At 36.3% G+C, this 57,671-nt stretch carries 53 protein-coding genes (1 of these 53 running past the window's edge); 19 read left to right on the plus strand and 34 right to left on the minus strand.

What is annotated here, in order from left to right; all coding sequences use genetic code 11:
* Window positions 1-314: 314 nt before the first annotated feature.
* The 4 genes from ACFSRZ_RS05555 to ACFSRZ_RS05570 all read right to left on the minus strand — a co-directional run bounded on the left by ACFSRZ_RS05555 (window position 315) and on the right by ACFSRZ_RS05570 (window position 10,174).
* On the minus strand, window positions 315-1,235 hold the full coding sequence (locus tag ACFSRZ_RS05555; RefSeq protein WP_379665538.1) for a hypothetical protein: 921 nt from the start codon (window positions 1,233-1,235) through the stop codon (window positions 315-317).
* 6 nt (window positions 1,236-1,241) lie between these two features.
* On the minus strand, window positions 1,242-6,017 hold the full coding sequence (locus tag ACFSRZ_RS05560; protein WP_379665539.1) for a DUF6443 domain-containing protein: 4,776 nt from the start codon (window positions 6,015-6,017) through the stop codon (window positions 1,242-1,244).
* A gap of 95 nt (window positions 6,018-6,112) precedes the next feature.
* On the minus strand, window positions 6,113-9,502 hold the full coding sequence (locus ACFSRZ_RS05565) for a hypothetical protein (RefSeq protein ID WP_379665540.1): 3,390 nt from the start codon (window positions 9,500-9,502) through the stop codon (window positions 6,113-6,115).
* 222 nt (window positions 9,503-9,724) lie between these two features.
* Window positions 9,725-10,174: a nucleoside deaminase gene (locus ACFSRZ_RS05570; protein ID WP_379665541.1), complete on the minus strand. Its 450-nt coding sequence runs from the start codon at window positions 10,172-10,174 to the stop codon at window positions 9,725-9,727.
* A gap of 149 nt (window positions 10,175-10,323) precedes the next feature.
* On the opposite strand from ACFSRZ_RS05570, the gene ACFSRZ_RS05575 reads away from it, so the two are divergent.
* Complete coding sequence (locus ACFSRZ_RS05575) at window positions 10,324-12,081, plus strand: 1-deoxy-D-xylulose-5-phosphate synthase (RefSeq protein ID WP_379665542.1); 1,758 nt, start codon at window positions 10,324-10,326, stop codon at window positions 12,079-12,081.
* Between the two features lie 45 nt (window positions 12,082-12,126).
* Here the strand turns inward: ACFSRZ_RS05575 and ACFSRZ_RS05580 are convergent, their stop codons facing one another.
* The 6 genes from ACFSRZ_RS05580 to ACFSRZ_RS05605 all read right to left on the minus strand — a co-directional run bounded on the left by ACFSRZ_RS05580 (window position 12,127) and on the right by ACFSRZ_RS05605 (window position 20,871).
* Window positions 12,127-12,597: a hypothetical protein gene (locus ACFSRZ_RS05580; RefSeq protein WP_379665543.1), complete on the minus strand. Its 471-nt coding sequence runs from the start codon at window positions 12,595-12,597 to the stop codon at window positions 12,127-12,129.
* A 12-nt stretch (window positions 12,598-12,609) separates the two neighbouring features.
* The gene (locus ACFSRZ_RS05585) at window positions 12,610-15,312 is read right to left on the minus strand and encodes a T9SS type A sorting domain-containing protein (RefSeq protein WP_379665544.1); all 2,703 of its coding nucleotides are present in this window, start codon (window positions 15,310-15,312) and stop codon (window positions 12,610-12,612) included.
* Window positions 15,313-15,496: 184 nt separating this feature from the next.
* A complete protein-coding gene (locus ACFSRZ_RS05590) occupies window positions 15,497-16,837 on the minus strand; it encodes a deoxyguanosinetriphosphate triphosphohydrolase (RefSeq protein WP_379665545.1) in 1,341 nt (446 codons plus the stop codon).
* Between the two features lie 3 nt (window positions 16,838-16,840).
* Entirely contained in the window at window positions 16,841-17,311 is a 471-nt protein-coding gene (locus tag ACFSRZ_RS05595) for a TlpA family protein disulfide reductase (RefSeq protein WP_379665546.1), read from the minus strand.
* A gap of 74 nt (window positions 17,312-17,385) precedes the next feature.
* Window positions 17,386-19,785, minus strand: a complete 2,400-nt coding sequence (locus ACFSRZ_RS05600; protein WP_379665547.1) for a ribonucleoside-diphosphate reductase subunit alpha — start codon at window positions 19,783-19,785, stop codon at window positions 17,386-17,388.
* Between the two features lie 114 nt (window positions 19,786-19,899).
* Window positions 19,900-20,871: a ribonucleotide-diphosphate reductase subunit beta gene (locus ACFSRZ_RS05605; protein WP_379665548.1), complete on the minus strand. Its 972-nt coding sequence runs from the start codon at window positions 20,869-20,871 to the stop codon at window positions 19,900-19,902.
* A gap of 402 nt (window positions 20,872-21,273) precedes the next feature.
* Here ACFSRZ_RS05605 and ACFSRZ_RS05610 point away from each other — a divergent pair, with 402 nt between their 5' ends.
* On the plus strand, window positions 21,274-21,465 hold the full coding sequence (locus tag ACFSRZ_RS05610; protein ID WP_379665549.1) for a cold-shock protein: 192 nt from the start codon (window positions 21,274-21,276) through the stop codon (window positions 21,463-21,465).
* Window positions 21,466-21,545: 80 nt separating this feature from the next.
* Here the strand turns inward: ACFSRZ_RS05610 and ACFSRZ_RS05615 are convergent, their stop codons facing one another.
* Both ACFSRZ_RS05615 and ACFSRZ_RS05620 read right to left on the minus strand, forming a co-directional pair.
* Entirely contained in the window at window positions 21,546-22,052 is a 507-nt protein-coding gene (locus ACFSRZ_RS05615; protein ID WP_379665550.1) for a hypothetical protein, read from the minus strand.
* A 57-nt stretch (window positions 22,053-22,109) separates the two neighbouring features.
* Window positions 22,110-22,676: a DUF3109 family protein gene (locus ACFSRZ_RS05620; RefSeq protein WP_379665551.1), complete on the minus strand. Its 567-nt coding sequence runs from the start codon at window positions 22,674-22,676 to the stop codon at window positions 22,110-22,112.
* 84 nt (window positions 22,677-22,760) lie between these two features.
* Between ACFSRZ_RS05620 and ACFSRZ_RS05625 the strand changes: the two genes are divergently transcribed.
* Window positions 22,761-23,339, plus strand: coding sequence for a MarC family protein (locus ACFSRZ_RS05625; protein WP_379665552.1), 579 nt, complete (start codon window positions 22,761-22,763; stop codon window positions 23,337-23,339).
* Between the two features lie 2 nt (window positions 23,340-23,341).
* Complete coding sequence (locus tag ACFSRZ_RS05630) at window positions 23,342-23,944, plus strand: NAD(P)/FAD-dependent oxidoreductase (protein ID WP_379665553.1); 603 nt, start codon at window positions 23,342-23,344, stop codon at window positions 23,942-23,944.
* Window positions 23,945-23,978: 34 nt separating this feature from the next.
* On the opposite strand, the gene glmS is transcribed toward ACFSRZ_RS05630, so the two are convergent.
* Genes glmS through ACFSRZ_RS05645 form a run of 3 tightly spaced genes read right to left on the minus strand, consistent with a single transcriptional unit; the run spans window position 23,979 to window position 28,274 of the window.
* A complete protein-coding gene (glmS, locus tag ACFSRZ_RS05635) occupies window positions 23,979-25,835 on the minus strand; it encodes a glutamine--fructose-6-phosphate transaminase (isomerizing) (protein WP_379665554.1) in 1,857 nt (618 codons plus the stop codon).
* 33 nt (window positions 25,836-25,868) lie between these two features.
* The gene (locus tag ACFSRZ_RS05640) at window positions 25,869-27,455 is read right to left on the minus strand and encodes a DUF4270 family protein (RefSeq protein WP_379665555.1); all 1,587 of its coding nucleotides are present in this window, start codon (window positions 27,453-27,455) and stop codon (window positions 25,869-25,871) included.
* 9 nt (window positions 27,456-27,464) lie between these two features.
* Window positions 27,465-28,274 (minus strand): glycogen/starch synthase, encoded by an 810-nt coding sequence (locus ACFSRZ_RS05645; protein ID WP_379665556.1) that lies wholly within the window; start codon window positions 28,272-28,274, stop codon window positions 27,465-27,467.
* A 94-nt stretch (window positions 28,275-28,368) separates the two neighbouring features.
* Between ACFSRZ_RS05645 and panC the strand changes: the two genes are divergently transcribed.
* Genes panC through radA form a run of 4 tightly spaced genes read left to right on the plus strand, consistent with a single transcriptional unit; the run spans window position 28,369 to window position 31,969 of the window.
* A complete protein-coding gene (gene panC, locus ACFSRZ_RS05650) occupies window positions 28,369-29,217 on the plus strand; it encodes a pantoate--beta-alanine ligase (protein ID WP_379665557.1) in 849 nt (282 codons plus the stop codon).
* Between the two features lie 57 nt (window positions 29,218-29,274).
* Complete coding sequence (panD, locus tag ACFSRZ_RS05655; RefSeq protein ID WP_379665558.1) at window positions 29,275-29,625, plus strand: aspartate 1-decarboxylase; 351 nt, start codon at window positions 29,275-29,277, stop codon at window positions 29,623-29,625.
* Between the two features lie 2 nt (window positions 29,626-29,627).
* Window positions 29,628-30,578 (plus strand): lysylphosphatidylglycerol synthase transmembrane domain-containing protein, encoded by a 951-nt coding sequence (locus ACFSRZ_RS05660; RefSeq protein WP_379665559.1) that lies wholly within the window; start codon window positions 29,628-29,630, stop codon window positions 30,576-30,578.
* Between the two features lie 32 nt (window positions 30,579-30,610).
* Entirely contained in the window at window positions 30,611-31,969 is a 1,359-nt protein-coding gene (gene radA, locus ACFSRZ_RS05665; protein WP_379665560.1) for a DNA repair protein RadA, read from the plus strand.
* A gap of 49 nt (window positions 31,970-32,018) precedes the next feature.
* Here radA and ACFSRZ_RS05670 read toward each other — a convergent pair whose 3' ends face one another.
* Together ACFSRZ_RS05670 and ACFSRZ_RS05675 are read right to left on the minus strand one after the other, a co-directional pair.
* Window positions 32,019-32,765, minus strand: a complete 747-nt coding sequence (locus ACFSRZ_RS05670; RefSeq protein WP_379665561.1) for a uroporphyrinogen-III synthase — start codon at window positions 32,763-32,765, stop codon at window positions 32,019-32,021.
* Between the two features lie 18 nt (window positions 32,766-32,783).
* Window positions 32,784-33,425: a DUF4271 domain-containing protein gene (locus tag ACFSRZ_RS05675; protein WP_379665562.1), complete on the minus strand. Its 642-nt coding sequence runs from the start codon at window positions 33,423-33,425 to the stop codon at window positions 32,784-32,786.
* Between the two features lie 79 nt (window positions 33,426-33,504).
* On the opposite strand from ACFSRZ_RS05675, the gene ACFSRZ_RS05680 reads away from it, so the two are divergent.
* From ACFSRZ_RS05680 to ACFSRZ_RS05690, 3 genes are read left to right on the plus strand one after another with little or no spacing between them, the layout of a single operon-like run.
* On the plus strand, window positions 33,505-34,221 hold the full coding sequence (locus ACFSRZ_RS05680; protein ID WP_379665563.1) for a polyprenol monophosphomannose synthase: 717 nt from the start codon (window positions 33,505-33,507) through the stop codon (window positions 34,219-34,221).
* A complete protein-coding gene (locus ACFSRZ_RS05685; protein WP_379665564.1) occupies window positions 34,218-35,552 on the plus strand; it encodes a dihydroorotase in 1,335 nt (444 codons plus the stop codon). Before ACFSRZ_RS05680 ends, ACFSRZ_RS05685 begins: the two co-directional genes overlap by 4 nt.
* A gap of 2 nt (window positions 35,553-35,554) precedes the next feature.
* Window positions 35,555-35,986 carry a DUF4296 domain-containing protein gene (locus ACFSRZ_RS05690; RefSeq protein WP_379665565.1) on the plus strand — a complete coding sequence of 144 codons (432 nt, stop codon included), beginning with the start codon at window positions 35,555-35,557 and terminating at the stop codon, window positions 35,984-35,986.
* Here the strand turns inward: ACFSRZ_RS05690 and ACFSRZ_RS05695 are convergent.
* Window positions 35,983-36,984 (minus strand): NAD-dependent epimerase/dehydratase family protein, encoded by a 1,002-nt coding sequence (locus ACFSRZ_RS05695; RefSeq protein ID WP_379665566.1) that lies wholly within the window; start codon window positions 36,982-36,984, stop codon window positions 35,983-35,985. The two genes, ACFSRZ_RS05690 and ACFSRZ_RS05695, sit on opposite strands and share 4 nt — an antisense overlap.
* A 60-nt stretch (window positions 36,985-37,044) precedes the next feature.
* Here ACFSRZ_RS05695 and tyrS point away from each other — a divergent pair, with 60 nt between their 5' ends.
* Window positions 37,045-38,337, plus strand: coding sequence for a tyrosine--tRNA ligase (gene tyrS, locus ACFSRZ_RS05700; protein WP_379665567.1), 1,293 nt, complete (start codon window positions 37,045-37,047; stop codon window positions 38,335-38,337).
* 48 nt (window positions 38,338-38,385) lie between these two features.
* On the opposite strand, the gene ACFSRZ_RS05705 is transcribed toward tyrS, so the two are convergent.
* The 15 genes from ACFSRZ_RS05705 to ACFSRZ_RS05775 form a co-directional block, all read right to left on the minus strand.
* A complete protein-coding gene (locus ACFSRZ_RS05705) occupies window positions 38,386-39,303 on the minus strand; it encodes a peptidoglycan DD-metalloendopeptidase family protein (RefSeq protein WP_379665568.1) in 918 nt (305 codons plus the stop codon).
* 2 nt (window positions 39,304-39,305) lie between these two features.
* The gene (locus ACFSRZ_RS05710; RefSeq protein ID WP_379665569.1) at window positions 39,306-40,634 is read right to left on the minus strand and encodes a peptidoglycan DD-metalloendopeptidase family protein; all 1,329 of its coding nucleotides are present in this window, start codon (window positions 40,632-40,634) and stop codon (window positions 39,306-39,308) included.
* On the minus strand, window positions 40,627-41,010 hold the full coding sequence (locus ACFSRZ_RS05715; protein WP_379665570.1) for a BlaI/MecI/CopY family transcriptional regulator: 384 nt from the start codon (window positions 41,008-41,010) through the stop codon (window positions 40,627-40,629). The genes ACFSRZ_RS05710 and ACFSRZ_RS05715 overlap by 8 nt, the downstream gene beginning before the upstream one ends.
* A gap of 138 nt (window positions 41,011-41,148) precedes the next feature.
* Complete coding sequence (locus ACFSRZ_RS05720) at window positions 41,149-41,430, minus strand: hypothetical protein (RefSeq protein ID WP_379665571.1); 282 nt, start codon at window positions 41,428-41,430, stop codon at window positions 41,149-41,151.
* Window positions 41,431-41,527: 97 nt separating this feature from the next.
* Window positions 41,528-42,802: an APC family permease gene (locus tag ACFSRZ_RS05725; protein ID WP_379665572.1), complete on the minus strand. Its 1,275-nt coding sequence runs from the start codon at window positions 42,800-42,802 to the stop codon at window positions 41,528-41,530.
* Between the two features lie 20 nt (window positions 42,803-42,822).
* Window positions 42,823-43,617: a hypothetical protein gene (locus ACFSRZ_RS05730; RefSeq protein WP_379665573.1), complete on the minus strand. Its 795-nt coding sequence runs from the start codon at window positions 43,615-43,617 to the stop codon at window positions 42,823-42,825.
* A 10-nt stretch (window positions 43,618-43,627) separates the two neighbouring features.
* A complete protein-coding gene (locus tag ACFSRZ_RS05735; protein WP_379665574.1) occupies window positions 43,628-44,656 on the minus strand; it encodes a Rieske 2Fe-2S domain-containing protein in 1,029 nt (342 codons plus the stop codon).
* Window positions 44,656-45,045 (minus strand): hypothetical protein, encoded by a 390-nt coding sequence (locus ACFSRZ_RS05740; protein WP_379665575.1) that lies wholly within the window; start codon window positions 45,043-45,045, stop codon window positions 44,656-44,658. Before ACFSRZ_RS05740 ends, ACFSRZ_RS05735 begins: the two co-directional genes overlap by 1 nt.
* The gene (locus ACFSRZ_RS05745) at window positions 45,042-45,260 is read right to left on the minus strand and encodes a hypothetical protein (protein ID WP_379665576.1); all 219 of its coding nucleotides are present in this window, start codon (window positions 45,258-45,260) and stop codon (window positions 45,042-45,044) included. The genes ACFSRZ_RS05740 and ACFSRZ_RS05745 overlap by 4 nt, the downstream gene beginning before the upstream one ends.
* 1 nt (window position 45,261) lies before the next feature.
* The gene (locus ACFSRZ_RS05750) at window positions 45,262-47,214 is read right to left on the minus strand and encodes a thiamine pyrophosphate-binding protein (protein ID WP_379665577.1); all 1,953 of its coding nucleotides are present in this window, start codon (window positions 47,212-47,214) and stop codon (window positions 45,262-45,264) included.
* A gap of 3 nt (window positions 47,215-47,217) precedes the next feature.
* A complete protein-coding gene (locus ACFSRZ_RS05755) occupies window positions 47,218-47,604 on the minus strand; it encodes a hypothetical protein (RefSeq protein ID WP_379665578.1) in 387 nt (128 codons plus the stop codon).
* Between the two features lie 159 nt (window positions 47,605-47,763).
* Window positions 47,764-48,507, minus strand: a complete 744-nt coding sequence (locus ACFSRZ_RS05760) for a hypothetical protein (protein ID WP_379665579.1) — start codon at window positions 48,505-48,507, stop codon at window positions 47,764-47,766.
* Between the two features lies 1 nt (window position 48,508).
* Complete coding sequence (locus tag ACFSRZ_RS05765; protein ID WP_379665580.1) at window positions 48,509-50,125, minus strand: glutamate synthase-related protein; 1,617 nt, start codon at window positions 50,123-50,125, stop codon at window positions 48,509-48,511.
* Between the two features lie 173 nt (window positions 50,126-50,298).
* The gene (locus ACFSRZ_RS05770) at window positions 50,299-50,742 is read right to left on the minus strand and encodes a YHS domain-containing (seleno)protein (RefSeq protein ID WP_379665581.1); all 444 of its coding nucleotides are present in this window, start codon (window positions 50,740-50,742) and stop codon (window positions 50,299-50,301) included.
* 69 nt (window positions 50,743-50,811) lie between these two features.
* Window positions 50,812-51,786: a LuxE/PaaK family acyltransferase gene (locus ACFSRZ_RS05775; RefSeq protein ID WP_379665582.1), complete on the minus strand. Its 975-nt coding sequence runs from the start codon at window positions 51,784-51,786 to the stop codon at window positions 50,812-50,814.
* 89 nt (window positions 51,787-51,875) lie between these two features.
* Between ACFSRZ_RS05775 and ACFSRZ_RS05780 the strand changes: the two genes are divergently transcribed.
* The 6 genes from ACFSRZ_RS05780 (at window position 51,876) to ACFSRZ_RS05805 (ending at window position 55,795) form a co-directional block, all read left to right on the plus strand.
* A complete protein-coding gene (locus ACFSRZ_RS05780) occupies window positions 51,876-52,310 on the plus strand; it encodes a hypothetical protein (RefSeq protein ID WP_379665583.1) in 435 nt (144 codons plus the stop codon).
* 10 nt (window positions 52,311-52,320) lie between these two features.
* Window positions 52,321-53,010 (plus strand): hypothetical protein, encoded by a 690-nt coding sequence (locus ACFSRZ_RS05785; RefSeq protein ID WP_379665584.1) that lies wholly within the window; start codon window positions 52,321-52,323, stop codon window positions 53,008-53,010.
* Window positions 53,011-53,038: 28 nt separating this feature from the next.
* A complete protein-coding gene (locus ACFSRZ_RS05790; protein ID WP_379666074.1) occupies window positions 53,039-53,575 on the plus strand; it encodes an RNA polymerase sigma factor in 537 nt (178 codons plus the stop codon).
* A 1-nt stretch (window position 53,576) separates the two neighbouring features.
* Window positions 53,577-54,941, plus strand: a complete 1,365-nt coding sequence (locus ACFSRZ_RS05795) for a hypothetical protein (RefSeq protein WP_379665585.1) — start codon at window positions 53,577-53,579, stop codon at window positions 54,939-54,941.
* An 11-nt stretch (window positions 54,942-54,952) separates the two neighbouring features.
* Window positions 54,953-55,351, plus strand: coding sequence for a hypothetical protein (locus ACFSRZ_RS05800; RefSeq protein ID WP_379665586.1), 399 nt, complete (start codon window positions 54,953-54,955; stop codon window positions 55,349-55,351).
* Window positions 55,352-55,465: 114 nt separating this feature from the next.
* On the plus strand, window positions 55,466-55,795 hold the full coding sequence (locus ACFSRZ_RS05805; RefSeq protein WP_379665587.1) for a hypothetical protein: 330 nt from the start codon (window positions 55,466-55,468) through the stop codon (window positions 55,793-55,795).
* A 3-nt stretch (window positions 55,796-55,798) separates the two neighbouring features.
* Here the strand turns inward: ACFSRZ_RS05805 and ACFSRZ_RS05810 are convergent, their stop codons facing one another.
* A complete protein-coding gene (locus tag ACFSRZ_RS05810; protein ID WP_379665588.1) occupies window positions 55,799-56,842 on the minus strand; it encodes an isoaspartyl peptidase/L-asparaginase family protein in 1,044 nt (347 codons plus the stop codon).
* Window positions 56,843-56,929: 87 nt separating this feature from the next.
* Here ACFSRZ_RS05810 and ACFSRZ_RS05815 point away from each other — a divergent pair, with 87 nt between their 5' ends.
* Window positions 56,930-57,671, plus strand: partial view of a hypothetical protein gene (locus ACFSRZ_RS05815; protein ID WP_379665589.1) — the 5' portion only. The gene runs 209 nt beyond the window's last position; only the first 742 of its 951 coding nucleotides appear in the window; the start codon lies at window positions 56,930-56,932; its stop codon lies beyond the right edge, outside the window.

Consider the following 57,671-nt stretch of genomic DNA (forward strand, 5'->3'; position numbering starts at 1 on the left):
TTAACGTAGTTTTATTTACTCTATATACATATCTCTACTTACCACACGAAAGATTCGTGCGGGAGCGGGGGCTTGGAAAGTTAATTCTAAAGGAAAAATTACAGGAGATTTTATTCCCAATCCTAATTATATCGAATTAAAAAAGATATGATTAAATACTTACCAGTTATTGTACCAACCTTATTCTTTGTGATATTACTCTATGTCAAGTATAAACGACAAGAAAGGGTGGGTGGCTCATCAGATTTTGATGATTTCGATTTTGATTAAGTATAGAAAAAGAAAAAACCACCCAAATGAATGGGTGGTAATCTCTATAATATTGAGTACATCTTTTCTAAAAAATTATGATACACTAGCCACAAACTTGAAAGAGGGTAAGTAGATAATATAAACCCAGATTCAGTTTCATTAAAAATGACATCATGATTATCCTTTAATACATTATTTAAAATCCTTTTAATTTTATTTTCATCTAATGTATTTAAAGAATTTATTAATCCACTATCCAGTTTTTTTATCAGTTGATTTAAGCTACCATAATTTTCATCCTTAAACTCACTGTAAAATGCTTCATCAACGATTGTATCATCTAGAGAATGCAAATAACTATTCTCTTGGTTCAAATAGTCTGGAAAATAATTCTCAGAATGAGAATCAATTAGAATTCTGCTGTAATCAAAAATAAAATCTTTGTAGCTAGTATAATACCCCATAGTACTTGTAATTCTGGAGCGTAGCTTACCTTCTGTGTATAAAGAGGCGTGTTGTAGCAAGTCTTCACACAACTCTACCCATTCATTAAATAGTTCACAAAATCCTAATAATACAGCTACTTTATGTTCTTCTATTTTCTCATACTCTTCTCTTTCCAAATAATTTCTTACGAACCAGCCCCAAATACTTCTCTCACTTATTGAAAAGAAAATACTTCCGTTTTCTTTTGCATTATACCCTAATCCCCTTTTGTCACCTATCAACTCTAGAGTTCCATATACTTCATAAGGAGTTAATTTCATATAATTAAAGCTTATAGAATTTTTTCGGTCAGAATTTAAAGTTTTTATAGCATCAATATTTTCGATAGGATATTGAGTAAAATTGGCAGAATCTAAGAACTCAACCATTTCAATATCAATTCCTTTTTTCTTGACCCAACCATAAAGGCGACCGAATAACTCAGGAAATTGCTTTTTGTCTTTAGGTATAAATGATGTATACAGGTACGTACTCATTAATTATTATTTATCTACAAAGTTAACATTAACTACTTGTCCATTAACTCTGACAACTTGCTGCCCATCAGCTGTATTTCTAACTAATTGATTTCCAGAAACGCTATAAACTCCGCCAAACTTAGTGCCAGTAGGCACTGCTAAATTTATTGTTCCTATTTTAGCTCCGTTAACTTTATTCATAAGAGCATTAGCTGTATTACTAAGTTGTCCTATAGCTCCTTCTATTTGATTTGCACTGATTGTTCCTGAAACTCCTTTTACTTCAGTTAAGTTAAACTTTCCAGAACCAGAAACAGATAAAACATCAGCAGCTTTTTCTCCCCCTATTCCAAGGGATTGTGCAGATAAGGTTTTACCTGCTCCAGAAAAAGAATCTCCAGCCGCTATAATCTGGTCTCCATTTTTTTCTAACCCATTAACAACTGTACTTTCAAAACTTGTCATGGCTCCTTTTCCTGATACTTTTAGACCTCTAAATGTATCTCCAATTTTACCAATGCTTCTTAATTCCGATAAAAACACCAAACCTAGTGCTCTACTTCCCCATCCTAGCTTTTGTCCAGTCATTAAATCACTACCAGTAAAAGCTTCAATAAAACCTTTAACATCTCCTACTACTGGAGTAAGGTCAGCTTGCATGGCAGAAACAGCTACATCTCCTTCATTATCAACAGTCCATAACTTTTGCCAAGTAGTAGGCTTTACACCTGCTTTTCTTGCAGCTGGTGTATGAGCCATCCAATAAGCAGGACCAGTTTCTAAGCCTTCTAATTCATTATACATGATAACTTTGTTCTCAGAAAAAGCATAGGTGGAGTTGTAAGGATATTTAGCTGCGAGGGGGTCAATATTATGAAATCTTGCCAAGCTAGCATCATAGTTTCTATATTTGAAAGCATGCCAATTTAATCCTAGGTCATCATCGTATCTTTGGTCTTGGAAAGTCTTTTCTTTTTGACCTAAACTATTACCGTTAGAACTAGTCACAATATTATATCCCTTGTGTTTAAGACCAAAGGGGTAGTAATTGGATTCCTCAATAATCTCTGTACTAGCATTAATAGTACCATTGTTGTCAGAATCTGCATAGGTCAATCTTACATTTCCTAAATGGTCTTTGTATTGGTATACATAAGACATCTCGACTCCGCTCGATGTGACATTCGCTTTTACATACCCTTCAGCATGGTTAAAGAACTGTAATGCTATACCACTGCTTCCTCCTCCAACATAACTGGTTTCTTCATACACATAATTTCCTGCATATTCTGTGGCAACCTGACTTGAACCATCTACCACTCTCTTTTTTAACTTTACTCCTGTAGCATCATAATGATAATAGATTTGGTTTCCATTAATGGTTACTTGAGTTGGTAAGTTTAAGTGATTGTAGGTTATATTGGTAATACCCTTATTATCATCACGGGTCATGTTTCCATTGGCATCATAGGCATAATCATCACTACTATCTGGGGTTGTATCAACTGCATCATCCTTAAACCCAAACTGATCTATTAGAGCTGCATCTGCAACTCTAAGTAGTTTGTTTCCATCATAAGAATATGTTAGATCGTCCATAACTCCAAACGAGGTAGCAGCACTGTTGGTATGCCCCTGTCTTTGCAAGGTAAGAATGTTTCCGTTTTTATCATAGCTAATACCTGTTAAATTATAATTACCCGTATTGTCTACAGCCGATGTAATCCTGTTGAGTGCATCGTAGCTATAGGTATACAAGTTACTTACAGGGTTTCCTGTAGTATTGGTGCTTGCTGTTGTCCAACTGGTTTGAGAGATGTTTCCGTTAAAGAGTTTTGTAGCGCTCCCTGTTGGGTTGTTGTAACGAAGTGTAAAATCAAACAGATCATTATCACTCTGCGTATCGTTATTGATATTAGTCAACCAACCTCTTACATTGTAGTTGTAATCTACATTTTGTAATCCTTTGCTGTTGTCAACTATGTGTAGATTTTTAATTTGAACACCATTACTAGCTATACTTATATCTCCTAATAAATTCCCAGAAGAATTGCTCGCTGAGATATAAAAAACTTCTCCATTCTTTTTATAGTAAATTTTGCCTCCTATTCGTTCCACTTTAAATATATCTCCAGTATTATAAGAACCGAAAAGACCTTTATCTATACCACTTTCATAGATCTTTAACTGTCCAGCTTTTGCATAAATGGCAAAATTTAATGTTGAATAATGAGCATCTACATTAGAAGAAGATAACCCTACCATATAATAATCATTGGCTGTTATTACTTCATATTCTAAATAACCATCTGCTTGGAAGCTTCCTAAAGTAGCTAGGCCATTATTCCAACTACTCCCACTGCCACTAGTTTTAGTAATCACATTATCAGTAATGGAAATTCCAGAAGTCACATCTGTAAATCCTGATTGAGTTCCATTTCCTGTAAGTTTGCTTGTTAGTTGCCCAAGATCGTCATAGTTATTTCTAATAATACGCTCCGGAAACTGGTTGTTAATCTTCTGTGTTTGAGAGATCAATCTATCTTGATGATCATATTCAAATACATCTATAGTTACAATGTCTGACTTTCCTGTCTTTTTGTGTGTAGTTCTTGTTTCCAACACTTTTCCTGTAAAGTCCAACTTAGATTCTACAATATCGGTAGTCTCTAAAAACTCATTATAACTGTATACATACACAGGTCTTGCCAAATCATCATAGTAAGTAATGGTTGTGATCCACTTTTGTGGGCTTTGCCCTAAGACTCTTACTTTACTTACCGTTGCCAATCCTTTTGTATTGGTGGTAATACTTTGTCCATAGACACTTGTAGGTGCAGTTAACCCTGATGGAAGGTCTACGTACTCATCATAATAGTTTACTGTAAATACCTCTGTATTGGTTGGAAAATAATAATCTGAATAGTAGATTCCCAAAGGTCCTGCACTGCTTTGCTGTACCTCATACTGCTCATTCGGCATATTGTTGGTCGCATTTACATGGTTTTGCATGGTGCTAATAGTTCTGGTATTCACAACCTCTCCTGTAAAGGCTACTCTTCCTAATTTGTCATACTTTGTATATAACCACTTGTTGGAAAGTCTTTGTACTGCATCTTGTGTTAATAGAGGTCTGTCTAATTTATCATAGATGATATATTCCCATCCTTTACCAGGGATCTTCTTTTCTATCAAACGATTTCTATTATCGTACTTGTACTGATAGCACAACCCATCTAATATCGTAGATGAAATAGTTTGATTCGAAACCTCTGGAGGTAATACATAGGTCAAGTTTCCATAGTCATCATATACATAATAAGTATCGTGTTCTACTGCTGATTCTCCAGAACCACTAATAGTCCCATCTCCATTTACATCAAAATCTGCATAGGTTCTTTTTAATACAACCTGTCCTTGCTTGTTTGTAAACTCTACTGTGGTATGATTATTTCCATCACCGGTTTCCCAGTTCTCATCTTTGGTAATAGTTTTAGTAAGCTCTCCTGCACTATAGAATCCGTTTTGAGAGATGCTTGGTGTGTAGGTATTGTTGGAAAAACTCAAACTCACATCAAAAAACTTTACTTCACTTGTAGTGTTGGTCTCATATTCAAAACGAATCGTATGTCCGTCTGAATAGTTTTTCCCTGATATCGTGCTTCCTTTTTTCCAATCTTTCCCGGGTGCTGTTTGCTCAAAAATTCTTCCCAGTGGAGAACTTTCTAACACCTTATCTGAATAGGAGTTGATATCTGCTGTATTCGTTACTCCTGAAAAATCGTCTGCATAGTTATTCTGATAATAGCTCTGTGTTGCCAATCCTGCTCCTGTATTGATCCTTCCATCAGAAAACGCACTTGCATACGGTAAGAACTCTTTGGTTTGTCTTCCTAGGTTATCATACTCAAAATGTGTTACAATATCCTTTGCATTTATCTCTTCATTATTAAATACTGTAGGCGTTATTAACAAATCACTTATAGGTGTTTCTGTTCCGTCGATCTTTTGTACTACAGGACTCCATAAATATTGTCTTGTACTACTATCTGCATTGAACAAATAGTTTCTAAACTTAGAATACGTTCCTCCTGAGGTCCATTTAAACTCTGTTCCATCCAATACTTTATTCCCTTGCATGTCATATACTCCCGATACTCCTGTATCTCCTCCCGTGTAACCTGAAGGGTGAACAATACCTACCAATAAATACCAAACATCATTCTGAGGAAGTGTATTGGCAAAAAAGTATGGGTTACTGTTTGTAGTTCCGTTTAGATTGCTAATGTTGGTATGAACTCCATGATAAGTTCTTCCGTTCAATGGGTTATTTCCTGTCTTTTTTACCCAAGTGGTATATCGATAGGTTTTCGTATGATCTATAGACACATGATCACTTACCCAACCTGAGCCTCCACTTATATTCTTACATTCCCATAACAGGTCTGTATCTCCAAAAGGTGTGGTTCCATTTACGATCTCATTCTCTGTACTTGAGCCCTCTAAATTGTAAAAACCTGCATTGGTTGGGGTTCCTAAAGACCAATCATAAGGCAGATGGTTGTTTCCATAGCTACCACTTCCTCCTTTAACCAATACACTCTGTTTGGCTCTTCCCAAACCGTCCATGTATTGGATTGCTGTGGCAACCTTGGTTGGGTCTTGTGTGTTTAAAATCGTTGTCGTTTTTTCTTTATAGGTTTTGGTTACTACATGATTCTCTGTAGTACTCTGGGCACCTAGTGCCATCGACAGCATCGATGCCCCAGCAAAAAATATCTGTTTTATATTCCTTTTCATTTTGTCATGTTTTTAAACCTTCTGTAAGCAGCTCTTCTCCTTACTTTACTACATCAAATCTTACAGTTAGGTTTATAATTAATGACCCTGAGGGTCTAGTTTTTATAATGGTACTGGTTCTCACTTACAATATGTCCGTCTTTGTCTTTTACCACCTTTAATCGATTAAAGTCATCGTACTCATAATACATCACATTGCCTCTAGGATCGGTCATACTGGTTGCTCCTACTAATGGATCATACGTGATCGTTGTGATCATTGCATTAGGTAGTGCTGTTCGTAAACTGTTCAATGCAGAACGTAGTGCTCCTTCATCTCCTGTTGTTCCTTGGGTACGATCATCATCTGCATCGGATAGTGTTTGAATGTTGCTTACATAAGAAGATACGTCTGCATAGGTTGCATTTTCGATCTTGGCAACCGGTAATGTTTGACCATATCCCCAGATGTACACTACGTGAGTTCCGTCCTTTTTGCTTACTTCTTTGATATTTCCATTGGCGTAGTATCCATGATAGGTCAAACGATCTTCAAAAGCTCCGCTTCCTTTAGCTGTGGCTATTTTAGATACTTCGTACATATTGGTATAAAAACTATTGTAAATACTCTTTACTTTGTTTGTTACAGTTCCGTCTACCGATGTTTTTACAAGTAATGGCACATTGATCTTGTTGATTCCTACCATTCCTGTGATTGCAGTTTGTTCTGCTGTGGTAAAATCAATCAAGCTATTTCCTACAGGAAAGATCGTCTCTGTCTTGTAATGTTTGTCGGCTCCTTTTTCTTTTACAAAACGATTGACTTCTTTTTGTAAGAAGTTCACCGTATTATAAGCATAAGTTGTACTGTCTATTACAGCTGTTCCACTATAATAGTCTTTGTTTACTGTCTTAACCAATTGAGCCCAACTTGTCTTTAAGTCATCATTGATCACCGCCAAGTCCGGTGGAATAGTACCACAGTTTTGCCCGCTTGAATTATCAAAACAAGGCCCTCCTCCTGCACTAGCATCCTCTGGAGGAACTCCTCCTCCTTGTGGAGTCAAATTCTTATATTGAAGGTAGCTTTCGTATAACTGACTGTATCCGCATGTTTGGTAATCAATCACTCGAAATGAAGGAGCAATAATTTCTTCCGCAGCAAAATTATATGCATTGGTTGTTTCTTTAAGTAAAGTCCCCGCTTGATCGTATACCTTTTGTGCTGTTAACAGCCCTCTTTTGTAATCAATATTGGGTACCGGAGTAAATGGGTATTGAAACGCTGCCGCTGGTGTTGGATAATCAAAAGCAGTTGTGTATTCAAAACGTGTAGATCCATTGTTCTGCTCATACACCTGAACATGTTTGTATCCCACATAGTTCCCTTTGGTTAATTGTGCATTCGGCCCTTTCTCTATGGTTTGATACTGAATCGTTGACGGAGCTGTAGGACAAGGCCCATTGTATTCTATCGGATCTCCATTAGGAGCAAACCCATTAGAGGGAGATAAGAAGATCAATTTGCTAACATTGTAGCTATATCTCTTTTGTGATCCTCCTCCTATAGCATCAATGGCCCCGGACGATTTTGTAGTTCCCGGCTCGTTGTAGTTATACATCATCTTCTTTGCCGGATTTGAAGATATACTCGCATCATCTAAGAACAATACTTCTTTGATACGAACTCCTCCTCCCAAAGCAGCCTCAGTATAAGAAGAAGCTTGCCCTTGGTAATTAATGGTAGCGACACCGGATGCACTATAAGTGTTTAGTGTTAAACTTTGTACTTCTAACCTGTAGTTATAAGACCCTTTGGTTAAATGAACCGAATTGGTTCCCTGAGGTTGAATCACCTCTTTGTATGTAAATCCATTTTTCCCCGTAATCATTAAATACAAAACAACAGATCCACTAACATTACTAGGAATTTGAATATTGTTACTTACAGAAATTGTTTGATCAAAAGCTAAGGAAACTCCTGTATACCCTGTTTGATATTGGTTTCCGTTGCTACTGCTAATAGAATAATTCAAAGTAGCACTCGCACTGGTAGTGTTACTCGGATTCAACTCATAAAAATCATCTGTTGTTAACGACTGATCTCTTTCATAAGCAAAAGTGTTGTGCTCAAACACAAACTCTTTGGCTCCTCCAGTAGGGTAAACTATCTTCTTTAATAATCCTTTTTGAATTGCAGTTGCATCAAAACCGGAACTACTACTACCATCATTGTAACCATAAATATCTGATACTGATCCGTATCCGGGTAAATTGCTTTTATCTTGGTATTCTAAAATATAATCTTGCACCTCACTTCCACTTGTTTCGGATACTTTGGTAAGCCACAAACGATTGGTGGTCTGATAAGTGAAATTGAATGTTTTATTGACTTGGTCCCATTTGTCTTTGGTAGTAACACTACTCAAAATAGCGCCTGCAGTTTCAGGGTGAGCCGTAGCACTTGTAGCAAAATGAACACTGGTACTATCCCTGAAAGTGATCTTTAAAGGTTTCTTGGTATACGCTGTTGTGGCATAGTGACTTGCTGTAAGACGAGGCTTGAAAATAGAATTGTTGAAACTATTCTGCAATACAGTTGTCGTGAATGAATTCAATATCTTATTCTCTGTTCTTGTTTTAGAGGCCTCATAGGTATGCGTATGATTTGCATAAGTAAAAGAGGCTAACTCTACTCCATTACTGGTCTCAATTTTACTAATATGCCAAGCGGTAACATTAGTCATTGACGCTGAAGCTCCGGGAGCTGAAATATTTGGCATCGCAGGATTTCCTTGGGTAGATGTAGCAGTAACCGGTTCTGAATAAGAACTCTCCTCTACGTCCAAAAAATACTTGTTTCCTAAAGCATCGGTAATGATAAAATTACTCATCTTTCCATTGGCATCTGCCGTAAAATCGATCTTAACATTATCATCTTTCGATAAAAGCTTTGCCTCAAAATTAGACCCGTTCTTTACAATCACAAAACGTCCGCTTTTCCCTAGCAAACTATACTGATACAAATCTAACTGATTGTCATACTGATAACTGGAACCCGAATCTCCTCTTGCTACTTTCCATTGATAAGTAACTTGTGCATCAGTAGTTAGGTTGTCATAATTTAAAAAATCTGAGTTGTTATAAACCCCTTTTCTATGATCATTAAACTCATCTGGTAACCCTCGTACTGTTCTCGAGATCACTCCTCCGGTTTCTAAGGCCCATCCGGTGCCTACCCAACCCGAACGATCGTCAATCTTAACTCCTGAGGTTGAATAACGTAAAGCCACCGATAGTGCAATATCTTTACTGATAGCTTTGGAATAAATGGGAATAGCAATATTGGGTTGTCCTGAGTAATAATCAATCGGAACCTCCTCAAATTTCATTAAACTCGCTACGGTGGGTGAAGGTGGAATCACCTCCGGTAGCTTCAAATCGTCTTGGGCATAAATAGTACTTACCGCTAATAGCAGTGCGCCCAACAATGTTGTTCTTTTCATACTGTAATTTTTAAGTATAGTTAATAAATTTCCTGTGAAAAAGAAATTTGAAGGAGAGGTCTTTCAACTAAGCAAATAGCAATCCATAGGGTCCTAAAACCCATAGACATACCATTTATAAATCAGCTGAGAAGCTTCATAGCATTTTTTTCTTTTTCAGCAGTGTAAAGATATCAAAAAAACTAAACCAACCCCCTTTTTTATTTTTAAAAAATGGTTAGCTTAATTTAAATTTCTTTTCTCTATAAAGAATTTCTTTAGGAGTTTGCTGCACTCATCTCCCAATACACCACTTACTACTTTTGTCTTAGGGTGTAGTTTTGTGTTTAGGTTTACAAAGCCTCTTTGGGGTTCGGGTGCCCCGTATACAATTTTTCCTATTTGTGTCCAGTAGCTGGCCCCTGCACACATCTGGCAAGGCTCTAGAGTAACATACAAGGTGCATTCTTTTAGATACTTTCCTCCTAAGAAATCGGCAGCGGCGGTAAAAGCTTGCATTTCTGCATGGGCAGTAACATCATTCAATGTTTCTGTGAGGTTGTGTGCTCTGGCAATGATCTGATCTTTTAATACCACTACAGCCCCTACAGGAACTTCTCCCTTATCAAAAGCCATCTGTGCCTCTTGCAAGGCTTTTTTCATAAAATAGGTATCATCAAAAGGTTGAATCATAAGTTTTGCATACGATTTAAAACAACAGGAATGGTTTTACAAAAATCTACTTTCTGATTTTCAGAAGGTTACATAAAATCAAATCTTTGTTCTAAGGTTCAATATTACAAAAAGCATTTTGACTTGTAAAATCGTACTTTTGTGTATTCATGAATCGCTTGTTAGATCATATCGAATATCCTTCGGATCTCAAAAAGTTATCCGAAGAACAATTGCCTCAGTTAGCACAGGAATTGCGTGAGTTTATCATCAATATTGTGGCTACAAAACAGGGGCATTTGGGAGCTAGTTTGGGTGTGGTAGAATTGACCATTGCCTTGCATTATTTGTTTGATACTCCTCATGATCAATTGGTATGGGATGTTGGGCATCAAGCTTACGGGCATAAAATCTTAACAGGCAGAAGAGAGATTTTTCATACCAATCGCCAATTAAACGGACTTTCGGGATTCCCAAAAAGAAGTGAAAGTTCTTATGATGCTTTTGGTGTTGGACATTCTTCTACCTCTATTTCTGCGGCTTTAGGAATGGCCATTGCATCTTCTTTACAAGGTGATTTAAAGAAACATCATATTGCTGTGATTGGTGATGCTTCTATTGCCAGCGGAATGGCTTTTGAAGCGTTAAATCACGCAGGTGTTAGTGATGCTAACTTGCTCATCATCTTAAATGATAATGCTATTGGAATTGATCCTTCTGTAGGAGCTTTAAAGGAATATTTGACCAAGGTGAAGAAAGACAGATCCTTGGCTAAAAATAACATCATACGAGCATTGAACTTTGATTATTCGGGTCCTATTGATGGTCATAACTTCAACAGCTTGCTCAAAGAATTAAAACGCCTTAAAAATAAAAAGGGGCCTAAGTTCTTACACATAGTTACCACCAAAGGAAAGGGGTTGACACAAGCGGAAAAGGATCAGGTAAAATACCATGCTCCGGGAAAGTTTGATGCAAAAACGGGGGAATTGATTCCTAAGAAAAATATTGTTCAACCTCCCAAATATCAGGATGTATTTGGAAAGACAATTGTAGAGCTGGCTGAAAAAAACTCAAAGATCGTTGGAATCACTCCAGCTATGTTAACAGGTAGTTCTCTCAAGTTTATGATGGACGTTTTTCCTAAACGTACTTTTGATGTAGGAATAGCCGAGCAGCATGCTGTAACACTGGCAGCAGGCTTTGCCACCCAAGGAATGATTCCTTTTTGCAATGTATACTCCACTTTTTTACAACGATCTTACGATCAGGTAATTCACGATGTTGCTATACAAGATCTTCCGGTTGTCTTCTGTTTGGACAGGGCCGGTTTGGTAGGTGAAGATGGTGCAACGCACCACGGTATTTTTGATTTAGCTTATCTAAGAGCAATTCCAAATATGATCGTTTTTGCTCCTAGAAACGAAGTTGAGTTACGCAATATTATGTATACTGCTCAGTTAGGAATTGAGCATCCTATTGCTATTCGTTATCCGAGAGGAAGAGGAGTTACAGTAGATTGGCAGCAAGAATTTCAAACAATCGAAATAGGTACCGGAGAGTGTTTACAAGAAGGTGATTCTACTGCGATTCTTTCGGTTGGAACCATTGCTAAAAATGTTACGGAAGCCATCCAAGGTTCTCACATTGCTCATTATGATCTTCGTTTTGTAAAGCCTTTGGATGAAAAACTTTTACATATCATCTTTTCCAAGTATCAAAACTTGATTACTATAGAAGATGGTGTAAAAACAGGAGGTTTTGGCTCTGCAGTATTGGAATTTGCAGCGACACATCATTATCAAAATTCCATCACAATTTTGGGAATACAGGATGAGTTTACTGAGCATGGTAGTATTCATGAATTACAAAAGATTAACGGAATTGACCCTGATTCTATTCGAGAAGTCGTACAATCATATCAATAAAAAAAGCCGCTAAAAGCGGCTTTTTATTTGAGTTATTTATTTGTCTTACATTGGTAAGTGTTGCATTTCTTTCTTTACCATTGTAATCTTAAAATACTTCTTTTTTCCTTCTTTGAGAAAAGAAACAACTGCTTCGTTGTCTTTTAACTCAAACGGAATCTTTCCTTCTTTTTGCTTTGCTTCTGTATTTACATTCTTTCCATCTTCTCCTAACACTAACTTTGTGTCATTTCCCTTGGTTTTTATATGTCCTTGGTATTTGTTTGGTTGATAGAATTTTAGCGTTGTATAGCTATTTTTAAAATAGATTCCTTCGATCTGAACTTCTTTATTTTCTGTTTTCCCTTCAGAGATCAAGAAAATATTTAGACCGGATCCTCCTCCTTTAACTCCTGAAGTCCACTGTTCAAAATAGGCTTCTTTCAGTTGTATAGGTTGCTCTTTTTCTATTTTAAAGTTGTTGCTACTACAACTAGCAAATAAAATGACAATACATAAGCGAAAAAGATACTTCATCTCTATTCAATATTAATTTTTAATGAATTTGATCGTTTGTTGCTTACCATTAGCTTTTAAGCTTGCCAAGTAAATTCCTGGTCTCATGGTATTCACTTCTATCTTTCTGTCAATAACCGTTCCTTTTTTAACAACTTTACCGGTAAGGTCTGAAATTACATACTCAATATCATCAGCAGTATCAAAAATTTCTCCGATGAAATTCAATTCAACTTGAGCTGGATTTGGGTACATGGTAACTCCTAATTCTCCTTTTGTAAAATCATTGGCAGATAATGTATTCTCTACCGTAGTTTCATACATTCCGTTTCCGTGAGTTCCAACCAATAGTCTGTTGTCAGAAGGTCTATATACTAATTCACTCACCAATGCAAATCCTATATCATTTGGTCCTTCTAAATCCCAATCTTCAGTTGTTGGGTCTGTAGAACTATACAATCCTCTACCTGTTCCTACAAAGTAAATAGTTTCTCCTGCTACTTCTGTTACCGCTGCCGAACGAATTGAGTGAGCAGATAAGTTTCTCTCCACTACAGTCCATGACGGGCTGTTAGAAGTTGCATTTGTTGATAAGAAAATATTGGTAATTCCATAGTTAGAATACGTTGCCAAAACAATATCTGGATTTGTTGGATGAATTGCCAAACTACTTACATAAGTATTAGAACCGGAAACTACAATTTCTATAGGAGTAATATTTACTGCAGAACTTAGATCAGAAACATTTTGAGGGTCGTTTACTCTGTAAATTCCACCATCTTGTCCTCCAATTAACAAGTAACTTGACGCTGGGTTATAGGCTCCTCTGGTTGTTGCTAATTCTACAATATTTTCTCCTGCAGCAAGTGCTCCTAAGTTATCCCAAGTATTCGATTGAACATTTTCAGCATCATTGGTTTTATACAATGTTGTTAACCCTGCATAATACAAAGCATTTGAATTATCCGGATCTAAATAGAAATATGTTACGAATTGACTTGAAGATCCATCAGGTTGAATTCCTCTAAAACTAGGATAGTTAGTTCTGATGTTTCCATTCTGAGATCCATAGTACAACTGTACATCATTACCTCCATTTCTTCTGGCAATCCCTACAGCAACACCATCACCACCAAAAAAGGTATTCATCTGTGTACTATTTGGTAATCCGGCATCAGTACCTCCAATGGTTGTTCCATTGTCTTGTGCCCCTCCAAAAACTATATCAGCTCCTGATTGAGGATCCAAAGCTACATGGTAGTATTGGTAGGTTTGGTAGTTGTTGTTCAAGTTTGTCCACTCGATGACTCCATCCAAAATATTTGTTCTGTGAACTCCTCCGTCTGTACCACTGATCAACATATTTGCATTATGTGGATCAAATACTAAGGCGTGAATATCCGGATGGTGTGACACTCCTCCTTGAGCGTATAAGGCATAGTTTTGATTGGTTGCATAACCTCCAATTCTTTCAAAAGTACTTCCTGTGGTAATATCTGTAATTCTGTATGCATTGGTTCCTCCAATAAGTACAAAATTTTCATCATCCGGTTTTACTGAAACTACTAAATCATATCCTCCTTGAATTGAGAAAGGATCATTTCCTGATAAGTTTCCTCCCGGCTCATCCGGTAACTTAGATGTATAGTCTGTCCATGTATCCGTTGCCAAATTATAGTGCCAAAGATCTGCTTCTACCTGACCATTTGTATTTACTTGTCCATTTCTGAATAAAGCATATAAAATGTCATCATTTGAAGGTGCAGTTGCCAATACAATTCTACCTACAGAAGACCAACCTGTTGGGCTTCCGTTTTGAGCAATTCTCGTCCAAGATCCATTTCCTGTTGGAGAGGTCCATACACCATTTTGTCCTTGACTTCCATGGAATCCAGCAAATACTCTTCCTGAACTATTGATCACAACATCAGTTAAAAGCGATGTATTTGCTCCTGATTGATCGAGTTCTGTTGTTAAAGTGGTTCCGTCAAATCTGTAAATTCTGTTAAGAGAAGCAATGAATAGGTCTCCGTTGGTAGGGCTTACTTCAATTGCACTGATAAAATCAAGTCTAGAATCAAAAGATTCTAATGTAGAATCTGTCTGTGCAATTTTAGTCCAAGTTAAACCATTGTCTGTAGATCTCCATACTCCTTGTCCGAAAACGTTAAATGCTCCTAAGTTTGCACTGTTTCCTAATCCTTCTCCGGTAGCATAATACCAAATGTTTTGAAATCCTGGTCTAGGGTCTTGTGCAATAGCTGTCACATTGTGAATCTCATCATTTGGTGATACTTTGGTCCAAGAGCTTCCTCCATCAGTTGTTCTGAACAGTCCACTACTTACACCACCCGCTAGCATAGTGTTACTTGTGTTGTCAGAAAGGTCTACTCGAACATCTCTGGTTCTACCTCCTAAATTAGAAGGTCCTCTTGGAACATACGTACTTGAAGTTCTTGCTGCAAGCGCTTTTTGTTTCGCAATTACTGCATTCTCAAACTCTTCTTGTTTTTCTTCAAGTGGAATCTCTCCTGTAAGTGGGTTTCTTTGTAAACTTAATTCATATTCTATTCTTTCGTTTACAAAAAGTCGTCTCTCTTCCTCCGTTTTTTTCTTTTTCTTTACGGTCTTATCTGACAGGGCTATAAGGTCTTTACTTTCGCTATCTGAAAAGTAAAAAACAGCGGCGCCCAGCACCAGAGCTGATAAAATTAAATAGGGTATTCTTCTTTTCATTGTGTAGTTTGTTTATAATTGTGGCTAACAAATTTATTGATTCTCTAGCAGTTATTCACTGTCTATCAGTTGTTTTATCTCTTTTTCTATTAAAATTTAACAAGAATGCTAAAAATTTTTAATACAAAAATCTCTGCCGAGAAAAGGGTTATTTGCTTATAATTTGGTTTTATTGATGTGTCTTTTATATGATATTTCCTTGAATTTTTTTATGAATTCTTATCGCATGACTGTCTGACATTCTGGAAACATAGGTACAAACAGCCATGATTCTTTCGTAAATCGAGTTGGACTGGACCTTAAATTCTTGAGGAAGTAGGTTGAGTAGTAGTTTGTCATAGTTTGTGGTTTTTCCTGTTTGATGATTGTTCAGTGCAGTTACAAAAACATCTAACAGATCTGCTATGATCTTATATCCCGCCACCTCTTTTTCTACAACTTCTTTGCTCTTGTAGATTTTTGACACACTGATACTAATAATGTCGTTAATCTGTGCCTCATACTTACATTTATCTAACAAAGATTTCTCAAATTCTCCTTTTAAAATTTGTTCTTCATTGCTCAAAAAGATATCCACAGCTTCATTGATCAACGTATTAATTGCCAAAGCTCTTAAATAACTCACTCTGTCTTTTTTAAAGGTTAATGAGTGATACTTGGCTGTATCAATAGAATTCTTAACAAGTTTGATCAAGTATTCCAATGCAAATTCTTCATCGATCAATCCAAGGTTGATTCCATCTTCAAAATCAATAATAGTATAACAAATATCATCCGCAGCCTCTACCAAATATGCCAGTGGATGCCTGTAATATCCTATATCTTCTGAAGTAGATTTTCTAAGTAAGCCTAAATCTTCAACAAGGTCTGAGAATGCCTCTTTCTCTGATTGGAAAAAACCGTATTTCTTATCGGCAATATGAGCTGTTGGTTTTTTAGGAAGTGACTCTTTCGGGTACTTCATAAAAGCTCCTAAAGTAGCATACGAGAGTCTTAACCCTCCACTAATTCCTTCTCTACTTTCTGTTAAGATCTTAAATCCGTTTGCATTTCCTTCAAAATCAGTAAGGTCTTGATATTCTTTTTCGGTCAGTTGCTCTTTGTATTGCAAGCCTCTTCCCGACTTAAAATACTCTCCTATTGCTTTTTCTCCTGAATGACCAAAAGGAGGGTTTCCAATATCATGCATCACAGATGCCGCAGCAACAATAGCTCCGAAATCATTAAATGTATATCCCAATGCTTTTAAAGACGGATGTTTCTCTAAGATTGCTTTTCCCACTCTTCGTCCTAAAGTTCTTCCTACTACAGAAACTTCCAAACTATGTGTTAATCGTGTGTGCACAAAATCGGTTTCTGATAATGGAATCACTTGTGTTTTGTCTTGCAAGCTTCGGAAAGCTTCGGAAAAGATGATTCGATCAAAATCGACTTCAAAGCCTAATCGTGTTTCATCTTGCTCTGCTCTTAGTCTTTTTTTGGTGTCTCCAAAACGTTTTAATGATAGTAATTGTTCCCAGTTCATATGTTATTTCCCTGTATTGACGTAGGTCAATAGTTTTGTAAATGAATTCGTTGTTTTTTTAATATTCCCTTTGTCATCAATTAAAAAATAACGTGGAAACATTTTAATTTTTAAGTCCTCCTTCAAATTCGGAGTTCCTTTATATTGGTTATAGTTCTTCCAACTATAGTTGTGTTTTTTCAGGTAAGATATCCATTTTTCTTTATTCTTGTCTATAGACATCCCTATGACCTCTATCTTTTTCTTTTTAAGGGATTTTATGTTTTTCTCTATCAATTTATGATCTTTCACACAAGGCAAACATTCTAAGTACCAAAAATCTAAAATGTATTGTTTGCTTTTGGTTAAAACTACCTTTTCTTTTGTTTTCTCTACGGTATTGAATGTGTATGCATCCAACGGAATTTTTTGTTGACTATGACCATAGGAGTATATGGAAAAGAGGATACTAAGTAGCGTTAATCTTTTTATCATGATGATCTCTAAATAAAAAAAGAATCCCAAATATATTGAGATTCTTTTTCAAACTTAAATTAATTAAACAGATTCTAAGATCCGCACATCAAGCAATCGTCATCTGGAGCTGCATTTCTGGAGGCATCAACCATTGCTTTGAATTCTTCTGCCGACATTGGTGCATCTTCTTCAGTCTTTTTATCCTTTTTCTCTTGAGTTAAGGTAAACTGAATTGCATTTACTGCCGATTTTGTTCTTAAATAATACATTCCTGTTTTCAATCCTGATTTCCACGCATAGAAATGCATAGAAGTTAACTTCGCAAAGTCTGGATCTTGCATAAACAGGTTTAACGACTGAGATTGATCAATGAAGTATCCTCTATGGCGAGCCATATCAATGATATCTTTCATACTCATTTCCCATACTGTTTTATAAAGGTCTTTTAAATCTTGTGGAATCTTTTCGATATGTTGGATCGATCCGTTTGCACGCATGATCTCTTCTTTCATATTGTTGTCCCATAAGTCTAATTCAACAAGATCTTCTAATAAGTGCTTATTTACTACAATAAACTCTCCTGATAATACACGTCTTGTATAAATGTTAGAAGTGTATGGCTCAAATGCTTCATTGTTTCCTAAGATCTGAGATGTAGATGCTGTTGGCATTGGAGCTACTAATAAAGAGTTTCTTACTCCGTGCTTTTGTACATTCTTACGTAGTTTTTTCCAATCCCAGTTACCACTTAATTCATCTTCTTTAATTCCCCACATATTGAATTGGAATTCTCCTTCTGACATTGGAGACCCTTTATATGTAGAATATGGCTCTTTTGCTTTTGCAATTTCCATCGAAGATTGAACTGAAGCAAAGTATAAAGTTTCAAAAATGTCTTGGTTTAATTTCTTAGCTGCATCAGACGTAAATGGTAAACGCAACATAATAAAGGCGTCTGCCAATCCTTGTACTCCTAATCCAACTGGTCTGTGGCGGAAGTTAGAGTTTTCAGCTTCTTTAACAGGATAGTAGTTTCTGTCGATTACCGTGTCTAAGTTTCTGATTACTTTCTTCGTAACATCATACAGTCTCTTATGGTTGAAGAACTTTTCTCCTTTTTCGTTCTCACTAATAAACATTGGTAATGCAATAGATGCTAAGTTACATACTGCCACCTCATCTTTTGCAGTAAACTCCATGATCTCTGTACACAAGTTAGATGAACGGATCGTTCCTAAATTCTTGTGATTCGACTTACGGTTTACATGGTCTTTATACAACATGTAAGGAGTTCCTGTTTCAATTTGAGATTCTAATATCTTCTCCCAAAGCTCTCTTGCTTTGATGGTTTTTCTTCCTTTTCCTACTTTCTCATACCCTTCGTATAATTTCTCAAACTCATCACCATAGGTATCAAATAAGTGCGGACATTCATTTGGACACATTAAAGTCCAGTTTCCATCTTCTTGTACTCGTTTCATAAACAAGTCTGGAACCCACATTGCATAGAATAAATCACGAGCTCTCATCTCCTCTTTTCCATGGTTCTTTTTCAAATCTAAGAAGTCAAAGATATCAGCATGCCATGGCTCAATATATACAGCAAATGATCCTTTACGCTTTCCTCCTCCTTGATCTACATAACGCGCAGTATCATTGTACACTCTTAACATTGGCACAATTCCGTTAGAGGTACCGTTGGTTCCTCTAATATAAGATCCTGTAGCACGCACATTGTGAATAGATAGTCCAATTCCTCCGGCAGATTGCGAGATCTTGGCTGTTTGCTTTAATGTATCGTAGATTCCATCAATACTATCGTCTTGCATTTGTAATAAGAAACAAGATGACATTTGAGGTTTTGGTGTTCCGGCGTTGAATAAGGTAGGGGTAGCATGTGTGAAGTATTTTTTACTCATCAACTCGTATGTAGCGATGGCTTCATCGATATCGTTCAAATGAATCCCAATAGACACACGCATTAACATGTGTTGTGGTCTTTCTACGATTTGTCCGTTCAACTTTAATAAGTAAGAACGTTCTAAGGTTTTAAACCCAAAGAAATCGTAATTAAAATCTCTACTGTAGATAATAGTAGAGTCTAATTTCTCTGCATTTTCTTGAATGATATTGTATACCTCGTCAGATAAAAGCGGTGCTTTTTTTCCTGTTCTTGGGTTTACATATTCGTACAAATCAGTCATTGTTTCAGAGAATGACTTCTTTGTGTTCTTGTGTAGGTTAGATACGGCTATTCTTGCTGCTAATTTTGCATAATCTGGGTGAGCAGTTGTCATTGTTGCTGCGATTTCCGCTGCCAAATTATCTAATTCTGAAGTAGTTACCCCGTCGTACAATCCTTCGATTACACGCATTGCTACTTTTACGGGATCAACGATCTTGTTGAGTCCGTAACACATTTTTCTTACTCTGGCCGTGATCTTATCAAACATCACCGGCTCTTTCTTGCCGTCTCTTTTTACTACATACATGCTATTGTTTGTTTTATAAGTTAGTTTTGATCGCAGAAACTGCGATCTTGTTTAGTTGATTTTATTTGCTTGTAGCCTGATGATATTCAGGCAGTCCTCTTTTTAGAAAGATCTCTAAAAATCTGCATCAAAACTGATGCTCCCCGTTCCTCCGGATTTTACTCCGGCTTTTTGATATTCTGATACTCTTTTTTCGAAGAAGTTGGTTTTTCCTTCTAGAGAAATCATTTCCATAAAGTCAAATGGATTGGTTGCGTTGTATACTTTCTCACAACCGAACTCGACCAATAAACGGTCGGTTACAAACTCTAAATACTGAGTCATTAATTTTGCATTCATTCCAATCAAACTAACAGGTAATGATTCGGTAATGAATTCACGCTCAATATCCAATGCACTTACAATAATTTCAGAAATTCGCTCTTTTGGAACTTTATTCTGTAAGTGTTTGTTGTGTAAGTGTACAGCAAAATCACAGTGCATTCCTTCATCTCTAGAGATTAACTCGTTAGAGAAGGTAAGCCCTGGTAACAGACCTCTTTTCTTTAACCAGAAAATAGAACAAAATGCTCCTGAGAAGAAAATTCCTTCTACTGCGGCAAATGCAATTAATCTTTCTGCAAAAGAATCAGATTCGATCCATTTTAAAGCCCAATCTGCTTTTTTCTTAATCGCCGGGAAAATTTCGATAGCTCTAAAAAGCCTATCCTTTTCTACTTCATCTTTTACATAGGTGTCAATTAAAAGGGAGTAGGTTTCTGAATGTATATTTTCCATCATGATCTGGAATCCGTAGAAGAACTTTGCTTCAGAATACTGTACTTCATTTACGAAGTTTTCTGCCAAGTTTTCATTAACGATTCCATCAGATGCAGCAAAAAATGCTAAAATGTGCTTGATAAAATAGCGTTCGTCATCTGTTAAACGCGTTTCCCAATCTGTTAAATCTTGGTGTAAATCAATCTCTTCCGCTGTCCAAAAACAAGCCTGTTGCTTTTTATACCATTCCCACAGGTCATCATGTTGGATTGGAAATATTACAAATCTGTTATCATTCGGCTGTAAAATTGGTTCTATTGCAGACATTTTTGTATTAGTTTAATTGATTTGGGACTTTTTATACTGAAAAACGATGCTAACAAAGATTGAAAAAAAAGGGACAAATAAAAAGCTCTACTTATTCACAAATACCGCTAAGTTTTTAACAAAATTGGATTATGTTAAGAAATTTGCTCTTAAAAATTAATTTTGTAAAAAACTGATTATCAATTAATTACTTTGTTAATTTTTTGTTAAGCCCTATGTTTACTGAGATTCTTAAAACGACTTTTCACAAAAAAAAACTACTTAGTTTATTAACAAAATTTACTTGGTGTTTTTATTGATTTTTCTCCGTTTTTATCCGGGTATGAAAAAATTAAGAAAAAACCTTTTACTACCATTAATAAAAAGTACCTTTATCCTTTATTAATTATATACACATTTACAGTGAAACAAGGAACAGTTAAATTCTTTAACGAGTCCAAAGGATTCGGATTTATCGTTGAGGATGGTTCAAAACAGGAGCACTTTGTACACGTCTCTGGACTAATTGACGAAGTAAGAGAAGGTGATGCAGTAGAGTTTGAATTAAAAGAAGGTAGAAAAGGGTTAAACGCAGTAAGCGTTAGAGTAATCTAATAATTATAAGTTACTTTTTTACAAAAAACCAGTGGAGCTTCCACTGGTTTTTTTGTTATATGATATGTATTATTATTTTGCTATAACGTTGCAGTAAGGCTAATAGAAACTTCAACATTAAAGTCAATAGGTCCGTCTACTGCAGATCCGGAAAATTGGATTGTAACCGATGAATTGTTCAAGAAAATTGTTTCTAATTGATCTAAAACATTCGTGTCTGTTATTTCAAAAACAGTTCCGGCTTGTGCCGCTTGTGAGATATTTACATTTGAAATGGTAGATACCGTTACTCCGTTTACCGATAAGGTTGCAGATGTAATGGTTGCTGCAGAGTTTCCGCTTGCCGTTAAGTATCTGTAACTTAAGTTATCTATATTAATAGATGATACTTGGCTTAAATTGGAAATAACATTATTTAAATCTTGATTGATCGTTTCATCATAATCTACACTAGCGTTTGATTGTGGAATACTGATTGAAACGGATTCTGTGATAGAAGTGCTTGCTGTAATCTCTACAGGATCAGAATTTACATCACAGGACATCACAAATACCGCAATGAATATAAGGGTGAAAACTTTTTTCATTTTTATATGTTTTACCGATAAAGGTAGCATTTTTAAGCTTAAATGGGGTGTTAATTTTTATTTATGTTCTGCGGCAATCTTTTCCAATTCGCAAAACCAATCGTCTCCAAACTTTCTAAGAAGAGCCTCTTTTGTAAACTGATATACAGGCACTTTTAATTCTTTTCCTAAAGTGCAAGCATCGTCACAAATATCCCATTTATGGTAATTTACAGCAGCAAACTCACTATAATCTTTTACCCTAATTGGATATAAATGACAAGAAATGGGTTTTTTCCAATCTACAACTCCTTCATTATAAGCTTCTTCAATTCCACATTTTGCCATATTGTTCTCATCAAAAACTACATAAACGCATTCAGAATCATTTATTAATGGTGTTTCCAATTCACCAAAATCACTTACAATAGACGTTCCTTGATCTTCAATGGCTTGAATTCCTTCTTTTCTTAAAAAGGGTTTTACTTTTGGATAAATCTCTTTTAAAATCTCTACTTCTTGCTTGTCTAGTGGGGCTCCGGCTTCTCCAGCTACACAGCAAACTCCTTTACATTTAGACAAATTGCACACAAAATCCTTCTCGAGGATATCTTCTGAAACTATTGTTTTTCCTATCTGAAACATGCAGCAAAAATACAGTTATTTTTTTCTATTTATTTAGATCTTACCTCAACTATCTTAGTTAATTTTGCAAAAGAAAAACTTACAATGGGACTAAATTTTAAAGAAATTTTCACCGCATTCATGGTTTTGTTTGCCGTGATTGATATTATAGGTAATATTCCTATTATCATCGATTTACGAAAGAAAGTAGGACATATTCAATCCGAGAAAGCTTCGATTATTGCCGGAGGAATTATGATCATCTTTTTATTTGTGGGACAAAGTCTACTTTCATTGATTGGAATAGATGTAAACTCCTTTGCTATTGCTGGAGCTTTTATTTTATTTTTTATTGCTTTGGAAATGATCTTAGGAATTACCCTATACAAAGAAGATGATGACGGCGGGATTACTGCAACTGTCTTTCCATTGGCATTTCCGTTAATTGCCGGACCCGGAAGTTTAACAACCTTGCTATCGTTGAGAGCTGAATTTGAAATTCAGAACATTATCATTGCTGTTGTTCTCAACGTAATCCTTATTTACATCGTTCTTAAAACCTCATCAAGAATAGAGCGTATTATAGGGCCTAATGGAATTAAGATCATCCGTAAAATATTTGGTGTTATTCTATTAGCTATTGCTGTAAAACTATTTGCTCATAATATAAAAGCCTTGTTATAATCATGTTTGATGCGTTAATTATAGGTGGCGGTGTGTCAGGTATGCAATGTGCCTTGGTTTTAGGTTCTGGGCTTTCAAAACCATATGCTCAGGGAAAAAAAGTAGGGGTCATTACACATCAAAGATCTTCTCACTTACAAAATGCTTTATTTAATAATGTTTTAGGCTTAGAAACCGGTACTTTAGGAAGTTCAATTCTCGAAAGTGGAAAGCAACACTTGTCTGAGAACTACTCAGATGTTCTGCAGATTGAGAATGAAAAAGTAGATGTTGTGGGTCAGAAAGATGGTTATTACCTGATTACTACCAATAAAAATCAATACAAATCTAAGGTCGTTGTCATCGCACTTAATTACGCGAAGCCTTTTTCTATAAAAGGTTTGGATGAGTTCTTAGAGCCTCACAAAAGAGCAAATCCTGCGAAGGACAGAATTCAATTAAAAAACAAAGATCACCTTATCAAAGAAGGTTTATATGTTTGTGGTACGTTGGCTGGATGGAGAAGTCAGTTTGCCATTGCAGCAGGTAGCGGAGCTAGTGTTGCTACCGATATATTGACACTTTGGAATGAGGGAACCCCCACCAAGGTTCATGATAAAATATAAATAAAAAAGCCCTGCTGTTTAGCAGGGTTTTTTTTTATTCTACAGTTACTGATTTTGCTAAGTTTCTTGGTTGATCCACATTTTTGTCTAACATCACTGCAATGTGATACGAAAGTAATTGTAATGGGATCGTTGTTAAAAGAGGTGTTAAGGCCTCTTCTGTATCCGGGATCTCGATTACATGATCTGCAATCTCTTTTACTGTAACATCTCCTTCTGTTACAATTGCAATAATCTTCCCATTTCTTGATTTAATCTCTTGGATATTGCTTACTACCTTTTCGTAATGTCCTTTGTTTGTTGCAATCACAAACACAGGCATATTCTCATCAATTAAAGCAATTGGTCCGTGTTTCATTTCTGCCGCAGGATACCCTTCAGCATGAATATATGAGATCTCTTTTAGTTTTAACGCTCCTTCTAAGGCTACAGGGAAATTAAATCCTCTACCTAGATACAAGCAGTTTTTTGCATCTTTATATACTGAGGCGATCTCTTTTACATGATCATCAATTTGTAAAAGCTTTTTAACCTTGTCCGGAATCAATTGCATTTTTTGCAAGTACATATGAAACGCAGAATTAGAAAGCGTTCCTTTTGCTTTAGCCAATTTCAATGCAATCAAAGATAATACTGTGATTTGAGTAGTAAATGCTTTTGTAGATGCTACTCCAATCTCCGGTCCAGCATGTGTATATGCTCCGGCATGTGTTTCTCTGGCGATTGATGATCCTACAACATTACAAACTCCAAAAACAAATGCTCCTTTGGATTTTGCCAATTTGATTGCTGCTAATGTATCTGCTGTTTCTCCGGATTGTGAAATAGATATCACTACATCTTTTGGAGTAATGATCGGGTTTCTATATCTAAATTCAGAAGCATACTCTACTTCTACAGGGATTCTAGCCATATCTTCGAAAAGATATTCTCCTACTAATCCTGCATGCCATGAAGTACCACATGCTACGATGATGATTCTATCTGCGTTTAAGAATTTTTCAAGATTGTCATCAACTCCAGCCATTTTAATGATTCCTTCATCAGCTAACATTCTTCCTCTATAGGTATCTATGATGGCTTTAGGTTGTTCGTGAATCTCTTTTAACATGAAGTGATCATATCCTCCTTTTTCAATCTGCTCTAAGCTCAATTGAAGTTCTTGGATATTTGCATCAACCAAGGAATCATCCATGATCTTTCTCACCTTTACTTCTTTTCCAAGCTTGATAATTGCCATCTCTTCATCTTCTAAATAAATGGCATCTTTTGTATACTCAATGAAAGGTGAAGCATCAGAAGCAACGAAAAATTCTCCAAGGTCTTTTCCAACTCCTATAGCAATAGGGCTTCCTAGTCTGGCTACAATAATTTCATTGGGTTTTGTTTTATCAAAAACAGCAATTGCATAGGCTCCTATAACTTGTGTTAAAGCTAATTGAACTGCTTTTCCTAGTTTGCAACCTTCTTGCTTTTTTACTTCTTCAATAAGGTTTACAAGTACTTCTGTGTCTGTATCACTTTGAAAAGTATATCCTCTTGAAATTAGCTCTTTTTTAATTGTGTCATAATTTTCAATAATTCCATTATGCACAATTACCAAGTCGCCTGACTCTGAGAAGTGAGGGTGTGAGTTTACATCATTAGGAACTCCGTGAGTTGCCCAACGTGTATGTCCAATTCCTATGCTTCCTTGTTTTCTACTAGTTTCTTTGTTTGTAATCTCTTCTAGATCTGAAACTTTCCCTTTGGTTTTAGACAGGTGCATCTTTTCCCCATCAAACATCATTACTCCTGCACTATCATATCCTCTGTATTCTAGCCTTTTTAGGCCATTTATAACAATAGGATATGCTTCTCTGTGACCGATATATCCTGTTATCCCACACATAGCTTATTATTAGAATTTTGGTTAGTTACCTAGTTAGTCCTGTTCTGTTTTTTTAGAATATGATATCTTCAGTGTTGCTTTTCTTGCTCCATTCAACGTTCGGTGGTCGTGAAGCATTACCGCCTTTGGGTTCCAATTATAAGTATCTACAATCGTATCTAGCGGATTTACTGGCAGATCTGAGGGGTTTATCACTTTCAATCCTAACAAAGGTAAGTAATCTATTTCACCAGAGACCAATTCAGAGATATAATCTGTGATTTTGAAGGTATATTTATCAGGTCTTTTGTCACCATCTAAGCTTAGGTTTCCTCCTACAGCATCTTCTCCTTCTGTTACATAATCTAAAATCTGACTTCTGTTAGGTTCATTGTTTTTTACACCATCTTTAAAGAGAAATAATCTAAATGGCGTTGCAATAGTATCAAACCTAACAATATTTTGGTTTACATGTAAAGTAAGGGTTGCATCATTGACCAACCAATTCTTAGTTCTAAGTTCTTCTAACTGATCTGCAATTCCGTTATTGTCATTATCATCTCCTAGTACTTTTATCTGCGCCATCGACCCTGCTGTTCCTTGAATTGCAAAATCTCCTATTTGCGGAGTGTTTCCTGGGGTCATTGTGTAGGTATTGTTTCTAACACCTCCTAATAAGAAAGAGTCTGTTTTGGTAATTGTATCAATAACCTCTGTCCCAGATTTTAACACTGTATTGGTGTAAAATATTTGAATAGATGGTCTTAGGTTTGTATTACCAAAATTGAAAGAAATCATTGACCCGTCTGCTCCTTCTGCCTGAATCTTTATTCCTCTGAAATAATCATTGAACGCATCTTGAGAAGAAAAGTCTTCTGTTTGATATCTATCAAAGAAGAATTGCTTCATCAAAGCCTTCTTTAAAGGAATTCCTACAAAAGGAACTGAGTTATTCAATTTAAAATCTTCTGTTTCATAAGCAATCCCATTACTTAACCTACGAACAACTTGTTTTGTTGTATCGGCAGGATTAGGAACAAAAAGACCATCAGCAAAAACATTAAGATTTGTCGCATCTAATTCATATGCCTCATCAGACTGATAATTCTTTTGTTGTGTTGGATCCTGTGGGTCTAATGTGTTTAAGAATGAAGTAAGTCTAAATACATTTAACTTAAAAGGTACTACAGTGTTTCCAATTACAGAGTCTAACCTGTATTCTGTAACTCCGCCTGTAACACCTATAGCAGAAGCTTGGTACGGAAGTACTAAAAACGCAGTATCAATTGTTGTAATTACAGTTGTATCTGCCCCATATTCTTTGTCTACCAAAGTAAGATCTGATGGGATTTCCAATTGAGAAATAATAGATGCTTCTATTTTCTCGTAATTGTCATTCTTATATACACCTAATAGATACTGTCCTAATACTCCTCCAATTGCCAGTCCGTCTGCACGAACACTTTCAATATTTTTAGGTGTTATCTCAATTTCTATGAGGGTATCGTGGGTTGTAAACTGATTGTTGGTTACAATAGAGGTTCCAATATCTGTAAAATCATCTTCACATGAAATAACAACGTTGAAGAAAAAAGCCAATACCACTAGGGTAATGAAGGGTCTTAAATATTTTTTTAACATAACTACTTTTTATTCTTGAGAAATAACTTCTCCGTAAAAATTTAAATAAGGATCAAAAGAGTCTTCGCTCTGATATGAAAGGACCGGAAGTCCGTTTTCATTAATCGTGTCTGACAGTTCTTTAGGAATAATTTCGCTTCCTAGAACTACAGCATCGGAATTTGTCACAGCGCTCTTAATGATGTTGGTGTAGTTGGGTGTTTCTAGTATGTTGATTTTTGAATCTGAAATTTTGTCGAACTTTACTTTCTCAACAAGCTCTTCATTTAACGTTCCTTCAAAATCTTTATTATAAACTGAAGTTACAATTTTACTTTCTGCAAAAAGTGGCTCTTCACTGTAATATTCTTTCAAGTAAAGCGGCAATAACGATGCCATCCATCCATGAACATGAATAATATCTGGTGCCCAGTTGAGTTTTTTAACAGTTTCTACAACTCCTTTTGCAAAAAAGATAGCTCTTTCGTCATTATCCGGGAATAACTGATCGTCTTCATCGGTAAAAATAGCTTTCCTTTTAAAGTATTCGTCGTTGTCAATAAAGTATACCTGCATTCTTTCTTTTGGAATGGATGCTACTTTAATAATCAACGGCATATCCATATCATTGATTATCAGATTCATTCCCGACAAACGAATTACTTCATGCAATTGATGCCTTCTCTCGTTAATAACTCCAAAGCGTGGCATAAAGATTCTGGTTTGAACTCCTTTTCCGTGTGCTTTCTTTGCTACATTAAATGCGGTAGATGCTATTTCCGTTTCTGGTAAGTATGGTACTACTTCCGATGAAACATACAATATTCTCTTATCTTTCATTAAATCTAAGCCTTTATAAGTTTGCAAAACTACAAATTATTATGCAAATTCAATGTTAAAATGCTAAGTTTGCAGACATTTACAGCAATAAACAATGAGGGTTTTTAAAACCAAGAAAGAGTTGAAAAGACATATCTCTGCTCTTCTTTCTCAAAAAAACAAAATAGGATTTGTCCCAACCATGGGAGCTTTGCACAAAGGTCATCTTTCTTTGGTTGACATGTCTAAAAAGGAAAATGACTTTACTATAGTGAGCATTTTTGTGAATCCTACCCAGTTCGACAAAAAAGAAGATCTGGAAAAGTATCCAAGAACCATCACCCAAGACCTAAGCCTACTTGAACAGATTAATTGCGATGCTGTTTTCCTTCCTTCTGTAGAAGAGATCTACGATCAAGATGTTTCTTCACAAGCATTTGATTTTGATGGATTGGAAAATGAAATGGAAGGAAAGTTTAGAGATGGTCATTTTGATGGTGTAGGGACAATTGTAAAAGCTTTTTTTGAAATAGTCACTCCTACAAATGCCTATTTTGGAGAAAAGGATTTTCAACAATTACAGATCATCAAAAAAATGGTTGAAAAAGCCCAATTAGATGTACAGGTTGTTGGCTGCCCTATCTTTAGAGAAGCAAATGGTTTGGCTATGAGCTCTAGAAATGAGCGTTTAACAGTTGCACAAAGAAACGAGGGTTCAATGATCTACGAAACGCTAAAATCTGTCAACAAAAAGATTGCAAGTCACTCTCTTTCAGACATTCAAAACTGGGTTACTTCTGAGTTTGAGAAACATCCATTGTTTGAATTGGAATACTTTGTTGTAGCTGATGAAGCTACGTTAAAAGAAGTGAAGAATATTTCTCCCGGAAAAAGCCATCGTGCCTTCATTGCTGTATACGCAGATTCTATTCGATTGATAGACAATCTCTCGCTAAACAATTAACATCTTTTTGAACTCAATATTCCCTTTTAAAAATTAAAAAAGTAGTACTTTTGCAGCATGTTAGTACAAGTAGTGAAATCTAAAATCCACCGTGTTAAAGTAACAGGTGCTGATTTAAATTATATCGGAAGCATTACCATAGATGAAGATTTAATGGATGCTGCCAATATTATTGAAGGAGAACGTGTACAAATAGTCAACAACGACAATGGAGAAAGACTGGAAACTTATGTGATTCCTGGTCCGAGAGGAAGCGGTGAAATTACCTTAAATGGAGCTGCTGCAAGACGTGTTGCTGTGGGTGATGTGCTGATACTAATTACCTATGCCTTAATGGACATAGAAAAAGCAAAAACCTTTAAACCGTCGCTCGTTTTTCCTAACGAAGCTACCAATACCCTTACATAATCTTGAGCCCTAAATTCAAAAAACTTTTAAAGATCATTCTTCCCCTTGCGTTGGGAATTGCTTTGGTTTGGTATTCCTTATCAAAAATCTCAATTGATGAGTTGTTGAGTTATTTTAAAAATGCCAACTATGCCTGGATTACTTTAGGTTTGTTTTTTGGAGCTTTAAGTCATTTATCAAGGGCCTATCGCTGGAAATTCATGCTAGAACCTTTGGGTTATAAGCCTAAGTTTGCCAATAGTACTATGGCCGTATTGGTTGCTTATCTAGTAAACTACACAATTCCAAGAGCCGGAGAAGCTTCAAGAGCTGCAGTAATGACAAATTATGAAGACATTCCTTTTGAAAAAGGATTCGGAACTATTGTTGCAGAAAGGGTTGCAGACCTAGTGATGATGTTATTAATTGTTGCTGTAACTTTATTCCTTCAGTTCGATTTTATTTGGGAACTGCTCACCAAAAACTTCGACCCGGTAAAGATTGGAATCTTGTTAGCTGCTCTTATTGTAGGGTTTGTCTTTTTTACACTTTACATCAAAAAATCTAAATCAGGGTTTGGACTCAAAATAAAGACTTTTGTAACTGGTCTTATTGAAGGTGTGATGAGCATCTTTAAAATGAAAAAGAAATGGCCTTTTATTTTTCATACGGTTTTTATTTGGGTAATGTACATTCTTATGTTTTGGGCTACCATTCCGGCTGTTGAAGGCTTAGATGTTCCTTACGGAGCTATTTTAGTAGGTTTCATAGCAGGAGGTTTTAGTATTGCCGCTACCAACGGAGGTATTGGATTGTATCCTGTTGCTGTAGCCGGAGCCTTTGTACTTTTTGGTGTTCCGGAAAAGCCAAGTGAAGCTTTTGGATGGATTATGTGGACTGCCCAAACAGCCATGATCATTGTGTTTGGAGGGCTTTCTTTTTTACTTCTGCCTATCTACAATAAAGAGAAGTAAATTTCTTTTCTTTGTGTAATAAACCTTTTTTAATGGCAAAGACCAAAACAACTTTCTTTTGTCAGAATTGTGGTGCCCAACATGCAAAGTGGATGGGACAATGCAATACCTGTAATGAGTGGAATACTATTGTTGAAGAAGTGATTCAAAAAGAAGTTGTTAGAGAATGGAAGCAGTCTACAACAGCTAAATCTGTTTCAAAACCTTTAAAGGTTGATCAGATCGAACTGAATCCCGAAGAACGGATTCCAACAAAGAACAATGAATTGGATACGGTTTTAGGTGGCGGACTCGTAAAAGGTTCTGTAACCCTATTAGGTGGAGAACCGGGAATCGGAAAATCTACCCTACTCTTACAAATCGCTTTATCCATCCCTCAAAAGGTTTTGTATGTTTCTGGAGAAGAAAGTCAATCTCAAATTAAAATGAGGGCTGAGCGTTTGCAAAAAAACTCTTCTGACTGCCTCATTTTAACGGAAACAAACACACAACAGATCTTTAGAAATATTGAAGAGGTCGACCCCGACATTTTGGTGATCGACTCTATTCAAACCTTATACACCAACTCTATTGATGCTTCTCCCGGAAGTATTTCTCAGATCAGAGAAACAGCAGCGGAACTCATCAAGTTTGCAAAAGAAACTTCTACTCCGGTACTATTAATTGGTCATATTAATAAAGAAGGGCAGATTGCCGGCCCAAAAATTCTTGAGCATATGGTAGATGTTGTTTTGCAGTTTGAAGGAGACAGGAATCATACCTATCGTATTTTGCGTTCTCAGAAAAATCGTTTTGGCTCTACTGCTGAATTAGGTATATACGAAATGCTTTCACAAGGGTTGAGAGAAGTTTCTAACCCATCTGAAATATTGATCTCAAAGAAAGATGCCGATCTAAGCGGAACAGCTATTGCGTGTACTTTAGAAGGCATTCGTCCTTTGATGATAGAAATTCAAGCCTTGGTAAGTACTGCGGTTTATGGAACACCTCAAAGAACAACTACCGGATACAATTTAAAACGTCTACACATGGTATTGGCAGTTCTTGAAAAAAGAGCCGGGTTTAAACTAGGGGCTAAAGACGTCTTTTTGAATGTTACCGGAGGAATCTCTGTAGATGACCCAGCAATAGACCTTGCTGTGGTTGCTTCAATTCTCTCATCCAATAAAGACATCGCTATTTCTCCTAATGTTTGCTTTGCTGCTGAAATTGGTTTGGCCGGAGAGATACGTCCTGTTTCTAAAATAGACCAACGAATTACTGAAGCCAGAAAACTGGGGTACAAAACCTTTGTTGCTTCTAAGTACAACAAGATTTCTGTTGAAGAAAAAGATATTAAACTCATTCTTGTAGGGAAGATCGAAGAGGTCTTTGCTACATTATTTGCATAAAAAAAGGTCGAGCGTTGCTCGACCTTTTTTAAATTATATAGAAATTTCTTTATTTCTTGTTTGCTTCTTTGATGTACTTCTCTAAAGCCATTGTCATAGAAGGTGTTTCCGGTGTTGGTGCAGTTATGTTACACTTTAAACCAGCTTCTGTAGCAGCTCTAACCGTTGAGTTTCCAAACACTGCAATGCGTGTATTGTTTTGTTTGAAATCCGGGAAGTTTTTGAATAATGAATCAATTCCTGACGGGCTGAAGAATACCAAAATATCATAGAACACATTCTCTAGATCAGATAAATCACTTACAACTGTTTTGTAAAGGATTGCTCTGGTCCAGTTTACTCCTAAAGCTTCAAGTTCTGAAGGAATTAATGGTTTTAGTTTATCTGAAGACGGTAATAAGAATTTCTCGTCTTTGTGCTTCTTGATAAGCTTTGCCAATTCCGGGAAAGTTCTGTTACCAACATAAATCTTACGCTTTCTGTACACAACATATTTTTGCAAATAGTATGCGACAGCTTCAGACTGACAGAAATACTTCATAGTATCCGGTACTTTAAAACGCATTTCTTCTGCGATTCTAAAGAAATGGTCTACAGCATTTCTACTTGTTAAAACAATTGCGCTAAATTGAGATAAGTCAATTTTTTGGGCTCTAACCTCTTTTGAGCTTACGCCTTCTACGTGAATAAATGATCGAAAATCGATCTTAACTTTTTGTTTCTCAGACAGCTCAAAGTACGGAGAAGTTTCCGTTTTGGGAGCAGGTTGAGAAACCAATATTGTTTTCACTTTCATAATCTTCTTCTACTTTATCTAAAATATCAATTTAAACAAAATCAATAATGGTGCTATTTCGAAGCTGCAAAGGTACAAAATAAAATAAAACAACTCTTTAATTATCAGGTTTTTGTTATTAATTAGGATTAACACAAGTCTGATTGCGAACAATAAAATTATTCCCGTTAAAAGCAGTGTTATTTTCTGAAAACCATAAAAGTAAAGTAGATTTAAAAAGAATAATCCAATAGAAATGGAGTATAAATAACTTCGTTTTGACAAAAAGAATTGACCTAAAATTTCTTTGATTCCAAAGAGTCTCATCAACAAGAATTCTAAAAATGCTCTCCCTAACATATAGATAAGCACATAGGAAGAGATCTTAGTAAACTCTACAAATCCAAACTCTATTTCCTTTTGATAATGGTTTAGCAGAAAATAAATAGTAAGAGACATGCTAATAAAAGAGAAGCCAATAAAAGTGGTGTCAAAAGCAGAGAATCCTGCCTTTTTTTCTTGAGACTCAATTTCCACAAACCCTTTGTTAAAAATAGAAAAGGCGTAGCCTTTCATTTTTTCGGCATTGAACAGCTTTAGCAAGAACATCAACAAAAGGCAAAACACAAATAGGATGGTTATCCAATTGTCTGATGATAGAACTCTTTCTGTTGCCTGCATGGGTTGCTTTTACCTTGTAAGATTAACACAAAATTAGTAATAAAATAGTGTATATTTGCTGCTACACTTACACCTTTTTATGTCTGACGCTTTAGTTATTATTCCTACCTATAACGAGAAAGAAAACATCGAGCCAATTATCAATGCTGTTTTCCAACAAGACAAGGACTTTCATATTTTGGTGGTTGATGATAATTCGCCTGATGGTACTGCTGAGATCGTAAAGTCTCTCATGCAGCAATATCCTGAAAGTCTTCATATTGAAGAGAGAACAGGTAAAAACGGATTAGGAACAGCATACATTCACGGATTCAAATGGGCTTTAGCTAAAGGCTATGAATACATCATAGAAATGGATGCCGATTTTTCTCACAACCCAAAAGATTTGATTCGTCTATACAATGCTTGTGAAATAGATGGAGCTGATGTTTCTGTAGGATCAAGATATTCTCAAGGTGTAAATGTAGTCAACTGGCCCATGAAAAGGGTTTTACTTTCTTATTTCGCCTCTAAGTATGTTCGTTTTATTACAGGAATCCCTGTACATGATACAACTGCCGGATTTGTTTGCTACAAACGCAATGTTTTGGAAACAATTAAATTGGATAAAATCCGATTTGTAGGATACGCTTTTCAAATCGAAATGAAATTCAAAACTTGGAAACACAAATTTAAAATTCAGGAAGTGTCAGTTGTCTTTACAGACAGAACGAAAGGTGAATCAAAAATGAGCGGTGGTATTGTATACGAAGCGCTTTTTGGTGTCATTAAAATGCGACTAAAAGGATTACGATGAATTCTTACTTGATAAAAAATGCTACAATTGTCAATGAAGGAACCACTACAAAAGGTGATGTGCTTATTGAGAATGGTTTGATAAAAAAAATTAGCTCTTCTATAGAAAATGATCTTGTAAAAAATATCGATGCCCAAGGAAAATATTTGATCCCGGGGATGATTGACGATCAGGTTCATTTTAGAGAACCCGGACTTACACATAAAGCCAATATTGCAACAGAAAGTAGAGCTGCTGTAGCCGGAGGAATCACAACCTTCATAGAACAACCTAACACCGTTCCTCAAGCAACAACACAAACATTGTTGCAAGACAAGTTTGACATTGCCGAGAAAAGTTCTTATACCAATTATTCTTTTATGTTTGGTGGAACAAATGACAATTTAGAGGAGCTTTTAAAGACAAACCCAAAGAATGTTGCTGGGATTAAGTTATTCTTAGGTTCATCTACCGGAAATATGTTGGTAGACAATCCTGAGGTTTTAGAAAATATATTTTCATCTACAAAGCTTATCATCTCTGTGCATTGTGAAGATGAAGGAACCATCAGAAGAAATACTGCACATTACAAAGAGATATACGGAGACGATATTCCTATTGAACTTCATCCTGTTATCAGAAGTGAAGAAGCTTGTTATATCTCTTCGTCCAAAGCTATTGAACTGGCTAAAAAAACAGGAGCTAGATTGCACATTTTCCATGTATCAACTGCCAAAGAAACATCATTATTCCGCAATGATATTCCTTTAGAAGAAAAGCAGATCACAGCCGAAGTTTGTGTGCATCACTTATGGTTTACTGATAGCGATTACAAAGAAAAAGGAACTCATATCAAGTGGAATCCGGCGGTAAAAACGGCTCAGGATCGAGATGGATTATGGAAAGCTCTTTTGGATGATAGAATAGATATCATTGCTACAGACCATGCTCCTCATACTTTAGAGGAAAAATCCAATCCTTATACCAAAGCTCCAAGTGGTGGTCCTTTAGTACAGCACGCTTTGTTAGCCTTGTTAGAAAAAGTAAAAGAAGGTGTGTTACCTCTTGAAAAACTGGTAGAAAAAGCATGTCATAACCCTGCTAAGATCTTTCAAATAGAAAAAAGAGGGTTTATCAGAGAAGGTTATTATGCTGATTTGGTTTTGGTAGACAATGACCAATCTCAAACTGTTAGCAGAGACAATGTTCTGTACAAATGCGGATGGTCTCCGTTTGAAGGAACTACATTTTCTTCTACCATTACGCATACATTTGTAAATGGTGTTTTGATGTATGACAATGGTGTTTTTGACGATACTACAAAAGGAAAGCGACTCACTTTTGATCGATAGTCATGAAAAGGATCGTACTGATCATATTACCTTTGGTTACTTTCTTGTCTTGTACAAGTAATACCATTTATGAGAAGCCCAAAGACCTTATTCCAAGGGACTCTATGGTGATACTTTTGCGCGATCTTTACGTTGCCAGTTCTGCAAAGAGCATTAAGAATAAAAATTTACAAAGAAGAATCAGCTATGTTCCTTTAGTATACCAGAAATACGGTATAGACAGCACTCGTTTTAAACATAGTAACCTTTACTATACATCTAAGATCGACCTGTATGAACCGATGCTAAAAGAGATCGTAGAGTCTTTAGAAAAAGAAAGAGATATCTATTCTAAAATTAAAAAGGAGCAAGATTCTATACGACAAGATTCGCTTAAGAAAAATCGAAAAAAGTTGTTGAAAGAAAAATCGTTGAAAAGACTAAAAGAAGATTAGTCCGGAAAATGATCACAAACTTTTTTGATCGTTGTTTCAACCTCTTCAAACTGAAATGAAATTGCCTTCTGTACTTTCTCTGAGCTATAGTTTGTTTTTGAATGTAGTGATTTTGCTGAATGTTTGCTCATTCTTGGCTTCTTTGCACTCAATTTAGATACCAACCACTCCCATCTCCAAAACAATCCAGATTGCCACTTTTTAACCTTTTTGCTAGGTCTTGGTCTTTTAAAAGCATTTGCAATAGCAAACAAAACTTCTTTGAAACTCTTATTCTCCGAGACTAAAATGAATCGCTCATTTTTTACATCGCTCTTCATTAGGATTAGCATTGCTTTTACAACATCCTCTACTCCAACAAACCCTGTAACTCCTTCTGCATAGAACGAAAGTCCTTCATATACTTGCGTAAATAACTTTCCGGATCCCGAATTCCAAAAGCCACTTCCTAAAATTACTCCCGGATTTACAACCACAACATCTACCCCTTCTTGACTTGCTCTCCAAACTTCCATTTCTCCTCCATACTTGGTAATGGCATATCCATGGTTGTTCTCATCACCGTTCCATTCATTCTCTTCGGTAGCAATGGCTTTCTTTTCATCATCTCCAATCGCAGCAATAGAACTTACATAGCATAGTTTTTTCACTCCGGCATCAATAGCCAAATTGACCATAATAGCTGTTCCGTGGATATTTACTTTTCTCATTTCCCTATAATCCTTAGGGTCAAAAGAGATAAATGCTGCACAGTGATATACTTCATGAATTCCTTCAAAAACCGGAATCATAGAAGGCACATCAGTAATGTCTGCCTTTACCCAATCGATTTTGGAAAAGGAAGCATCAACATCTTTGGTATAGTAAGAGAATACATTTTTTACAAGGTCTATGCTTTTTTCGGTTCTGAAAACAGCTCTTACAGCATCATTTTCTTGTGTTAAATGATACAATAAATGTGAACCTACTAAGCCCGTTCCTCCGGTAACTAAAATCATACTACGAAGTTAGTTTTTTTACACTAGAAATGTATCTTTGCCATATTATTAAATAAGACGATGACAAATTTTGTTGAAGAACTGAAGTGGCGTGGATTGTTACATCAGATCATGCCCGAAACGGAAGAGTATTTATTAGAAAATAAAGCTGCTGGATATATTGGTTTTGATCCAACGGCAGATTCTTTACATATTGGTAGTCTGGTACAAATTCTCATCTTAAAACATTTTCAAAGAGCAGGACACAAGCCTATTGCTTTGGTAGGTGGAGCTACCGGAATGGTGGGAGATCCTTCTGGAAAATCGAAAGAGAGAAATTTATTGGATGAAACTACTTTGCAAAAGAATGTTGATGGTGTAAAATCACAATTGGCTCGTTTTCTAGATTTCGATCCTTCTTCTGACAACCCTGCTGTTTTGGTAAACAACTTTGATTGGATGAAAGATATTTCATTGATCGAATTTGTACGTGATACAGGAAAACATATCACGGTAAACTACATGATGGCAAAAGATTCTGTGAAGAAGCGTTTGGGATCTGAATCGAAAGAAGGAATGAGCTTTACAGAGTTTACTTATCAATTGTTTCAAGGATACGATTTCTATCATTTGTACAAAGAGATGGATTGTAAGGTACAAATGGGAGGTTCTGATCAGTGGGGGAATATCACCACAGGTACAGAATTGATCCGTAGAAAACTTCAAGGAAAGGCTTATGCTATTACAGTGCCTTTGGTAACCAAAGCAGACGGAACAAAATTTGGAAAGACTGAAGGAGGAAATGTATGGCTGGATGCCAACAGAACATCTCCTTATAAATTCTACCAGTACTGGTTGAATTCTTCTGATGAAGATTCTGAAAAGTATATCAAGATCTTTACCTTTTTAGATAAAGAAACCATCGATAATTTAATTGCAGAGCATAAAGAAGCTCCGCACATGCGTTTGCTACAAAAGAAGATTGGAGAAGAAGTAACAGTAATGACTCACGGTCAAGAAGCCTATGAAAATGCAATTAAAGCGTCTAACATCTTATTCGGAAGATCTACTGCTGATGATTTGAAATCATTAGACGAGCAAACTTTCTTGGATGTTTTTGACGGAGTACCACAAGCATCGGTTTCTAAAGAAGATATTGAAAACGGATTGGATATGATTGGTGCATTATCTGCAAAAACCAATTTCTTAAAATCTAACGGAGATGCTAGAAGAGCCTTAAAGGAAAATTCTATCTCTGTAAACAAAGAAAAGGTAAAAGAAGACTATCTAATTACTAGTGATCATTTGATTGCAGGAAAATATGTATTACTTCAGCGAGGAAAGAAAAACTATTTCTTGTTAAAAGTTGAGTAGTTAACAACATTATAAACTAAAAAAAGCCAGCATTAATGCTGGCTTTTTTTATTGGGTTAAGATCAGTTTTTGACCAATCTTTAAAACGCTATTTCTTTTGATGGAGTTTGTTCTACACAAACTGGCAATAGATACATTGTATTTTGTAGAGATCTCTGAGAGCGTATCGCCTCTTTTTACTACATATACCTTACGTTGTGTTTGTTTACTTTTTAGTGCTTCTTCATAAGTAGTACAAAGTTGAATTTTACTTTGTCTTCTTGAATTGTGAAGATAGGGTGTTGTCCATTTTCTGGTTACCCAAAGTTCTCTTCCTCGAATTTTATTTCCTTCGCCAAAATCAAATAAATACTCTGGGTTCAAGTATTCTCCTTTGTAAGTGACTACCAAATGCAAATGACTTCCTCGAGTGTTTCCTGTGGTTCCTCCTTTTCCAATCGCTTGCCCTTTTTTAACAACATCTCCTCTCTTTACTAAATATCTTGATAAATGAGAATACATGGTTTCCAATCCGTTTTCATGACGAACAACTACAATTCTACCATGTCCTGTGACATATCCTACATAGCGAACCTTTCCGGCTAGCATAGCATATACTCTATCTCCGGTAATCAAATCTATATCAATTGCTCTGTGAGGTCTTCCTCTTCTCCATCCGTAACGTGAAGTAACTACTCTCCTTCTTCTTTTAATAGGAGAAGCGTATACACTGTCTTTAAATGTGATTTTAAATGGATATTCCACGACTACATCCTTATAAGGATTGAAAACTCTCGTATTCCAATATTCTGTCATAGGGTTTTCTTTTATGCAGTCTGCAACTATTGAATCTGTTTGCTTTTGAACGATTTCGTTAACTTTAGAAATGAACAACGAATCATTTTTTAATTCAATAAGTTCTTTGGATTGTGCGCTCGCTGCAACACAACTTAATATCAAACAAATACTAACAACTAATTGTTTCATAATTAATCTTCAATATAATTTAGGGGATTTAGTTTTTTTCCTTGATCTCTGAGTTCAAAGTGTAAGTGAGGCCCTGTTGTGTTTCCTGTGCTTCCCACATAACCTATTACCTCACCTTTTTTCACTCGTTTTTTCTCTTGGGTATTCAAGCTATACATATGAGCATACCAGGTTTCATATCCTTCTGCATGCTTCACAACAACTAGATTTCCCCATTGTGCTTCCTTTCTGGCAAGAACAACGATTCCTTCTTCGGAAGCCACAACTGGTGTTCCTTGATCTGCTCGAATATCAATTCCTTCATGCGCTTTGTTGATCTTAAGAACCGGATGCTTTCTATTCTTAGTAAAAAACGATGAAATATCTTTCTTTGTTGCCCCTTTTACCGGAAAAATGAATGAAAGTGCTTTTTTAACCACTGGTGTTTCTATTGTATTTACCACCTCAACTTTCCTTTCTTGAGGTTTTGCAAAAGCAAAGAAGAGGAATGCACATAACGGGAATAACAGAAGGTATTTGGCCTTAGAAAAATTGTTTGATCTTTCTTTGGTCATCATATCTATCCTTTTTTTCATCATTGGGTGATGGAAATAACTGTAGAGTGTATTCGGTTTTTTGATCTTCAAACTTTGTAAAAGCAACTCCATATACTCACTTAGTTTCACGTCTTTACTAAGTACCATATGATCTACCTGAAATTCATGTAGAGATTTTACGGATCTTCTATACATATATACAAATGGGTTTATCCAGAAAAAAGTGATAAACAATTCGATGAACAAAATATCCAACGAATGTTTCATACGAGCATGGGCTCTTTCGTGCTCTAAAATCCAAGGGTCACAGTCTGTTGCTGTTTCCTTAGGTATGAAAACCCAATTGAAAAAGGAGAAGATTTCCGAGCTTTCACTTTCAATAAGCTTATACCCTTCTCTATTGTGAACTATTGATTGTCTTTTTAAAACCCATAAGCTTCTTGTTGTATTAATCAACCTATAAAGACCAAGCAAGACCCCTAAAGAATAAATAATCAATACGATGTTCCAGTAATCTATAGCAGCATTTTCTGTTGCAGCAGACATCGTTTCTATTTCATGAAATGCCCCTAGCCTGATGTGTTCCATAAACACCAAATCTGCTGTTTCCTGAAACAGGGTTTCCGGCATGATCTGTTTGCTAAAAGGAATGAGTAGTGAAATAGGCACAAGACCTAATAATAAAAATCGATTTACAGCATGAAATGTTAGCTTACTCAAGAAGAACTTGTAAGCCAAAAAAACAATTGAGAAAACAACTGAAGCTTGCAGTAAATAGATAAAGAAACTACTCATTTTTACTTTTTAAATGGGTTATTTTCTCCTCTATCATTAATTTCATTTGTTCCAGTTCGGTTACATTCAAATCTTCACTGTTAGTAAAGAATGAAGCAAATTTGCTGGGAGAACCGTTAAAAAAACTCCCTATGAGTTGTTTCATGTGTCGTTGAAAATAACTCTCTTTGGAAATAGCAGGAGCATATTGATGAACTTTTCCGTAGGTTTTGTAAGTAAGGTATTTTTTTCTTACCAAAACCCTTACCACCGTTGAAATTGTAGTATATGCCGGCTTAGGTTCAGGAAACTCTTCAACAATATCTTTTAGGAAAGCTTTTTCTAACTTCCATACATATTGCATCACCTGTTCTTCTGCTTTTGTTAATTCATTCATGCAGCAAATATAGATTATTTTTTAATATAACTATAAATATAGTCATAAAACTATATCAATAGTTATGCAACTGCTTGTTTTGACAAGTAAAGGGTTTGTTTTTTAGCATAAAAAAGGTTGAAACTAGATACGCTTTAGTTAAAGATTGTACAAGCTGTCAGTATCTATTGCCGGGTGAGCTTCTTCTAAGTTGATCTCGTTAGCATCTGAGTGGTCTTCCATTTTTTGAGCAAGATTCATACTTATCTTCACCAAATAGATAGTATCATCTGTTTTGACCTCAACAGCATGAATGATTTCTCCTTTTGCATTGTTAAAGCTTACAATGTCATCATCTCCGTAGCCATCCGGGAATTTTTGCACCAAAAGTCGAACAACTTCATCTGTTAGCTTAATGTAATCAACAATTTTCCTTTTCATCTGTTTTCAATTTATTGAAGCAACTGCATGATCTATACATTCACGAGTTTGCTTATTTTTCAATAAATCAAAATTAGACCTTTCTCAAAATCGAAGGTTAAGCTTTTGTTTTCTTATAGATAAATTCAAGTAAAAAACTTCCAAAAACAATTCCAACAGCAATCAACACTCCTTTTAAGTTAGATTCTGCCTGCTGAACGATCAAAGCAATCAAGGCAATCAAGCATAGTAAGGTTGCTAAAAGGGTTATGATCTTGTTTCCTTTGATCTCTGAAGACTTCCTATAAGCCACATAATTCACCATTGCAAAAATGAGTAAAAAACCAACACTTCCTGCAGTAGAAATACTCTCCAGATTTAAAGTATTTGCAATAATAAGGGTTAGTACAGCAGTAATTGCTAAACCAATAGGTTGATTCCAGCAGTTTTTAGTCAGCTCATGAGGTAACTCATCATCTTCTGCCAACTCATAACTTACTCTACTTCCTCCATACAAAGATGCATTGATAGCAGAGAATGTAGAGATCAAAGCTGCAATAGTTATAATAGTAAACCCTACTTTTCCTAACAATGGTTTTGCCGCTTCTGCCAATACATAATCTTGGGCTTTGGCAATGTCTCCAAAAGGCAATGATCCAACCGTAATCAAAGCAATTATAATGTAGAGTGCAATTACAAACAATACAGAAATAAAGTACGAACGGGGAATATTCTTCTCGGGATTCTTAATATCCGGAGCAGCATTGGCAATCAACTCAAAACCTTCATAGGCAACAAAAATGACCATTCCACCGGTAAGGATCTTCATAGGCGCTTCCCAATTAGATACCGCTAGTTGATGTAGGTTTTCATTTCCGATCAATCCATAGATTCCCACAGCTACAAAAGACAAAAGAATCATCAGTTTAATAATCACGGCATAGGATTCTATTTTCCCTACAACTTTAATGCTGTAATAGTTGATTCCTGTAGCTAGTAAAATGATAAAACTAATGAAGATATGTGTATCTAAGGCGCCTCCTGTGATGGTAATCAAATTAGGTGCATAAGATCCAAAGGCGCTGGCATATAAAGACAACATGATCACATAACTAATCCAAAGTAAATTGTTCAATCCACCGCTAAAAATACCAATTCCAAATCCTACATTCATAAATTTTACCGTTCCTCCTCTGTCAGGATATTTCATCGATAGTTTAGCATATGAGTAAGACGTTAAAAATGCGATAACCCCAGCTATTAAAAAAGCTAGTGGTGTTGCTCCTTGCGCCAGCGCTACAGCCAGCCCTAAAACAGCAAAGATTCCTCCGCCTACCATTCCTCCAATTCCAATGGAAACGGCTTCTTTTAGGCTTATTTGATTTTTACTCATGTTGGTTTCGTTGGTTGTTACTAATATATAGACGACTCTTTGTTAAGGAGTTTGATTTGATTTATATCTGTTTTGATGACAAACCAATCGTCTCCCAATTTTTCTACCATGCCTTCTATGTTAGCCGGCTGACCAACAAAGGGTAATACTTTATCGTTAATTGGGTTTCCGTTTGTGTCGGTTAATAGAAAGTATTTTGCCACATTATTCCCATCAGTGGAGGCAAAAACAGGAGGAATTCCACCGGAAATACAACGAACGGCACAACTTCTGTGAATCTTTCCTTTTCCGGGTTTCATAACACCAAAATAGCATTTGGGGTCGATGATCTCTCCTTGAAATACCATTCTTGTGATCTCTTGCCCTGAAAAAATCGGAGTAACTGAACGATCTGCCAGTCGTACTTTTTCTTCATCTGTGATCTGCATCAATGTTTTTCCATTGTAGTAGATTAGATTTCCTTCAATTGTCAATTTTCTACCGTTTAAATCAGGAGTTTCTTCTTGAACTTTTTTCAAGTATGGATTAGCACTGGACTTTCCAAACCCTAACAATACAACGTTCTTAAAATCTCCCTCTGCCACCTCTACACGCAACATTGGATATGGGCTTTCATGATAAACTCCAGTGATCTTCGTTTCGGATGTCAACTCAAATGTACTGTTCTTAAAAGGTTTTTGGAAAAAGCTGAAAACTACAGCTCCCAACACCAAGGTAAACAAAGCCAGTAAAGCAAATCTTTTGATCGCTCTTCGGGTATTCTTTCCTAAGCTTCCTTCGATATAAGGAACAAAAAATTCTTTCTTTTCTTTCATGATTTTTTACTTAACAGTTAACAGGTTGTACCTCTGTTCCTTCTTCAAAAGGTTCTGGATTAATGTATATGCTTGTTCCTTGTAATTTAAGTTCGTATGTGGCCACTTTTTCTGTATAAGGTGGTGGAGACTGCCCATTCCCGGGTAAATATTGATAGCCGTGCCAAGGGCAAGTAACACATCCATCAATCACTTTTCCTTCCCCTAAAGGACCTCCTTGGTGTTTGCATACATTGTGAATTGCCGAAAGCTTTCCGTCGTATTTAAAAACTGCTACTCGTTCTTTTCCTACTGTAAAAATTTTGGCTCTATCATCTTCTATTTCTTCAACTTCACACACTTTTAACCAACCTTCTCTTTCTGCTAGTTTCATTTGGTCTGTTGTGCTTTCTTTCATCGCTGCTGCGATGTGAAGTCCGGTGATGCTTATAAAGCCTATCAACATAAACGAAATTGTAAACAGTGATGTTTCCTGCTGAAAGTTCCCTAAAAACACATGAGCTAGCAGTAATATATACGCTAGATAAACCATCATATGTAATCGCTTCCAAACTTTTGCCGAAAGGTTTGCCAAAAAGAAATCGTGGCTTGTTGCCGCCATTACAAACAAGATCAACAAGGCTAAAAAACCTAGTACCTGAAAAGGGAAGTTTACCAATGAGCCATAATCCATATTAGAGGTAAACAACGACCAAAACGGATTTACATCACCCAAGGCATGAAACTGAAACATAGAAAAGCCTCCATGCACCAAAGCAGCAATAAACATACTTACTCCTAAATGCCTTCTGTTGTATAAAATAGGAAGAAAACGGTTGTTCAATCGGCACAAAGGACCTATGATCAAAATGATGTGCAGCATGACAATAGCTAATGAGCCAAAAGAGCGAATGATTAACGTTTCCGGAGAAGTATTGGGGTTAAAGATCAGTGTAATTCCGGTAAATAAGAGAATGTACAGAATCATTCCAAAAACGATGATCCTGTCATATCTTTTTTTGAATTTGTTCCAGATGATATATTGATAACTTACACTCATTAGAATTTCAGTTTAGTAAGTTCAACTTCTTTTATCTCATCAAATATTTGGATTCCCTGTATGGGATTGTCTGTGTAAAAGACATAAATACCAACGGTAGACACTTGTCCTAAAGACTTGCTTCTTTCTCCGTTTGCTCCTATTCCATAGACTACGGAAGAAGATGCTTTTAATGGAGTTTTAACTATTAGTTGTATTTGATTTCCTTTCTGAGAGAGTTTGATCCATTTGTTTTCTTTTGTTTGGACTGAAGTAATCGCTTCTTCTCGATTTTCTGTTCTTTGAGAATCAAAATTCAATCCTCTTATCGTAAAAAACAGAAAAATTGTCCCAAAAACAGCGATTAAAATCCAACTGATCTTATGCGCTTTTCTTAATCCAGAGGTCATACAGAAGTCGGTTTAGATTTGAATGCTTTCCTTATAAACAAAGGCCATGTAGCTACAACTCCCGGGAATAGCAGTACTCTAACTCCTTTTTTTCCATTAGCTAAGATCGGATCGATCTTATTAGCTCCTACAAATAGAAAATAGAGTCCGAATAAGATCCCAAAGGCGATATAAAACCCTAGAAATCCTAAAAATATTTTGATGATCATTTCCATCTTAGATCAGATTTACATCAGCCATTACTTCCAATACTGCGGGGCCTTCTTGTGTGAATAATTCTGCCATACTCGATTCTAGATCGATCTTATTTTCAACTCGCTTTCCCCAAGCTCCACATGATCTTGCAAACTCAGAAAAATTAGGGTTGTGTAAATCGGTTTTCCAAACATCAAATTCTCCTGCTCGTTGTTCCTTAGATATCTTTCCTAGTTCACCGTTATTAACCACAATAAGTTTTACCGGCATTTCATATTTTACCAATGTAGAAATCTCTGCCAAATACTGACATAACCCTCCATCACCAGATACTGCTACAATGGACCTATTTGTTCCAACTGCTGCAAAAGCCCCCATAGAAGCTGGTAAAGCAAATCCGATAGATCCTAAATATCCAGACATTAAAAACGTATGTTGTTTACTTTCAAAATACCTTCCAAAAGAATAGGCATTGTTTCCTACATCTACACACATGATGGCATCTTTAGGTGCTAGTTTGGTAAGCGCTTCAAAAATGGCAATAGAGCTTACGCCATGCCCTTCGTCTTCCAACAATCTCTTTTGTTTTTCTGCTTTCCAAATCTTCCAACGTTCAGCAATTTCAGAACGTTGATCTACTGTGTTCATCTTTCCTTCCAAAGAAGTTGTTAATTGGGCCACCGTTGTTGAAATTTCTCCCCAAAGAGGCACATCGATCTTATGAAATTTACTTAATGCCAATGGATCGAAATCTATTTGTATTGTTGGTTTTTTAGGTGTAATTCCTGTATGATTGGAAAAGGAGGCTCCAATTACCAATAAGGCGTCGCTTTCATTCATAAACCACGAAGCAATAGGTGTTCCGCTTCTTCCTAATACACCACATCCTAACGGATGGTTATCCGGAATTTGTCCTTTTCCTTTAAATGTTGTTAATACCGGTGCATTGATCTTTTCTGCAAAAGCAATAACTTGATCCATATGAAAACGCGCTCCGTGCCCAACAACAATTACAGGTCGTTTTGAAGATGACAACAGCTCTACTGCTTTCTCAAATGTTTCTTTGGGCGGTGAAATGGTAAAAGGTGTGATTCTTCCTTCTGGAGTTTGTGCTTTTTCCCATTTTTTTGGAAGCTGTGTTTGTACATCATCCGGAAATGTCAAATGTGAAACATCTCTATTAATGATCGCGTGTTTAACAGCCAAAGCCATTAGTTCGCTGTGCTTACTGGCAGTTTCTACCCTATGGTTGAATTCGGCAACAGATTCAAAAGCATTGATCAAATCTACTTCTTGGAAGTTTCCGGTACCTACTACTTGCGTTGCTACCTGTCCGGTTAAGGCAAGTAACGGTGCTCTGTCTACTTTGGCATCCCATAAACCTGTGTACAAATTGGTGGCTCCGGGACCTGCAATGGTAAAGCATGCTGCCGGTTTTCCTGTTAGCTTTCCATAAGCTGAGGCTGCAAAAGCTCCGGCTCCTTCATGTCTAATCCCAAAGAACTTTAAGTTTCCTTTTTCTTCTTGTCTTCTTAAGGCATCTGCCATCCCTAAATTGGAATGACCTACCATTCCAAAAACGCGATTTACTCCCCAATTCACCATGGTTTCTACCATGATATCAGAAATGGTTGTTTCGTGAGGTGCTTCTTCTTCAACACCAACATAAATAGCCTCGCCTTCTTCTTTTACAGGAAATGTATCAATTCCATCGTCAAACCCTCCCGGTGGCTTTCCTGTACACGGATCAAAATCCCAGCCATGCCATGGGCAACGCAGCATTCCGTTTTCTATAGAACCTTCGCCTAAAGGTCCTCCTTGATGTGGGCAACGATTATCTAAAGCAGAAAATTTCCCTTTGTAATGTGTTAAACAAATCCCTGTATGATTGGCAGTAACTGTTTTAACTCTTCCTTCTGGAAGATCTTTTTTATTATCCAATACTTTGTGCCAAACTAGTTTTTTTGTGCTCATAGGTTAATATGTTGATTCTTTAAATTGATCTTGTCGTATCCTCACAGCTCTTAGCGAATAGAGAATTAGAAAAGTGATGGAGATAAATACGCTTAATACGCCCAATAGCATTGTGCTTATACCAAAGGAATTGGAAAAGGAATAAAAGTTTTGTACTCCGGATAATATTCCGGAAGCAACCATCATTCCGGCGCCTATATAAAGTCCAACCAATCCTTTATTTAAAAGTTTGAGTTGTCTTAGCTTTCGTTGACTGATCTCGTCATTGCATATTTCTAACTTCAATCGTTCTGCAATCTCACCACTTAAAGCGATCAATTGATTTGAAGTGGATAAGATGAGTAATCCTATTCCCGGTAAAATTGTTATGGGCAAATACCATTGTTCCATCTCTTATCTTAAAAGTTTTTGTATTTCTTTTTCTATGGTCAACCTCTACACGATCATTGAAAACACCATGTTGGTACAGGTATGAACAAGAGTAACTTCCTTATAGTTTCCAGTTTTAAAAAATCTGAGAATAAGATCTTTAAAATTGCTGAAACACTTTTATGGATTTACATATTGATCGATCGCTTGTGTATAAAAGTCTACCGCTTCTTCTACAGAAATTCCCGAAACCGGAAGCGCAAACCCTTTCCATCCATTGTTATGGTAAACTCCTTTTTCCAAAGATCTGGAAGAAGGAAGCTCTATAGCATCGTGCCCTTTATAACCACTTACATACAAATAAAAGTCGTCGATCATCGTATCTGGAATAGCCATTCCTAAACCAATTCCAATCTCATTATCAGTGACAAAAAATGAACCTGAATCAAAATGATGCGGCCAAATTCTTATTGCTGTATTTTGATGGACTTTTTTCAAAACTTCTTCTAGAGAACTTTGTGCTAAATCTCTTTGCTGAATTAACTGATTTGTTATCTCTTCTGGAGGTTTCTGAAAAATAAATCCGCTTGTAATGTTTTCATACGGGAGCTCGTAGTGTAACTTGTATTCATAGACTTTAGCATACTTTAAATCTAGAGAAACACGTCGAATCCAAGTAATGATTTCTGAGTGTGATTTCCCGTCTAAAAGCATCTCTTTTCTGTATCCGCTGTCATTAGTCCATCTCAATGAGAAATTTTTATAATCTAAAGACAAAACACAATTGTGATCACTTAACGGATGTGTGCGAAGCACACCGTTTTTCCATTCCAAATTGGTATGACTATCGTCTGCTTTTGAATCTAGAAAACTAATGGCTGTTGTTGCCAAATATTGTGCCGCTATGTGAAATGTTTTTACCATACTACGATGTAACTCCTGCGTAATTGATTCCTGTTAATCGATGCATCTCATAATCGAATGTTGAGAGATCGTTATGATTAAATTTAGAGATATCGTCATATCCACAAGCCCTTGCAATTACTTTGATCAGGTTATTGGTTGCGTAAAAATAATTGTGTAATTGTTTTGCAGATGATTCAATAATCAACCTGCTTCGTAAAGATTCTTTTTGAGTAGCAATTCCAACCGGACAGTTGTTGCTTCCACAGGCACGCATTCCCAAACAGCCTACAGCTTGTAGCGCTGAGTTTGAAACGGCAATAGCATCTGCTCCCAACATCATTGCTTTTGCAAAATCTTCTGCAATTCTCAATCCTCCGGTAATGACTAATGTGATGTCTGTTGCACCAACTTTATCCAAGTATTTTCTAGCTCTGGCCAATGCCGGAATCGTGGGCACATTAATGTTGTCTCTTAAGATGGTTGGTGCAGATCCTGTTCCTCCGCCACGACCATCTAAAATGATGTAATCAACGCCAACATCTAAGGCAAACTGAATGTCTTTTTCTATATGGCTGGCTGCTATTTTGAACCCAATAGGAATTCCTCCTGTTCTCTCTCTTACTTCTTCGGCAAACTTCTTAAAGTCTTCTACTCCGTGGAAGTTTGGAAAGGTTGCCGGAGAAATTGCTGTTTCTCCTTCTTTTAGTCCACGTACGGCAGCTATTTCTGCACTTACTTTGGTTCCCGGCAGGTGTCCTCCGGTTCCTGTTTTTGCCCCTTGCCCTCCTTTGAAATGAAAAGCTTGAACATTATCTAATTTATCCCATGAGAATCCAAATTGTGCAGAAGCCAATTCGTAGAAATAACGACTATTGTTCGCTTGTTCTTGCGGAAGCATTCCTCCTTCTCCCGAGCAAATTCCGGTTCCAGACATTTCTGCTCCTTTAGACAACGCAATCTTAGCTTCTCTTGACAAAGCTCCAAAACTCATATCCGAGACAAATAGCGGAATATCTAATTCTAACGGTTTCTTTGCTCTGGGTCCAATCACAACTTTGGTTGTTACCTCATCTTCATCTAACAGCGGTCTCGAAGCCAACTGTGCCGGCAAGAATTGAATATCATTCCATTTAGGAAGTGTATTCCTATCAACTCCCATAGATGCTGAAAAGCCGTGGTGCCCTAAGTTTTTTAACCCGTTTCTGGCTAGTTCTCTAATATACCCTGTATAAGGTTCTGTATCTTCAGGATGTGTGTCTGCATAAGCTCCTAAATACTCATCTCTCTGAAACGGTTGTGGGTGTTTCACTTCAAAAGCAGCTACTTCATTTTCGTCAATTAAAAGATCATCTCCTTCAATGTACTCCTGAAACTTATGCAATTGCTCGTCGTTGTTGTACTCGCTAATTCCGGTATCGTATCTGTAATCCCATCCGTGGACTCCACAGATCAGATTTTTTCCATCAATATGACCATCTGCCAACAAGGCCCCTCTATGATGACATCTACCATACAAAACAGAGATTCCTGTTTCGTGTTTGATAATTACCAAATCGGTATTCTTTACTAAAGCGTAGCTTGGTTGCTTCTCTTTCAATTCAGAAACAGACGCGATTTTCACGAGTTTTTTTTCCATGAAGACTTAGTTAATTGAGTTCTTTAAGTTAATTGATTTTTTCTAAATATCTAGCATCCTGAAAGTTAAAAGCACAACAGCTTTAACTTTCTTACAGAAAGAGCCGAAAGGGTGTTTTTTCGGCTCTCAATAACTCCATCATTAATAAGCTCCCCCGAACTTACTTCCCTCTATTATTTTTCAGTGATTTTTTTCCAGTTTTTATCTGCTTTTTCTTTCAGCTGTTCTGCACCTTCTTTTACCCATAAGTCTAGTGTGTTGGTGCCCCAAGAATTATAGAATAGGTAGAGTTTCCCATCTCTAATTTCAAATGTTTCCGGATCGATCGATACTTTCTCTCCTTTAGCTCCCATTGCATAGGCACAAAATCCTCCGTATTGCGGAACATATTTTGTTGGATTCTCTTTGAATTTTTTCAGATTCTCTTGAGATGAGAAGTAAAATTTTACTCCGTCGTATTCTGTTGCGATTTTTTTGTTTCCTTTTTTTGCCTGATTGTCAAAATAGGATACAACATCATATCCTTTGGCAACTGCCCCTTTTTTCACGTAGTAATTTTCCTGTGCAAAAAGTGATGCGGAAAAAGTAACAAATAGTAGTAAGATGATTTTTCTCATTTTTCTCGTTTTGATCCATGAGAATAGTCGAAGAGAAAATTTCTTGATTACACTTTTTTGAAAAAGTTTTTAGATCACCATCAAATTACAACCTCTAATATCGGAATGATCAAAACGTCCTAAAACTTCAAAAGCCCCATTTTCATTAACCTTTCCAAGGTCTTGAGTAGCAATAAAAGAACAGGAATTGTAATTGGCTAGATCAATAACATTTAAACCTCCCGTTTTGTAGTCTTTTAAAACCGTAAACGGATCTTCTGTGTCTCTCGACAATATTTTCATCCACGGAGGGCAATTAAAAATTCCGTTTCCTTGGGAATATCCTTGACTCAGCAACTCTGTCATTCCATATTCAGAATGAATCTCAGAAACACCAAATCCTTTTTGCAAGATCTGATGGAGTTCAAAGCGAGTGAGTTCTTTTCTCCTTCCTTTCATCCCCCCTGTTTCCATCACAATTGTGTTCTTTAATGCAAACTGCTCTGTTTCTATTAGATCCAACAAGGCAAAAGTGACTCCGATCAATAGAACTTTTTCTCCTTTTTTATCCAGTTCTCTTAGCTTTTTTGAAAGTTCAGCAAGATCGTTAAGATAAAACCCACTGTCCGGTTTTTTAGATCTCTTAATGAAATCATTTGCCATATAAATTAGCGAAGAACCTTCTCTCTCCAAGTAATTGGGAAGCAATGCCAGAACGGTATACTCTTCAATATTTCCATAAAAGTGTGCAAAGCCTTTTTGGTAACTCATCTCGTACCAAGACAAGTCTGTAACCAAATGCTTACTGGTAACACTTCCTGTGGTTCCCGAGCTTGTAAAGATTTCTTGTACTCTTTCTTTTGATGAAAGAATTTCGTGTGATTTAAAAAACTGAATGGGTAAAAACGGAATCTCTTCAATGCTTTTTACATCGCTAGGGTGTATATACAAGAGATCGCAAAAAGACCGATAACTTACATTGTTCTCAAACTGATGTTTGAAAACTCGCAAAGAAAGATCTTTAAAGTCTTCTTCTGTTTTTATGTTGAAAATTTCGTTTTGCATTGAAAAAGCAAAAATAAAATTTATTTGACGCAACCATTTGATATTTTCTGTATCTAATAAATGAACAAAGAAATTAAATGAAGTTCGTTATGGGAAAATTGATCCGTATTGTATTTTTTGTATGTATTGTAGGAATTCTTGGTTCATGCAGTGTTAATGACGAGATTCCTTTATCTGCAGCCTGTGGCAATTTGATAACAGAAGATCAAAGTTTATATGATGCTATATCAACAAACAATTATACGATTACCGGAGTTTCTATTGATCGTAATTGTTTAACCATTTCAATTTCTTCCAGTGGATGTAGCGGAAATAGTTGGGCAGGGACATTAGTAGCTGCTGAAGATCAGCAACCTTCTATTCCTCCTAAAAGAGAATTAAGATTATCATTGATCAATAATGAGGCTTGCCTTGCTGTTTTTCAACGTAGTTTCACCTTCAATCTCAACAATATTAGACCTGATGATTCTGAAATTTTAGTGTTGGATTTGGAAGGGTGGGATCAACAGATTATTTTGAACTAAAAATTACACTATGAAAAAACTTTACTTCTTATTCTTGATGGGTTTGTTTGTTGCTTGCCAACAAAATAATGCCCCTACAATTGATCCGAACAATCTACTAGTTGGTGTATGGGGAAATGCAACCTATGATAATGAGAGATTAACTTTTGAAAGAATTAGCAGCCTTCCATCCGATCAGTATGCAGTGGCCTTTTATGCGGATTTCACTTTTATTCAGCGAACTTCCGGTTGGTGTGGTACTCCACCTTTGACCTATTCTAACGAAGAAGGAACCTGGTCTAGTCAAGATGAATTGGTTTCTGTTAATTCTGGCGGGTATCCGGGGAACTTCCAATGGAGTATTGAATTACTGGACAATACTACTCTGATAGTAAAAAGAGTGCTTTCAGAGCAAGAACAAGATCACAGAGCCTTGATGGATCTGTTTGATGAAATTTACACGATTGCTACAAGCGTTTCATGCACTAATTCTTCGGATTGGAGTTATACTCCTTATGGAGAAAAGGCTTGTGGCGGACCTCAGGGATATCTGGCTTATTCAAATCAGATAGATGTTCCTGATTTTTTAGCAAAAGTTGAAGCATACAGGCAAGCTGAAGAAGATTACAATACAACATGGCAAATTGTTTCTACGTGTGATCTTCCACAACAACCTACAGGGGTTAGTTGTGTAAACGGAAATGCTGTTCTGAATTATTAAGCTTAATTTTAGTAAAACTTTTGAAAAAATTCAACTAAATGAGCTCATAGAACGATGTAGTCAGAACGATGTTTCTGCTCAAGCAAGGGTTTACCAGATGTTTTCTGATAAACTTTTCGCTTTGTGTTTGAAATATGCAAAGAATACTGCAGATGCAGAGGATGTATTACAAGATAGTTTCATTACTATCTTTAGTAAAATAGCACAATATAAGGGTACTGGTTCCTTTGAAGGGTGGTTAAAGCGAATTACAATTAATGTAGCGCTTCAAAAATACCGTCAGAAATCCAGATTGGAAGTTGTTCGAGATGATGAAATTTCGGCAGAAGTTTATGTAGAAGTTCAACAAGATATCGAAACCGATTTTTTGTTGGGTCTGGTTCAACAACTACCAGATAGATATCGATTGGTTTTTAACCTCTATGTATTGGATCATTTCTCGCATAAAGAGATTGCAGAAATGTTACAAATATCAGAAGGAACCTCCAAATCGAATCTTTCTCGAGCTCGAGCAATCTTGCAAGAGAAAATTATAGAATATCAAAAAAAGCAACAAGAAGCGTAAGATGGAAAATCGAAAAAATATAGATCATCTTTTCCAAGAAAAACTGGAACATCTTGAGCAATCGCCCAGACCGGATATGTGGCTGCAAATTGAAGGGCGATTGGCTAAAAAGAAGAAGCGTAGATTCCCTATTTGGTGGATCTATAGCGGTGCGGCCATTGTTGTTATGGGACTTCTTTTGATTCCGTTATTAGAAAACAAAAAACAAGATCCGGATCCGTTTCGTACAACTGACCCTGATATCACTGTTTCTCCTAAAGACAAGGAAGATCTAAAAAAATCGAAGACCAAAGAGACAGAAACTCCTTTGCCTTCAACAAAAAAGAAGACTCCTTCTTTGCTACCAAAGCAGCAACTTGAAGAGGTTGTTATTGCCGAAGAATACGTTCCGAAAAAACCTACAGAAACCAATAATACTATAGATAAAAAAACACTTGAAAAAGAAAGGTTGAGAACCGAGGTTGAGTTTACCGCCCTTCTTTCTTTTCCTGCAGATGAATTTAATGTAATGTCTTTTAAAACAAGCGCTCTTAATTCATTCATAAAGACGAAAAAAGAACAGCCTTTGGCAAGTTTGCTGGATGTTGTTCAACAACAAGATTCTGCTGCAGATGAAAATTCAAAGAAAAAAAGATGGGCGGTTTTACCTTCATATGGATATTCGAAGGCAGCCTCTTTCTCAAACACCTCTTCTATAGATCGTAGCTTACAGGAAAATCCTGTAAACGGAGATTACAATTCTTCTGTAGGAGTAAATGTCTCTTACAAGATTGCAGATAAATGGGTGGTTCGCTCAGGGGTTTACTCTCAACAAATGAGCTATACAACCAAAGACATCGGTATTGTTTCCGGTGTTATTTCAAGCGGCCTGAATAGTGTTAATCAAAACATTCCTCTTTCAGGCAGTACAGACTTTAATTCTAGCGGTGGTGTTTTTATCGGGTCTTCTTCTGATGCTCAAAACATTGCAGCAGGACTAACCTCTGCAACACTGGTTACCAATGATGCAGAATTACAACAAGTATACAGTTATACGGAGGTTCCTCTAGAAGTAACCTATTTACTTAAAACTCACAATGAATTTTCTGTCGGAATCGTTTCCGGATTTAGCACACTCTTCTTAAATAAGAATGAAGTTCAATTAAAATCATCTCAATATTCTTCTGCTCTTGGACAGGCGAACAACTTGAACTCGGTGAACTTTAGTGCAAACTTTGGTCTTGATCTCGATTATGCCATTACACAACAATGGCTCTTTAACCTCAATCCTATGTTCAAGGCTCACTTGAATACCTTCTCAAGAAACAGTAATGGTTTCCAACCTTACTTTTTAGGCGTTTATGCCGGAATTAAATATCAATTTTAAATCTTACGAAAATGAAAAAATTATTTCTTGCTTTTTCTCTGTTGATGTTCGTTTCTTGTACTGTAGATAACGGTGATGAGATGCGTTTACACTTCTTAGCTATAGACGATGCTGTAACACCAACTAGTCTTACTTTTGGATCTACGGTAGATATTACCGTAAACTATACATTACCTAATGGATGTTATCGTTTTTATGAATTGTATTATGTTCCTAATGGAACTACCAGAACGGTTGCTGTAAGAGCATTACAAAACTTAAGTATTGTTTGTTCTCAAGCTACAATTTCTGAGAGTTATACATTTCCTTTAACAGTTACTCAAACTGAAGATTATGTTTTCCGATTTTGGAAAGGTACCGATAATGACGGCAATGATATTTATGAAGAAGTAACCATTCCCGTCAACTAATTTAATACTCTTTTTCGCCCCTATATAAAGAGTTACACTAAATGTTAGGGTAGGGTTTTTTCCCTTTTCTCTGTTTTTATAATAGGTGCGTATTGTATAAAACAAAAAATTATTATGACATTAAAACAAATTACTTACCGCACACTTACAGGAACCAAAGAGGTTCTAGAGTTCCCTAAAAAGATAAATGCACAATGGATCATTTATTTAGATAACAAACCTGAGTTTCACGTAGACTGTTTTGATCTAAAAACTGAATCTAATGTAATTATGAACAGCTTAGTTCTATGCGCTCGTAGAACCATAGAAGATGTTTTAAAAGAGATCAACAAAAAACAAAATATCAGACTCTCTGTAAAAAGAGCTCCTTTGATCGAAATTCCGGTGAAAACTGAATTAAGAGAACTAAAATTAAAGCCTCTACCTGTTAAGTGGTTAAATTAAAGATTAGGATTCTTTGTAAATCTTCACAGTAAGGTTTCCTTTCGAATCCATTGATGCTCTGTACATACCAGCAGTATTGAATTCAAATACCATATTTCCGTTCTTATCAACGGCAATAATTCCGCCCGTCCCTCCCAGGGCGGTTAATTTTTTCTGAATTACTTCTTGTGCTGCTTCTTTAAGAGTCATTCCTTTGTATTCCATCAATGCAGAAATATCATGTGCTACCATGGCTCTGATAAAGTATTCTCCCCATCCTGTAGAAGAGACTCCACAAGACGCATTGTTAGCATACGTTCCTGCTCCAATAATAGGTGCATCTCCAATTCTGTTCCAACGCTTGTTGGTCATTCCTCCGGTAGAGGTTCCTGCCACGATGTTTCCGTGTTTATCCAAAGCCACACAACCTACAGTTCCAAATTTGCTGTCTTTGATATCTGCATCGTAAAAAGCCGCTGTTTTGTCTGCATCTTTTTTCTTTTCTCTTTCTTTAACTCTTTGCAACGATTTAAATCTGTTTTCTGTGTAGAAATAGCTAGGGTCTACAATTTCCAACCCTTGCTCTTTGGCAAATTGAGAAGCTCCGGCTCCAGACAACATTACGTGTGGTGAATTGGTCATTACCAATTTTGCTGCTGTAATTGGGTTTTTCACATCTTTCACTCCTGCAACTGCCCCTGCATTTAGTGTTTTTCCGTCCATGATAGATGCATCTAATTCATTGGCTTCATCGTGAGTAAACACTGCTCCTTTTCCGGCATTGAACAAAGGAGAGTTTTCCAAAACATGAATGGTTTGCTCTACTGCATCCATACTGGTTCCTCCATTGTTTAAGATCTCATATCCTTTCTTTACAGCTTCTTCCAGTTTTGCTTTGTACGCTGCTTCTTTTTCCGGAGTCATGTTCTTTTTCAGAATGGTTCCGGCTCCTCCGTGAATCACAATCGCAAATTCATTTACTTGTTTCTCTACAGGTTTTTCTTGAGGTGTTTCTTTACAGGCAAGTACTAAAAAAAGGAAGCTAAATAGGATAGAAAATCGTTTCATGTAGTTGGTGTTTAAATCTGCACTAAGTTACAAAAGTTTCTTTCTATTATTTTCATTATCTTGCTATTAGCTTTATGAAAAATGTCAATGAAAAAAATTGCTGTCCTTCTTGTCTTATTTCTTGCTTTTGGTTGTACCGAAGAGACAATTAGCTCTCCTCAATACACAACTCTTCTGAAAAGCATTAATGATTTTGAATTCAATGAGAATGGATTGCCTTTGGGGAAAGAGACTCAAAACAACAGCTCCGTTCTGTTCTTTTATGATAATCAGAGATTAGATTCAATAAACACAGGCGTTCCTTTTGTTTTTTCTTATGAGTCAAGAGCTTTTTCTTTTCATTATGACCCTCAAGGTTTGGTCAACGAAGTCACTCAGCTTTTTATCGATGATTTTCAAATCATTTGGGATTTTTCTCAATATGAATATGCAGGAAATTCTGTTGAAGCATCATTTTATCAAGAAGCTCCTTCTTTTGTAACTCCACATCGCTTTACTTCTGAACAATCGTTTACATTCCGGTCAAATGATTATACCCATATTCAAAGAGTAGATACCAAAATTATCCATAGTGTTGTCACCACAGGCTCAGTATTTGAAACAGATGTGAGTCAAACATTTCAATACGATGAAAATGACAACCTCATTCGGGTTTCTCAAGAAGTTTCAGGACCTGTTACCGGTACGATGAATCTTGTTATCACGTTTGAATACGACGATCAGGAAAATCCTTTTTTATACTTAAAACAATATAGTCCTTTCACTTTTACTTTTCGAATTCCAGGTCTTTTAGATCTATATTCTTTTGGTTTTCCTTTGGAATGGGGAA

The organism is Pseudotenacibaculum haliotis, assembly GCF_042684245.1.
GTDB lineage: Bacteria > Bacteroidota > Bacteroidia > Flavobacteriales > Flavobacteriaceae > Polaribacter > Polaribacter haliotis_A.

Coding starts and splice junctions, on each gene's coding strand:
- ACFSRZ_RS05555 (WP_379665538.1), bottom strand. CDS start 1,235: ATGAGTACGTACCTGTATACATCATTTATACCTAAAGACAAAAAGCAA.
- ACFSRZ_RS05560 (WP_379665539.1), bottom strand. CDS start 6,017: ATGAAAAGGAATATAAAACAGATATTTTTTGCTGGGGCATCGATGCTG.
- ACFSRZ_RS05565 (WP_379665540.1), bottom strand. CDS start 9,502: ATGAAAAGAACAACATTGTTGGGCGCACTGCTATTAGCGGTAAGTACT.
- ACFSRZ_RS05570 (WP_379665541.1), bottom strand. CDS start 10,174: ATGATTCAACCTTTTGATGATACCTATTTTATGAAAAAAGCCTTGCAA.
- ACFSRZ_RS05575 (WP_379665542.1), top strand. CDS start 10,324: ATGAATCGCTTGTTAGATCATATCGAATATCCTTCGGATCTCAAAAAG.
- ACFSRZ_RS05580 (WP_379665543.1), bottom strand. CDS start 12,597: ATGAAGTATCTTTTTCGCTTATGTATTGTCATTTTATTTGCTAGTTGT.
- ACFSRZ_RS05585 (WP_379665544.1), bottom strand. CDS start 15,312: ATGAAAAGAAGAATACCCTATTTAATTTTATCAGCTCTGGTGCTGGGC.
- ACFSRZ_RS05590 (WP_379665545.1), bottom strand. CDS start 16,837: ATGAACTGGGAACAATTACTATCATTAAAACGTTTTGGAGACACCAAA.
- ACFSRZ_RS05595 (WP_379665546.1), bottom strand. CDS start 17,311: ATGATAAAAAGATTAACGCTACTTAGTATCCTCTTTTCCATATACTCC.
- ACFSRZ_RS05600 (WP_379665547.1), bottom strand. CDS start 19,785: ATGTATGTAGTAAAAAGAGACGGCAAGAAAGAGCCGGTGATGTTTGAT.
- ACFSRZ_RS05605 (WP_379665548.1), bottom strand. CDS start 20,871: ATGTCTGCAATAGAACCAATTTTACAGCCGAATGATAACAGATTTGTA.
- ACFSRZ_RS05615 (WP_379665550.1), bottom strand. CDS start 22,052: ATGAAAAAAGTTTTCACCCTTATATTCATTGCGGTATTTGTGATGTCC.
- ACFSRZ_RS05620 (WP_379665551.1), bottom strand. CDS start 22,676: ATGTTTCAGATAGGAAAAACAATAGTTTCAGAAGATATCCTCGAGAAG.
- ACFSRZ_RS05625 (WP_379665552.1), top strand. CDS start 22,761: ATGGGACTAAATTTTAAAGAAATTTTCACCGCATTCATGGTTTTGTTT.
- ACFSRZ_RS05630 (WP_379665553.1), top strand. CDS start 23,342: ATGTTTGATGCGTTAATTATAGGTGGCGGTGTGTCAGGTATGCAATGT.
- glmS (WP_379665554.1), bottom strand. CDS start 25,835: ATGTGTGGGATAACAGGATATATCGGTCACAGAGAAGCATATCCTATT.
- ACFSRZ_RS05640 (WP_379665555.1), bottom strand. CDS start 27,455: ATGTTAAAAAAATATTTAAGACCCTTCATTACCCTAGTGGTATTGGCT.
- ACFSRZ_RS05645 (WP_379665556.1), bottom strand. CDS start 28,274: ATGAAAGATAAGAGAATATTGTATGTTTCATCGGAAGTAGTACCATAC.
- panC (WP_379665557.1), top strand. CDS start 28,369: ATGAGGGTTTTTAAAACCAAGAAAGAGTTGAAAAGACATATCTCTGCT.
- panD (WP_379665558.1), top strand. CDS start 29,275: ATGTTAGTACAAGTAGTGAAATCTAAAATCCACCGTGTTAAAGTAACA.
- radA (WP_379665560.1), top strand. CDS start 30,611: ATGGCAAAGACCAAAACAACTTTCTTTTGTCAGAATTGTGGTGCCCAA.
- ACFSRZ_RS05670 (WP_379665561.1), bottom strand. CDS start 32,765: ATGAAAGTGAAAACAATATTGGTTTCTCAACCTGCTCCCAAAACGGAA.
- ACFSRZ_RS05675 (WP_379665562.1), bottom strand. CDS start 33,425: ATGCAGGCAACAGAAAGAGTTCTATCATCAGACAATTGGATAACCATC.
- ACFSRZ_RS05680 (WP_379665563.1), top strand. CDS start 33,505: ATGTCTGACGCTTTAGTTATTATTCCTACCTATAACGAGAAAGAAAAC.
- ACFSRZ_RS05685 (WP_379665564.1), top strand. CDS start 34,218: ATGAATTCTTACTTGATAAAAAATGCTACAATTGTCAATGAAGGAACC.
- ACFSRZ_RS05690 (WP_379665565.1), top strand. CDS start 35,555: ATGAAAAGGATCGTACTGATCATATTACCTTTGGTTACTTTCTTGTCT.
- ACFSRZ_RS05695 (WP_379665566.1), bottom strand. CDS start 36,984: ATGATTTTAGTTACCGGAGGAACGGGCTTAGTAGGTTCACATTTATTG.
- tyrS (WP_379665567.1), top strand. CDS start 37,045: ATGACAAATTTTGTTGAAGAACTGAAGTGGCGTGGATTGTTACATCAG.
- ACFSRZ_RS05705 (WP_379665568.1), bottom strand. CDS start 39,303: ATGAAACAATTAGTTGTTAGTATTTGTTTGATATTAAGTTGTGTTGCA.
- ACFSRZ_RS05710 (WP_379665569.1), bottom strand. CDS start 40,634: ATGAGTAGTTTCTTTATCTATTTACTGCAAGCTTCAGTTGTTTTCTCA.
- ACFSRZ_RS05715 (WP_379665570.1), bottom strand. CDS start 41,010: ATGAATGAATTAACAAAAGCAGAAGAACAGGTGATGCAATATGTATGG.
- ACFSRZ_RS05720 (WP_379665571.1), bottom strand. CDS start 41,430: ATGAAAAGGAAAATTGTTGATTACATTAAGCTAACAGATGAAGTTGTT.
- ACFSRZ_RS05725 (WP_379665572.1), bottom strand. CDS start 42,802: ATGAGTAAAAATCAAATAAGCCTAAAAGAAGCCGTTTCCATTGGAATT.
- ACFSRZ_RS05730 (WP_379665573.1), bottom strand. CDS start 43,617: ATGAAAGAAAAGAAAGAATTTTTTGTTCCTTATATCGAAGGAAGCTTA.
- ACFSRZ_RS05735 (WP_379665574.1), bottom strand. CDS start 44,656: ATGAGTGTAAGTTATCAATATATCATCTGGAACAAATTCAAAAAAAGA.
- ACFSRZ_RS05740 (WP_379665575.1), bottom strand. CDS start 45,045: ATGACCTCTGGATTAAGAAAAGCGCATAAGATCAGTTGGATTTTAATC.
- ACFSRZ_RS05745 (WP_379665576.1), bottom strand. CDS start 45,260: ATGGAAATGATCATCAAAATATTTTTAGGATTTCTAGGGTTTTATATC.
- ACFSRZ_RS05750 (WP_379665577.1), bottom strand. CDS start 47,214: ATGAGCACAAAAAAACTAGTTTGGCACAAAGTATTGGATAATAAAAAA.
- ACFSRZ_RS05755 (WP_379665578.1), bottom strand. CDS start 47,604: ATGGAACAATGGTATTTGCCCATAACAATTTTACCGGGAATAGGATTA.
- ACFSRZ_RS05760 (WP_379665579.1), bottom strand. CDS start 48,507: ATGGTAAAAACATTTCACATAGCGGCACAATATTTGGCAACAACAGCC.
- ACFSRZ_RS05765 (WP_379665580.1), bottom strand. CDS start 50,125: ATGGAAAAAAAACTCGTGAAAATCGCGTCTGTTTCTGAATTGAAAGAG.
- ACFSRZ_RS05770 (WP_379665581.1), bottom strand. CDS start 50,742: ATGAGAAAAATCATCTTACTACTATTTGTTACTTTTTCCGCATCACTT.
- ACFSRZ_RS05775 (WP_379665582.1), bottom strand. CDS start 51,786: ATGCAAAACGAAATTTTCAACATAAAAACAGAAGAAGACTTTAAAGAT.
- ACFSRZ_RS05780 (WP_379665583.1), top strand. CDS start 51,876: ATGGGAAAATTGATCCGTATTGTATTTTTTGTATGTATTGTAGGAATT.
- ACFSRZ_RS05785 (WP_379665584.1), top strand. CDS start 52,321: ATGAAAAAACTTTACTTCTTATTCTTGATGGGTTTGTTTGTTGCTTGC.
- ACFSRZ_RS05795 (WP_379665585.1), top strand. CDS start 53,577: ATGGAAAATCGAAAAAATATAGATCATCTTTTCCAAGAAAAACTGGAA.
- ACFSRZ_RS05800 (WP_379665586.1), top strand. CDS start 54,953: ATGAAAAAATTATTTCTTGCTTTTTCTCTGTTGATGTTCGTTTCTTGT.
- ACFSRZ_RS05805 (WP_379665587.1), top strand. CDS start 55,466: ATGACATTAAAACAAATTACTTACCGCACACTTACAGGAACCAAAGAG.
- ACFSRZ_RS05810 (WP_379665588.1), bottom strand. CDS start 56,842: ATGAAACGATTTTCTATCCTATTTAGCTTCCTTTTTTTAGTACTTGCC.